We start from the raw sequence: 48,957 nt of genomic DNA, 5'->3' as shown, positions 1-48,957 counted from the left end.
AATTGCGATGTCAATCTGTTGGAAACCCGCTTACCGGAAAGTGAAGTGGTAGTCTGGCTGGTGGATTATCCGGCTTTTTTCGGCCAACCCGGCAACCCGTACAACGATGAAAACGGCAATCCCTGGCCCGACATCGGCGACCGTTTCGCCTTGTTCTGCCGCATCGTCGTGGAAGTGGCGATGAATCGGGCCTACCTGGACTGGAAACCGGATGTGGTACATTGCAACGATTGGCAAACCGGCTTGATCCCGGCCTTGCTATCGCTGGAAGAACAGAGACCCTCCACGGTATTCACCATACACAACATGGCTTATCAAGGTGTATTCCCCAGCAGCACCTACACTTTATTAAATCTGCCCGGTCAACTCTGGCACCAGGACGGCTTGGAGTATCATGGTATGCTGTCCTTTATCAAAGGCGGCCTAAGTTATTCCGACCGTATCACAACCGTCAGTCCGACCTACGCTCAAGAAATCCAGACTCCGGAATTCGGATACGGTCTGGAAGGTTTATTGGGGCACCGGCAACATGAATTATCCGGAATTATCAATGGTATCGATCTGAAAGTCTGGAACCCGGAAACCGATCAAAAAATCGCCCAAACCTACAACATCAAAACCCTGCCCAAAAAAGCCTTGAACAAAACCGCATTGCAGGCCAGGCTGGGGCTGCCGGTTTCGGCCGAGGTACCTATGCTGGGTTTGATCGGCCGCTTGGTCGACCAAAAAGGTGTCGACCTGGTGCTGAGCTGCTTGAAAGAAATGGCCAGAATGCCGCTGCAATTCACCCTTTTGGGCAGTGGCGACACCAGCATACAGGTACGCTTGCAGGATTTCGCCCGTTTATACCCCGATAAAATTTCCATCACCATCGGTTACGATGAAAATCTGGCCCATCAAATCGAAGCGGGCGCCGATATGTTCCTGATGCCCTCGCGCTTTGAACCGTGCGGGCTCAATCAAATGTACAGCCAACGCTACGGTACCCTGCCCATCGTGCGCAAAACCGGCGGACTGGCCGATACCGTCGTCGATACACTACCGCAAAGCTTGGCGGACGGCACCGCCAGCGGTTTTGTATTCAACGATGCAGTGCCCGGTGCGTTAATGGAAACCATCAAACGCGGTTTGGTGCTGCATGCCAACAAGCCGCTTTGGCTAAAATTACAGCGCAACGCCATGAGCAAGGATTTTTCCTGGGAAAATAGCGCTAATCAGTATTTGTCTCTATACCGTGAAATATAAATCCCGGCTTTGTGTTTGTGTTAACCTCATAAGATCGTCAAGTCGATCCTATGAGGCGCCATGTCCGACCGATACAAGCTTGGATTTCGAGCCAAAAACCAAACAAACCCCATCGTTTAAACGACGTTATCAATCCCGGCTTTATGGCTGGCTTGCCGGTTTAGGACTGCTGTTTTTCCAATGCCTGGCGCAGGCCGACGACAGCGTCATCGAAATGATCGCGTTGCATAATCGCCCCGCCGCCGAAATACAACCTTTACTTGCCCCCATGCTGGAAGCAAACGAAGCGGTTAGCGGTGATGGCTTTAATCTGATTATCAAAACCAGCCCCCAACGTCTGGACACATTTCGCAGCCTTATCGATCAACTTGACAGCCGCCTGCACAACCTGCTTATTTCGGTCATGCAAAACAGCCATCAAACCGCCGATCAGCTTAACGCCGAAGCGGCCATCCAACTATCCCGCCAGTCGATTCGCATGCGGGGCATGAGCGGCGATACCCGCAATATCGACCAACAAAGAACAACCCAGCAATTGCGCACTCTTGAAGGCCAAGCCGCGCATATCCAGGCCGGCAATATCAGACCCGTGGAGAATTTCAGTTTTTACGGCACCCCTTATGGTTATTCCGGCATCACCAGCAACACTTACATGCAAGAAGCCAGCACGGGGTTTGCAGTCGTTCCGCGGCTGATCGGTAATAACGAAGTGATGGTCGATATTGAACCGTGGTCGGATCGCTTCACCAATAACGGTACGCTGGAAACCCGCAACCTGCGGACCTCGATACGCGGACGATTGGGCGAATGGCTTGAAATTGGCGGCGCGCGGGATCAACGGCAAACCGATCGGCAGGGATTCAATGGCCTCAATTACAGCACGCGTAACCGCAACCAGGGCACGCTGATTAAAATTGATTTGGCGGATTGATAGCGGATTACCTAGCTCATTTCATCCCTTAAGCATGAACAGACTCACTGATACCGATTTATTTCAGCCTGTCGACATAGGTGCGTGGCAGCTAGCCAACCGTATCGTCATGGCGCCGTTAACCCGTTGTCGGGTTAAGAACGACGGTATTCCGGGACCGCTGCAAGCTACTTATTATGCCCAGCGTGCCAGTGCCGGCTTAATCATCAGCGAAGCGACCAACATTTCGCCGCAAGGGCGTGGCTATGCCTATACCCCCGGCATATTTACCGAAGCCCAAATCCACGGCTGGCGACAAGTTACCGACGCGGTGCACGCCGGGCAAGGCAAAATTGTTTGTCAATTGTGGCATGTAGGACGTTTTTCACATCCATCGCTACAGCCGGATGGTAAACTGCCGGTAGCGCCATCGGCCATAGCCCCGGAAGGCGACACCTTTACCGAACAAGGCTTTCAACGCGTGCCGACCCCACGCCCACTGGAAACAGCCGAGATACCCGCCATCGTCGAACAGTATCGGCACGCCGCCCGCTGCGCCCGACAAGCCGGATTTGACGGTGTGGAAATTCACTCGGCCAACTGCTATTTGCTGGAGCAATTTATCCGCGATTCCACCAACCGCCGCAACGATCAATATGGCGGCAATATTGAAAATCGTACCCGCCTGGCGCTGGAAGTGGTCGAGGCCGTGACGACAGCTTGGGGAGACGGCAACCGTGTAGGCATCCGCCTGTCACCGGTCACCCCAAGTGCCGGCAATACCCCTCTGGATAGCAAGGTCATGGCCACCTATGGCTACCTGATCGAACAACTCAATCAATTTAATCTGGCCTATCTGCATTTCATCGAAGGCGCCACCCGCGATTCCCGCCGGATACCCGACCCTGTCGATCTGCAAAAATTACGTGCCTTGTTCAAAGGACCTTATATCGCCAACAATCGCTACAGCGCGGAACTGGCTTATCAAGTGCGCCGAAACGACACGGCCGACCTGGTGTGTTTCGGTCGTCCTTTCATTGCCAATCCGGACTTGGTGGAACGCTTGAAATCAGGCGCGGAACTCGCGGACGCCCCCAGCGAAACTTGGTACGGCGGCGATGCACGCGGATACACCGATTGGCCTAGCCTGGATTCGCCGCAAACCTAATGTACTTGGAGCCACAGACATGCTAAAAAGTTACGGATACGCTGCCTACAACTCGCAAACGCCGTTGCGCACCTATCATTTCGAACGCCGCGCCCCTGGTTCCAGCGACGTCTTGATTGAAATTTTATATTGCGGTGTCTGCCATAGCGACATTCATCAAGCCCGCAACGAATGGAAACGCACCAGCTACCCGGTTGTCCCCGGCCATGAAATTATCGGCCGCGTCATCGAGGTCGGCAGCGCAGTAAGCACCTTCCTGGCCGGCGAGTTTGTCGGCGTGGGCTGCATGGTCGATGCCTGCGGCAGTTGTCCGGACTGCCTGGACCATCAGGAACAATTCTGCGATAGCACGGTATTCACCTACAATAGCTTCGACCCACACACCGGCAAAATGACCTATGGCGGCTACTCCAACCAAATCGTGGTCGACCAGCGTTTTATTTTACGTTTGTCCGGTAAGCTGGATCCGGCGGCCGCGGCCCCGTTGTTATGTGCCGGCATCACTAGCTATTCCCCGTTACGGCATTGGGGAATCGGTAAAGGCCACAAGGTCGGCGTCGTCGGTCTGGGCGGTTTAGGCCATATGGCCGTCAAATTCGCGCACGCCTTCGGAGCTCATGTGGTGCTGTTTACCCGATCGGCCGATAAAGAGGAAGATGCCTTACGCCTTGGGGCCAATGAGATCGTTATCTCGACACAACCGGAGCAGATGCAACGGCACCTCGACAGCTTCGATTTCATTCTGGATAGCATCGCCGCCGCTCACGACCTTAATCAATATCTATCGCTATTAAAACGGGACGGCACCTTATGCCTGATCGGCATCCCCGACCAGCCCCACCCCACGCCCAGCGTGGCAAATTTGGTGTTCCGGCGCCGGAGTTTGGCCGGCTCCTTAATGGGCGGCATTCGGGAAACCCAGGAAATGCTTGATTTTTGTGCCGAGCATGACATCGTCGCGGATATCGAGCTGATTCCGATACAAGCCATCAACACTGCTTATGAAAGGATGCTAAAAAGCGATGTAAAATATCGCTTCGTGATTGATATGTCGACCTTGTGCGCTTGACCCGTCGCCAACATCGCGTCCGTAATTTATTAGCGTTTCGCCCACCATGCGCATTAAACTCTCAAAGCCCGGTTTTCCTATCGTTTGTCTACTGATACTGATGCTGGGCAAGCAGACCGCTGTGAACGCTGGGGAAATATTACGCGTTCTGGCTTGGCCTGGTTACGCCGACCCCGAGGTGGTGACACTTTTTAAACAACGCTTTAAAGTCGATGTCGAGCTGACCTTGGTAAACTCGGACGATGATCTCTGGTATAAAATCAGTACAGGTAACTTTGATGTTTTCGCGGTCAATACCGCTGAATTACAACGTTACATCGAACACAATCTTGCCATCCCCATAGACATCGATCAGATTCCCAATCATAAAAACCAGCTACCGCGCTTTCAAGATTTAACCGACATTCCCGGCTTGATGCATGACGACAAGCTTTATGCCATGCCTTATACCTATTCGGAAATGGGGCTGATTTATAATCGAAAAACCGTAAAATCCATACCGACATCCATGGCTGATATGTGGGACCTTGACTATCAGGGCCGTGTGTTGGCTTTTAATGCCAGCAATCATAATTTTTCGCTGGTCGGCCTGTTAATGGGTGTACAAAATCCTTTCCACATGAACGACGCCGAACTCACTCAAGCCGCCAAGCAATTAGTGAATTTGCGCCGTAATGTATTGACATTTTATTCCACTGCCGACGAAGCCGCCACACTGTTCTCCAAGTATGAGGTTGCTTTGGTTTTCGGTAATTACGGAGCCCAACAATTAAAAGCGCTGCGTGAAGCTGGCGCGGACATCGGCTACATTATTCCCAAGGAAGGTGCGCTGGCTTGGCTGGATTGTTGGGCAATTACCCCTGAAGCCGCCAATATGGAGCTAGCTGAAAATTGGATCAATTTCATGCTGGAGAATGCTATTAGTCGACAATTAACCGACAAACATGGTCTCGCCAACACCATCACTTCACCGCCGGAAAGCCGCCATAATGACAAAATTATCTGGCTGGAACCTTTGGCGGAACCCTTAAAACGCAAAGCTTTGTGGGACCGCATCATTTCCGGCGACAGCCCAGAAACTTTCTGAGCCATGCGATTAAGCGTAGGCATTAAGCTCGGTTTCTGGCTGGCGTTGTTCGGTAGTTTGTCTATCGGCCTGTTCGGCTATTATATTTTTGTCCGTAGCCAGGATTTATTAATCCAATCCTCAAAAGATAAGTTACTCACCGCCTCCCAGGTGTTTGCCCACCGGTTGACCGACGCATTAACAGATATCGCTGCCGATATAAAATTTATTAAAGCATTACCTCAATCGCGACAAATCATTGAACATAACCCTGAATCGGACAAGCAAGCACAACAACAACTCGCGCAAGTGTTTGCCAGTCTACTGTCCTCCCGACCGGAATATGCGCAAGTCAGACTGATAGATGCAGTCAATCACGGCAAGGAGCTAGTTCGGGTGGACCGGGATCTGACCGGTATTAAAATCATCTCGGGGCAAACACTACAAGAAAAAAACCATTTTCCTTATGTTTTCGAAACCTTGCTTTTACCGGCCGGGCAGCTTTACGTATCCGATATCAACTTAAACCAAGAGCTGGGCGCTCATCTTGGTTTCGGTCAACCAACGATCAGAATCGCCACCAAGATACAGAGCCAATCTTCCGATAAACAGGGCGTTATTGTCATCAATGTTAATCTCGACGATCTGTTCAACCAAATACGCGATGACTTGCCGGCCAATATCAATGCGCTGCTGACCAACATACACGGCGATTATTTAATCCATCCCAATCCCAACAAAACCTTTGCGTTCGAACAAGGTCGACAATTTCTGATTCAGGATGACATTGCGGTCAGTCAAGTCGTTCTCGACGGTAAAGCGCAAAACACCGTCACCATAACCAGCGCCATACCAGGCGGCACCTCTCTGGCGGCTTTTGTACGAGTGCCATTAGGAGATGGCAACGCTCATCGTATGGTCATGCTGGGTTTGTATACGCCGCTGGAAAGCGTGCTTGCGGAAAGTGAAATCCTCGGCTTCAACGTCATACAGGTCACCGCGTTGTTCGGTGTTCTGGCGGTATTGGTATCACTGATACTGGCACGTATTCTGGCCCAACCTCTTAATCAAATGACCAAAACCGTTTCTCAGTTCAAACTGGGCATGCCGCTGCCCAATTTACCGAGCCAAAGAAACGACGAAATCGGTTATCTGGCGAGCAGTTTCTCGACCATGGTAACCAATTTAAATCAACAGGTCGCGGCGCTGCACGCCTCGGAAACCAAGCTGCAAACCATCCTAGACAACATTCCGCTAGGCATCTGGCTAATCGGCATAGACGGACAATCGCGTTTTCTGAACAAAACCTTTCAGGAAGCCCTGGGTATGTCGGAAGAAGAGTTTTTTAACGCCCCCCATCTGTCTAAATTTCTGACTTTCGACGATACCCGCTCCACCGCCCTCTCCACCGACCACGAACCGGAGGTTTTGACATATAACGATGGCAGCCAACATATATTGGACATCAAAAAAGTCAAATTGTTGGATCGTAGCGGCGCGATAGCCGCACTCATTGGTATCGCTATCGACATCACCGAGCGTAAACACGCCGAACAAATTCTACGGTCCAGCGAGGAAAAACTCAGAACCATGTTTGAATTATCTCCGCTGGGCATGGCGCAAAACACCATGGATGGCCGTTATATAGAGGCCAACAAGGCTCTGCTGGATATGGTCGGCTACTCCTTGGAGGAATTGAATAGCATGAGCTATTGGGCATTAACACCCCAAGATTATGAACCGCAGGAACTGGCGCAATTGCAATCACTTAGCGATACCGGCAAATACGGCCCCTATGAAAAGGAGTATCTACACCGGGATGGTCATAAGACGCCCATTCGTCTGAACGGCGTGTTGATTAAAGGCAGTGACGGCCAGCAATATATCTGGTCCATCGTTGAAAATATTACCCAACAAAAACAATCGGAACAACTCATCTGGGAACAGGCCAATTTCGACCCGCTTACCGGACTGCCTAATCGGCGCATGCTTCATGATCGACTAGCCATCCAGATCAAAAAAGCCCATCGACGGCAATTACCCTTGGCATTGATATTTCTGGATCTCGACCGTTTTAAAGAGGTCAACGACACACTCGGGCACGCCATGGGCGACCTGTTACTCGTCGATGCCGCCCACCGACTACTGAGTTGCGTGCGGGAATCCGACACCGTGGCCCGCCTGGGCGGCGACGAATTCACCCTGATCCTGGATGAACTGGACGACATCTCCAGCGTCGAGCGCGTCATCCAGAATATCCTGCAGAAGCTGGCCGAACCGTTCCAGCTAAAGGATAAGCAAGCCTTTGTATCCGCCAGTATCGGTGTCACCATCTATCCAAAAGACGGCGACGATAAAGAAACTTTGATTAAAAATGCCGACCAGGCCATGTACACCGCCAAACAAAAGGGTCGGAATCGATATAGCTTCTTTACGGCTTCCATGCAGGAAGCCGCCATGATCAAAATGCAAACCGCCATTGATTTGCGTCATGCCTTGGCAGCAAATCAGTTCAAGCTGTATTACCAACCCATCGTACAGTTACAAACCGGCCGACTCCAAAAAGCGGAAGCCTTGCTGCGCTGGGAGCATCCTACCAACAGCCTGTTGTTCAACCCGAACAACTTTATTTCCATTGCCGAGGATATTGGTATTATTGGTGAAATTGGCGACTGGGTATTTACGGAAGCCACTCGCCAGGTCGCGAAATGGCGAGCCCACTATGATCCGGCATTCCAAGTCAGCATCAACAAATCGCCGCTACAGTTTTTTAAGGGCATCAATCAACACCGATTATGGCTTGATCATTTGCAGGCTTTAGGCTTACCCGGGGACTGCGTAGTCATCGAAATTACCGAAGGCCTGCTGCTGGAAGCAAGCTTGGAAGTCTCGGAAATTTTATCGATATTTCGCCAGGCTGGTATTCAAGTGTCACTGGACGATTTCGGCACCGGTTACTCTGCGCTGGCTTACTTGAAGAAATTTCATATCGACTATATCAAGATCGACCGGTCTTTCGTCAGCCACCTTTCTGCGCATTCCAACGATATGACGCTATGCGAAGCGATTATCGCAATGGCACATAAATTAGGCATTAAAGTAATCGCAGAAGGCATCGAAACCACTCTGCAACGCAATTTACTATTGGAGGCAGGCTGCGATTATGGGCAGGGCTATTTGTTTGCCAAACCATTGCCCATCGCAGAATTCGAGCAACTGCTGAGCCGACAGACTAGCGCTATTTTATGACCCGCAACATCTGCTTAAATGGATCGCTGAAGATTGGGCGTCCGAAACAACACCCCCCCCGGATAGAAGCCGGCCGATTTTAGATTATTTGATTTTCAACTTCAGCAAATGCACCCGGCGATTATCGGCCCGCAGTACTTCAAAATTAAAATCCTCGATCTCAACCTTTTCGCCTTTTTTGGGAAAGTGTTCCAATCTTTGTAAAATCAAGCCTCCCACAGTATCGCATTCGCTGTTTTCCAGGTCGACTTCAAAATACTCGTTAAAATCCGCTATCGGCGTCAAAGCGCTGACTATGAATTCGCGTTCGCTGCGCTGCGAGATGTAATCCTGAGTTTCGTCTTCGTCATGTTCGTCCTCAATGGCGCCGACAATTTGTTCCAGCACATCCTCAATGGTAACCAAGCCAGCGGCATTACCGTATTCGTCGACCACAATCGCCATATGATTGCGTTCGGTACGAAACTCTTTTAACAATACATTTAAACGCTTGCTTTCCGGTACCACACTTACCGACCGCATCACATCTTCAACCTTAAGAGCTTTGTTTTGCAGCACATGGGTAAGGAGATCCTTAACCAGCAGAATTCCGACCACCTTGCTGCGGTCTTCTTCAATAACAGGGAAACGGGAGTGGGCAAATTCGATCACCAACGGAAAAATAGTTTCCAGTTCGGCTTCGCGAGGCACTACCACCATTTGTGAGCGGGGAATCATGATATCTCTGACGCGCATTTCGGAGACTTGCATGACGCCTTCGATCATGGCTAACGAATCGGAATCCAGCAGGTGCTTTTCTTCCGACTCTCTCAGTATTTCCAGTAAATCTTCTTGATCTTGCGGCTCCCCAGTCAGGAAATGGCTGATACGTTCCAGCAAACTTCTCTGATGGGGCTGACTACTCGGGGGATAACCGTCGCTCATTGCGTACTCGCTTCCTGATAGGGGTTAGCTATATTTAACACGTTCAAAAACTTTATTTCCAGTGCTTCCATTTCTTCGGCTTCGGTTTCTTCAATATGATCATAACCGAGTAAATGCAAGGTACCGTGAATGGTGATATGCGCCCAGTGCTGCTCGGGCAATTTATGTTGTTGTCTGGCTTCCCGGGCAATCAAGGGAACGCAGATGACCAGATCGCCCAGTAAATCCAGCGTCATGCCCGCCGGTGCTTCAAAAGGAAAACTCAGAATATTGGTAGGGCCGGGCTTATGCCGATACTGCTGATTCAATTCGGCCATTTCCGCTTCGTCAACCAAACGAATCACGATTTCAGCATCTTGACCCGGATCGGCCAATACGGTGTCGACCCAGCGTTGAAACAGCTGTTCAGCGGGGTAATCGCTACTTTCGGTAGCGATTTGTATGTCCAGATAATTCATGCTTTACGAAGTCTGTTCCTGCTCGTAACGATCATAAGCAGCAACGATACGCTGCACCAAAGGATGCCTGACCACATCCCGGACACCGAAAAAGGTAAAACTGATACCTTCCACATCATGTAATACCTTAAGCACATGCTTCAGGCCTGACATCTTTTCACTAGGCAAATCGATTTGGGTCACATCGCCTGTAATCACTGCCGTGGAACCGAAACCTACCCGGGTCAGAAACATTTTGATTTGCTCGGTAGTGGTATTTTGTGCTTCATCCAAAATAATAAACGAATCGTTTAGGGTGCGCCCGCGCATGAACGCCAGGGGCGCCACTTCAATGACATTCTTTTCCAATAGCTTTTCCACACGCTCAAAACCCAACATATCGTACAAGGCATCGTATAAAGGCCGCAAATAAGGATCGACTTTTTGCGCCATATCGCCGGGCAAGAAGCCTAATTTTTCACCGGCTTCCACTGCGGGCCGGACTAAAATGATGCGTCGTACGGTTTCGTTTTGCAACGCATCCACCGCACAGGCCACCGCCAAAAAGGTTTTGCCGGTACCGGCGGGGCCGACGCCGAAATTAATATCATGACTAAGAATCTTGCGCAAATATTCCTGCTGGTTTTCCCCCCGACCTTTTATAACACCACGCTTGGTTTTGATGGCAACCGGATCGGGCTTAAGCGCCTGTGCCTGCTGCAACAATTGATCGATACTGGCATCCTGTAAGCTCAAATGCACTTGTTCAGGAGTAATCTCTTCTTTATCCGCCTGATCGAATAATTTTTGCATCACCGCGCAGGCCGCCTTAACGGCAGCGTCGACACCGGTAATTTTAAAATGATTGCTGCGATTAGCGATATCCACATGTAGCCGTTGCTCAATCTGCCGTAGATGAATGTCAAGTTGACCGCAGAAGTTCGACAAGCGTTGGTTATCCGCCGGTAATAAGGTAATTTCCTGTGAATATTGAACTGCTGTCAACACGCGACCTTTATGCCCTGTGGGGTATTTTGCATAATTTTTTCGACGGAGGATTCCACCAGACGACCGCGTAGCGAATTTGGTAATGCTTCGGTAATCAGCACATCCACAAACTGGCCAATCAAGCGTGGATGGGCGGCAAAATTAACTACCCGATTGTTTTCGGTGCGTCCGGTCAGATGCAAAGGGTTTTTCTTTGAAACACCTTCGACCAGTATGCTTTGCACCGAGCCGATCATGGATTCGGAAATGCTCATAAACATTTCGTTCAAGCGCGTTTTTAGACGCTGCAAGCGGTGCTCCTTTACTTCCATGCCGACATCGTCGGGATAATTCGCCGCTGGCGTGCCGGGTCTGGCGCTGAAAATAAAGCTGTAGGAAAAATCGAAGCCCACTTCTTCGATCAAAGCCATGGTGTCCTCAAAATCCTGTTCGGTCTCGCCCGGGAAGCCGATAATGAAATCGGAAGACAGACTGATTCCCGGACGCGCCGCTTTGATTTTGCGCATAATTTCCAGATAGTCCTCGCGGGCGTGTCCCCGTTTCATTTCGGCCAGTATCCGATTGCTGCCGCTTTGTACCGGTAAATGCAAATGATTCACCAGTTGCGGAATTTCGGTAAAAGCTTCGATGATATCGTCGGTAAATTCCAAGGGGTGCGACGTTGTGAAGCGAATACGATCTATGCCATCCACGGCGGCAACGAAATGCAGCAGCAACGCAAAACTGGCAATGTCGCCGTCATCCATTTCGCCGCGATAAGCATTGACATTTTGCCCCAGCAGATTGATTTCCCGCACGCCTTGCGCCGCCAGGGCTTCGATCTCGGCAATTACATCTTTTAACGGTCGACTGACTTCTTCGCCGCGAGTATAAGGCACCACGCAATAGGTACAGTACTTACTGCAACCTTCCATCACCGAAACAAAGGCCTTGGGGCCTTCGGCGCGGGGTTCGGGCAGATTGTCGAATTTTTCGATCTCCGGAAACGAAATATCCACGACATGCGAATCACCGTTACGGGCTTTGTTCAACAATTCCGGCAGACGATGCAGGGTTTGCGGCCCGAAAACGATGTCCACATACGGCGCGCGCTTTTGAATTGCCGCCCCTTCCTGACTGGCCACGCAACCGCCGACACCGATGATGACATCCGGACGTTTGTCTTTAATTTTTTTCCAGCGCCCGACAGCGGAAAACACCTTCTCCTGGGCCTTTTCCCTTATAGAACAGGTATTTAACAATAAAACATCGGCTTGTTCCGGAATATCGGTCAATTCCAAGCCATGCGAGGCCATCAGTACATCCCGCATCTTATCGGAATCGTACTCGTTCATCTGACAACCGTTAGTTTGTATATAAAGTTTTTGCGCCATGCTCGATGAGATACTCCAACTACGCTCTCTAACAAAAAACCCCCGTCTTGCGACGAGGGCTCATTTTTGGCGAATTATAACCATTATTCAAGGCAAATGCTTGTTTTATACGGCAATCCCGACTTGTAAAGCTTCAAACCAGTCCAAAAACCGCTTCACATCATCGCCCTTAAACATGCGCCCGTGCTGGGGTGCAAGGATCTCGACATCCAGACTTCGCACCCGATCTATCCATACCCGTTTGGCTTGATTGGACGGCATCCAGCGTTGGTGAAAGAAGCGCATTTTTTCAACATGCGCATCAAAATTCTCTACAAATACCGGCTGACCGGGACCTTCAAGCGCCGCACCAATATCCCCGGAAAAGAAAATTTTAGCCTGCGGGTCATAAATATTGAAATTAGCGGAAGAATGCAAATAATGGGCGGGCACAATTTGTAGCTCCACACTCCCCAGATTGATAACACCGCCCGCATCCGGAATCGGTACATATTGGATACTTTCGCAGCCAAAATGACGCAAAAAACCTTCCCACAACCCGGCTGCATGCAATTTGGCGTGCGGCAAGGCTTGGCCCCACAAACCCAAGGAAGAAATGATATCCGGATCCTGGTGCGAGGCAAACAAATCGGTAATTTCATCCACCGGAGCGTGATGTAACACCGCAGCCAGCATGGGTGCAAATAATTCTATGCCGCCTGGATCGATCAGTAAACAACGGTTTTCGGTACGCACCACATATTGATTAGTGTCAATAATGTTATCCGGTTTATACGGGTCGCGGCCATACATGATCCATTGGTAGGCCCCCTCGTAAATTTTAGTCATTTTCATGGATAACTTTGCCTCTTTGCTAATATTCCGTGTATTCGAGAGTTAGTCGACAGCATTAATCATACTTAGTGCGCTTCGACATTTATGCACTTTGTCATGAATGATTTGGGCGGCATTGTCCACGCTTTCAGCCACCGCTTGCAGACTTTGTAAATATTCTCCGGCCTGGGACGCCTCAATCCGGGAGTTCGCGGCAATAACCCGTGCAGCTCGGGCCGGATGCATCACATCGGCAAGCTGGGTCAGTAATTCTGAAACATGCCGTGAAAATTGCCGCCGGCAGTCGGTGCGCCGCTGCCGGGCTTGCTGCAAGGATGGAGTCAGCGAACTTGCGTAGGGCGCAGCCGAGGCGCTGACCGCAACTTTCTCAAAGCGTTTGCAAGCTTCTGACATTCTGTGTTCCTTGACCGTCAACCGGTAAAGCTTTAGCGCATGTTCGTTGATATTATTGACCAGCTCTATGGTTTCCTTTGCCAGCTCGTTAATAAAATCCGTAATGGGCTGAAACCCTCTAGCTTTTTCACCGGCCCTAAAGGCAATGGCTTTGGCATTGGCGGCGGCCAGCGAAATCTCCTTGGCTACTTCCATGACGGCGCTCAATTCCGCGGCGATTGAAGCAACGGCAACAAATTGGGATTTGTTTTGACTCATTGGCATAATATGCTCGGTATTTGATTATCGGGACGCGCTCGTAAAGCCGTTAGCATAATCCACAAACCGCGCTGGTGCATTTTTTAGCTGAAAAATGCCTTACTGGTAACAAGTTGGATCGGCCACCGCCAACGCAGCAAATCCTGCCTTGCGAAGGCGACAGGCATCGCAACTGCCGCATGCCCTGCCTCGTTGGTCTGCGGCGTAACAAGACACCGTGCTTGCATAGTCCACCTCCAAACCGATACCCCGAGCGATAATCTCGGCTTTGCTCAATGCAATCAACGGGGTATGAATTTGGATTTCATGACCTTCAACGCCGGCTTTAGTGGCCAGATTAGCCATATCCTGAAAAGCTTTGATAAAGGCCGGCCGGCAATCCGGATACCCGGAATAGTCCACCGCATTAACACCGATAAATACGTCATGCGCATTCAACACTTCCGCCCAACCCAAGGCAAAAGACAAAAAAATGGTATTACGAGCCGGCACATAGGTTACCGGAATGCCTTCTTGAGGTGACCTAGGCACATCGATATGATCATCGGTCAGGGCCGAACCACCGATACTGTCCAAACCGAGACGAATGATTTTGTGGTCTAAAACCTGGTATTTCCGGGCAATATTCTGGGCGGCCGCTAGTTCGGCATTATGCCGCTGCCCATAATCAAAACTCAGTGCGTAACAATCGAAACCCTGCTGTTTTGCAAGTGCCAACACCGTAATGGAGTCCAAGCCCCCGGACAATAAAATGATGGCCTTTTTGTGCTCACTGCTATTCATGGCCTTTAGGCTATTTTCCTCGTGCATCATCCCAAAGATATTTGTGCAATTGAATTTGAAACCGAACCGGTAATTGATCCGCCAATATCCTGTTGGCCAAACTGACTGCCGGCATAGCGCCCATCACGGGCGAAAACAACACCTGGCAACGTTCCGTCAACCCATACTCGGCCAGCTGCTGCTTGGACCACTCATAATCCGCCTCGTCGGCAATCACGAATTTGACCTGATCCTGCGCGGTTAGGTAGCTGATATTACTATACAGGTTACGCCGCAGCTCTCCCGATCCGGGGGTTTTCAAATCCATCACCTTTACAACGCGGGGGTCGACGGATGAAACATCCAATGCGCCGCTGGTTTCCAAAGACACATGAAAACCCGCATCGAGCAATTCAACCATCAGCGCATTGCAAGCCGGTTGCGCCAGCGGTTCGCCGCCTGTCACGGTGACATAAGGGGTAGCGTAACTTTTGACTTGCGACATAATTTGCCGCAGGGTTTGTTTTTCCCCACCATTAAAAGCATAAGCGGTATCACAATAACCGCAGCGCAGCGGACACCCGGTCAAACGAATAAATACCGTAGGTAACCCTACCGTATTCGACTCGCCTTGCAAGGAATAAAAAATTTCGGTAATGCGGAGCGATAAATCCATTCAAAAATTATTGCGGTATTTGCGCCAGTTTTTTACTCGCCAAATGCGCGGCAGTAGTTTCGGGATAGCTGGTGGTAATCCGGGTCAAATAATCACGCGCTTTGGCCAGATTTTGTTGGTCGAATTCAATGTAACCCAGTTTTAATAATGCATCCGGCACCTTTGAACTATTGGGATACTGATTAACAACCTTATTGAATGCCGCCCGTGCCTTATCGTATTCTCGATTGATTTTGTAGGCTTCACCCAGCCAATATTGGGAGTTATCGCTGAATTCACCCGCCGGATAGTCGGTTTGCAAAGCTTCGAACATTTGGATGGCCCGAGCATTATGGCCGTTCCGCAAGGTTTCATACGCCTCTTGGTAACGCTCTTTTTCACTCGCTTTTGCGGTTGCCGCCACAGGCGAAGGCTCGGCGGCTGTGGCTTCAACCACAGGGGCTGGCGCCGTGGGCGTAGGTGCAGCCGTGGCGACTGACGCCGCCGCGGACTGTTCAGGCGTCGTTGCCGCACTTGCAGGCGTCGCTGCCTGAGCGGCTCCCTCGGCGGCAGGTTGGGCTGCCGCGGGTTGAACCGGCGAACTCAGCAACTGTATCCTATCGTCCAAGTCCGAATACATGTTGCTTTGCTTACGCTCCAGATCGGCTATGGTTTGAGACTGCTCTTCCACCATACCTCTGAGTTGCTGCACTTCCAATTGCAACTGCTCCAATCTTCCTAATACTTCAAAAATAGCGCTATCGGCACCCGCGGCAGGTGCTCCATAGCCAGCATTTCCCTGATAGCCGGAATTATTGACAGGCAGCGCGCCCGCTTCGGCCATCAGGCCAAAATGAGCGCAGAGCATTAAAAGTGCAGTTTTTTTCATTGATAGCCTACTTCTACTCGACGGTTCAATTGCCACGCGGATTCGTCGTGACCGGAAACAGCGGGTTTTTCCTCGCCGTAGCTCACCACTTCCAATTGACCCGTGGTCACACCTTGCGAACGCATCATCCGCTCCACCGATTTTGCCCGTTGTTCGCCTAAGGCGATGTTATATTCGCTAGACCCTCTTTCGTCGGCATGGCCAGACAAAATTACATGTTGATTTGGATGAGATGCCAAATACTGAGCGTGAGCCGCAACCACCGGCACATAATCCTGCTTAACCTGACTACTGTCCAGTTCGAAGTAAATCACTTGTTTGGACAATGGATTGTTAGGGTCGCTGAATTCCGGGCCCAAATTCGATCCTGAGCCGGAACCGTAGCCGGAACCGGAATTATAGCCATCGCCGGAACCGAATTGGCTGCCGGCCATGGAACCATCGTTGTAGCCGCTGGTTGAGGCATCGGCACCGCTTTGGCTGCCATCCGTCAAACTGCCTTCTTCTTCGGTCGAGCTGCAACCGGTCGCCAATACAGCCATCATAGCTAACACCAAATGGGCTTTATTCAATTTCATACATCATCTCCAAGATTTTAAAGTTCAAACGAAAAAAATTAGTTTTTGGCTTTTAAGGTGCCCAGGCTGGCTCTCGCACGCCGCCACTTTGAAAGTCCAGTTTTTGCTGCATGGCGCCATCGGTGGAAACCACCGATAACACGGATCTGCCGCCTTTGTTTGCCGAAAACAGAATCATACTGCCGTTAGGCGCAAAACTGGGCGATTCATCCAGATTGCCATCACTTAACACGTTAACGGTACGGGATGCCATATCCATCATCGCAATCCGGTATCGGCCGCCGTTTCCGTTAACCATGGCCAGACTTCTGCCATCCGCGGAAAAACGGCCCCTGGCATTGTAATCGCCTTGAAACGTCAGACGGGTCGCTCTGCCGCCGGCACTTGGAATCAGATACAACTGCGGCTTGCCGCCTTGATCGGAAGTAAACACAATGCTGCTGCCATCCGGCGACCAAGACGGTTCGGTATCGATGGATAAACCGGAAGTCAAGCGGGTCAAATTCCGATTGGCAAGATTTAACACATATATGTCAGGGCTACCATCTTTTGACAAGGTAATGGCTAAGCGGTTGCCGTCCGGCGAAAAGGCCGGGGCGCCGTTAATTCCGGGATACGAAGAAACGCTTTGCCGCTGACCTGTCGCCAGGGTTTGTACAAATATTTCCGAGCGCTTGGTATGAAACGAAACATACGCAATTTTCGACCCGTCGGGAGACCAGGCCGGGGCCATAATGGGCTCCGGCGACTCGGCGATGGTTCTGGGGTTATACCCGTCCGCATCGGCCACTTGCAACATGTATTGCTTGCCGCCGCCTCTAGCCGCGCTGGTGACATAAGCAATGCGGGTGTTGAACGCACCCTTCCGGCCGGTCAGTTTTTCGTAAATCAGGTCGCTGATATGATGGGCTGCGCGACGCAGTTCGTTACCACCCACGGTCAGCTTATAGCCCATCAATAATTGGCCGTTATGCACATTGAACAAATGAAACTGGATGTTAAAACTGCCGCCATTGCCAACCACCTGCCCGATCACCATATAATCCTGACCAAGCACTTGCCAATCTCGAAAATTCACCTTCTCCGGCTCGCTAGGCCGGGTGAGCATATCTTCCTCGGCCAGGGTTTTAAAAAAACCGCTGCCGGCCAGATCCGAATTGATCACATCGGTCAGCTTGACATTGCCGGCCGCGCCTTGTTGAGCGAACGGCACAATCGCAATCGGCACTGCGGTTTGCGAGCCTTTGGTAATTTCAATGGTCAATCCTTCCGCTTGGGCTACCGATAACAGCGCAGCCAATAAGCCAAAGCAGAACGTTTTTGTTACTAAACTCATATTGTGTTTCCGTATTAATTATTCCGGTTTAAATACAAAGGCAAAAACTCTAAATTTTTGATTAAACAATTCCCGGTCTTGCGGCACAGGTAGAGGAGAGGCTTTTCTGACCGCATTTTCCGCCGACCGATCAAAAACCGCATCGCCACTGCCGCTCACCACAACAGCGTCCATCACTTCCCCGCTGGCCAGTAATTTTACCTGAATCGTACATTTCAAGCCTTCCGTTGCCGTCATGGGACGAGTCCAGGCGCCTTCGACCTTACGCATAATGGCTTGTTGCGCCGCCAAACTGGCTTGTTTGTCCGCTTCAGCCTTGGCTGCGGCGGCTTGTCTTTCTTGCTCTGCTTTAGCGGCCGCCGCAGCTTCCGCGGCCTGCCTTTCTTGTTCGGCTTTTGCCCTGGCTGCCGCCTCGGCGGCCAAACGGTCTTTTTCCGCTTTTGCCTTAGCTTCCGCCTCGGCCTTCGCTTTAGCCTCCGCTTCCGCTTTGGCTTCCGCCGCCGCTTTCGCCTTGGCGGCAGCTTCGGCGGCTTGCTTTTCTTTCTCGGCTTTTTCCGCCGCTAATTTCGCTTGACGGTCCTTTTCGGCCTTTTCCGCAGCTAACTGCTTTTCCTTTTCCGCTTTAGCCTTAGCTTCCGCGGCTTGTTTATCTTGTTCTGCTCTGGCTTTGGCCACGGCATCCTGCTTATCTTTCTCTGCTTTGGCTTTGGCCGCGGTTTCAGCGGCGGCTTTCGCTTGACGCTCCTTTTCAAGTTTCTGGGCCGCTTCCTGTTTGGCCTTTTCGGCCGTCAATTGTTTGTCTTTCTCTGCTTTGGCGTTGGCTTTGGCCTCGGCAACCTGTTTGGCTTTTTCCGCAGCCATGACCGCTTGTTTTTCGGCTTCAGCCTTGGCTTTTTGTTCGTTAATTTTCTTTTCCTGCTCGGCCTTGGCCTTTTCCGCAGTGCTTTGTTTTTCTTTTTCCGCTTTCGCCTTGGCCTCGGCAGCCTTTATTTCCCGCTGTTTTTTATCCTGGACCTGCTTTTCAGCCTCCAGCTGTTTTTGTTTTTCAGCCGCTGCCTGGGCTTTTTTCTCTTCCTGCAGACGATTTTCCTTGGCTTCTTGCAGTTTGCGCTCTTCTTCCTTGCGGCTTGCTTCCAGCTGCTCACGTTTTTTCTGCTCATCCAAAGCTTGTTGCTTTAGTTTTTCGGCCGCTTCCTGCGCTTTTTTCTCTTCCTGCAGCCGCTGCTTTTTGGCTTGCTCTAACAGTTGCTGCTCGGATTTGCGCGCGTTTTCCAACTGTTGCTGATGCTGTATTTCAGCTTGGCGCTTATCTTCTTCAGTCTGTTTCAATCTATCGGCTTCGGCCTGAATCTGCGTATCATCAAGAATAGTGGCTTCCACGATCTCCGGTAAAGGCTCGACTTTAACCATGTCCGGATCGGGCGTAAAACTAAAACCAAACATCAACAGTATGGCAACATGCAATGCCAATGCCAATGCAAGAGAAATTCTAAATTTCCGCATCTGAGTAGTGATATTAATTCTCGGGCGGCGTTGTCATTAGGCCCACCTTAGGTGCGCCCGCCGCTTTCAGCGCTACCATGACGGTGACGATTTTGCCGTATTCGACCAAATGATCCCCGCGCACATAGATTTGCGCCCGCGGATTATTGCGAAACACCGCGGCAACCCGGGTATACAAGGTCTGTTCATCGACCGGCTCATCCTGCCGGTCGCCGATATCAATAAAGAAACTGCCGTCATGCTTGATCGACACAATCACCGGCGGTTCGTCTTTTAAGTCCACGGCCGCCGCTTCGGCCTGCGGTAAATCCACATCCACCCCGGTTTGCACCAAGGGGGCGGTGATCATAAAAATCATTAACAAGACGAAGGTGACGTCGATATAGGGAACGACGTTAATCTCCGCCATGGGGCCGCGACGTTTGCGGGATCTCCGGTTACTGCCGCCTACGTTCATTTACTGTGCGCCTGTCTTTGTAAAAGAACCACGAATTCGTCGATAAAAAGTTCGTAGCGGCCCGCCAATCTGTCCAGCCGGGTGGAAAATCGGTTGTAAGCGATAACCGCCGGAATAGCCGCAAACAAACCGATCGCCGTCGCAATCAGCGCCTCGGAAATACCCGGTGCGACATTGGCCAAGGTGGCGTTTTTAATTTCACCCAGAGCCCGAAACGAATTCATGATGCCCCATACCGTGCCGAACAAACCGATATAAGGACTGGTGGAGCCGACCGTGGCCAGAAACGGCAGGGTTTCATCCAGCCTGTCCAGTTCCCGCGCCAACTCGATGCGCATGGCCCGCTGCGCGCTTTCTACCTGCACCGCCGGCTCGACCTCTCCTTTCTGACGCATCCGGGCAAACTCCCGGTAACCCGCCAGGAAAATTTTTTCGATACCTTCCGGCTCGAACCGATCGCTGGCCATTTTTTTGTACAACTCGGCCAACCCGACACCCGACCAGAATTCGTCCTCAAAATCTTCGGTAATCGAAATTGCCTGACTGAGCTCCTTACGCTTGGTAAAGATAAATGTCCATGAGGCGACCGAAGCCGACAGCAAAATAAACATCACGAATTGAACAACAAAACTGGCTTCTTTGACCAGGTGCAAGATGGATAAATCGGTGTTCATCTAAGTTAATTGCTCCAAAATGGCAATAGGGATAAGTTTGGGTTTCATGCTTTGCGCATCTAGGCAGGCTATGCGTACTTTACCGTTGCATAACACATCATGTTGACGAGTAATGGTTTGCTCAAACGTAAGACTGGTTTTTTTATGCTCAATGATTTTTGCATTAACAAGAATTTGTTCGTTGAATCGAGCCGGTTTCAAATAGTCAATGCTGACCGAACGCACCACAAAAATCACATTGTCCCGTGCAATCAGCTGATCTTGTTCGAAACCGTAACTGCGTAGCATCTCTGTTCTGGCCCGTTCAAAAAACTTCAGGTAATTGGCATAAAACACTACGCCACCGGCATCGGTGTCCTCATAATAAACCCTGACCGGCCAGCTAAATTGTTTCATCCGCCCCTTAACGACTCATTAACTATCAAAAATATCAGCACTGCCGAGCTGCTGCTTGGGAGGCTGTAAACCGAAATGGCTATACGCCTTATGCGTCACAATCCGCCCACGCGGAGTGCGCATAATAAATCCTTGCTGTAAAAGATAAGGTTCCAGCACATCTTCCACGGTACCACGCTCCTCGCTAATCACTGCGGCCAAAGTATCCAAGCCGACCGGGCCACCCTGAAAATGTTCGATCATGGCCATAAGCAACTTGCGATCCAACATATCGAAGCCGTGTTGGTCGATTTTCAGCATTTCCAAGGCTTGCTGGGCGATATCCCGGTTGATGGTTCCGTTGCCCTTCACTTCCGCAAAATCGCGTACCCGGCGCAATAAACGGTTGGCGATACGCGGCGTCCCTCTGGATCGGCAGGCAATTTCATCGCCGCCACCGCTATCCATGGTTATCCCCAACAGTTTCGCCGAGCGGCTAACGATACTGGCTAACTCTTCTATGCTGTAAAACTCCAGGCGCTGGACGATGCCGAACCGGTCGCGCAACGGCGAGGTCAGCAACCCGGCGCGAGTGGTTGCGCCAACCAGCGTAAAAGGCGGCAAATCCAGCTTGATCGAACGGGCGGCGGGGCCTTCGCCTATTATAATATCAATCTGGTAGTCTTCCATAGCAGGATATAACACTTCTTCAACCGCTGGGCTGAGCCTATGGATTTCATCAATGAATAAAACGTCGTGGGGCTGTAAATTGGTCAGTAATGCGGCCAAATCTCCAGCCTTATCCAGCACGGGTCCCGAGGTCTGACGAATGCTGACATTCATCTCCGCGGCGACGATATTGGCCAAGGTCGTTTTGCCCAACCCCGGCGGACCGAAGATCAGCACATGATCCAAAGCCTCGGAGCGGCTCACCGCCGCCTGAATAAAGATTTCCATTTGCAGGCACAACTCTTTCTGGCCGATATAATCCTTCAAGCGCTTGGGGCGAATAGCCCTGTCCAAACGCTCTTCGTCATTGCCGACTTGCGCAGTGATCAAACGATCGCTTTCTATCATTTAATGGTGCCCCGTAACGCCTGACGGATAATATCCTCGCAACTTTTATCCTCGGCGGCGATGGTTTGTACCATTCTGGCCGCGTCCTGCGGCTTATAACCCAATGCGCACAAGGCGGTAATGGCTTCCTGCTTAGGGCTGCTACCCAAAGTTGCCGGCGTCTGATTAGGTCCCGGCTCCAGGCTTGCATCATTCAAAGCCGGCAAACGGCCGCGCATTTCGATAATCAGCCGTTCGGCGGTTTTTTGGCCGACACCCGGCAATCTCACCAAGGCTTTAACATCGTTATCGTCCACACAGCGGTAAAACTCCGCCACGCTCTGCCCGGATAAAATAGTCAGCGCCAGCTTGGGGCCAACGCCATTGACTTTGATCAGGGTTCTAAACAACATGCGTTCGGTTTCGCTGGCGAAGCCGAACAGGATGTGCGCATCTTCGCGCACCACCAGATGGGTATGCAGCTTGACTTCTTGCCCCAGGGCCGGCAGGTCGTAGAAGGTGGTCATGGGCGCTTCGACTTCGTAACCCACGCCCCGCACGTCCAGCACCAGTTGCGGCGGGGTTTTTTGAATCAATTTGCCGCGTAAAAAACCGATCACGATACCGCCTTTTGTATGCGCTGCGCTGTTTGTTGGTAATGATGATGGCACAAACCAATCGCCAAGGCATCACTGGCATCGATCTGCATCGCACCTTGAATACCCAACAGAATTTTCACCATGTGCTGAACTTGTTGTTTTTCGGCATTACCCTTGCCGACCAAAGCTTGCTTGACCTGGCGGGCCGCATACTCGAATACCGGCAAATCCTGATTTAAGGTCGCGCAAATGGCAGCGCCGCGCGCCTGCCCCAATTTCAGCGCCGAATCGGCATTTTTGTGCATGAAGACCTGTTCGATGGCCATTTGCACAGGCTGATAAAGCTCGATGATCTGAGTCACGCCATCGAAGATTTGCTTGAGCCTGGCCGGAAACGCCTCGGCCTGTATCCGTATGCAACCGCTGGCGACATAGCGAACCCCGCGCGGCGTGATTTCCACCACGCCGTAACCGGTAATACGCGAACCGGGATCAATCCCAAGAATTCTCGACAATGGTTTAGTAATCTCTATTCAATAACAGTCGGATTAAGCATTATCCATGGCATCCATGATGTCGTCGCTGATATCGGCATTGGAATACACGTCTTGCACGTCATCCAGGTCTTCCAGCCTATCGATTAACTTCATCATTTTTTCCGCGGCTTCGGCATCCAATTCGGTTTTGGTGTCGGCATGCATGGTAATTTCGGCATTTTCCGGCTCAAAGCCGGCCGCTATCAAGGCTTCCTTGACGTTCATATAATCTTCGGGAGCCGTAAACACGTCAACGGAACCATCATCGTTGCTCACGATGTCGTCCGCGCCGGCTTCCAGCGCCGTTTCCATTACGGCGTCTTCGTCAACTTCGTTGTTAAAGCTGAGAATACCGACCTTACGAAACAGATAGGCTACCGAACCATCGGTACCCAAATTACCGCCGTGCTTGGAAAACGCATGGCGCACATCCGCCACGGTACGATTCCGGTTATCGGTCAGGCAATTCACCATCACGGCGGTACCGCCCGGGCCGTAACCTTCGTAACGGACTTCTTCGTAATTAACACCGTCCAAGGCACCGATGGCCTTTTTGATGGTGTTATCGATGGTGTCGCGTTTCATGTTGGCGGCCAGCGCCTTATCGATCGCGGTGCGCAGACTGGGGTTATTGGTTGGATCGCCGCCGCCGGAGCTTTTTGCCGCCACGGTGATTTCCCGTATCATCTTGGTAAAAATCTTGCCGCGCTTGGCGTCCTGCGCGCCTTTACGGTGCTTGATATTCGCCCACTTACTATGCCCTGCCATGTTCTCTCTCTAACACTTTTTCAAATTTGTGAATTCTATCACTGTCAAACCGGCTTATCGAGAGAACTTACAACACGTAAGGCAATATTGCGGTCAACGACGTGTCCGCTAAAAACAGATCGGCTTGTTCTTGCACCAGCGGCCGTATAACCACTCCGCCGAAGCCGATCATATAAGCACCGGCCAGCTTGGCTTCCAGATCGGTTTTACCGTCGCCTATCATTACCAGGGAAGAATGATGCATTCTCAGCCGCCGACAAATACGCGCCTTGCCGCCACTGACCGCCAACGGCGAATGCCTGGCAAAATCCACATATTGACCCTGCTCGTCAAATACCACATCCACCGCATGCACGTGTTCTTCGGGAATACCGAGCAAGGCCGCCAGCGGTAAAATCGCCTGCCGCAACCCGCCGCTGATGATGTGAATAAGTTTGCCGTTATCCTGCAGCGTTTTGATGGTCTCCGCCACACCCTCGGCCATTTCGGCGATATACAAATCCGCCAGCCAATCTATCGCGGCCTGGTCGGGTTTGATCACCCCCAGCCGCTCGCCATAAACCGCCTCCAAGGCCATCTCGCCGTTCATGGCCGCATCGGTCATGGCCGCGACCTGCTCGAAGCTGCCCTGCCGTCTGGCCAGTTCGTCTATGCCTTCGACCCTGCTTAAGGTACTGTCGCAATCGAAACAGATAACATCGAAACTCATAACACTATCTGGCAGGCTGATTGAACAGCAGGAATATCGCAAACGGCTTTCAATACCTGTTCGTTCAGAGGATCCGAAACGCTGATCACCATCATGGACAACTGATTTTGATCCGCTACACTGACCTGCATACGGGTGATATTGATATTGGACACGCCTAAAATCGAGCTGATCGCCGCAATCACACCCGGCTTGTCGTCATGACGGGTCACCACCAGCGCGCCTTCGGGCACCACTTCGATTTCAAACTGATTGATACTGACCAGGCGCGGGTGATGGTCGCCCAACAACGTGCCGGCCAAAGACACGCTTTTATCCACGCAATGCCCGGTTACTTTAATCAACGACTGGTAACCTTCGGCTTCTTCGGTTTGCGATTCCACCAGCGCAATGCCCTGGCGTTTGGCTATATTCTCCACATTGACCCGGTTGACCGGCGTGTCAAACTGACCCGCCAACAAACCCACCATGGCTTCAGCGGAAATCGGCCTAACCTTGCCCAGCGCGGCCTTACCGAATACCGCCACTTCCAGCTTTTGAATCGGCTGATCGATCAAACCCAGTAATACTTTGCCCAGAATATGGGCCAGATTCATGAACGGTTGGGCTTGTTTCAATTCTTCCGCCGACAAACGCGGCAAATTCAGGGCATTGATGGCTTCGCCGGTTTGCAGATATTTTACTACCTGCCGAGCGATTTCCACACTCACGGCCACCTGGGCTTCTTTAGTCGACGCCCCCAAGTGCGGCGTAAACACCACATTATCCAAGCTCAGTAACGGCGAATCCTTGGGTGGCTCCTGTTCGTAGACATCCAGTGCCGCACCGGCAATCCGCCCCTCTTTCAAGGCATCGTACAGTGCCGCTTCATCCACCAAACCGCCGCGGGCGCAGTTGATCAGCCGAGCCGATTTTTTCATCATGGCCAATTGTTCGCGGCCAATCACGTTACGGGTTTTTTCCAGCAACGGGCAATGCAGGCTCAGATAATCGGCTTGTTTGACCAAGGCATCCAGATCGACCATTTCCGCAGCGCATTTTTCGAATATTTCCGGCGCCACAAAAGGATCGTGGGCAATCACCCGCATACCTAAGCCATTGCCGCGCTGCGCCACAATGCGGCCAATGGTGCCGAACCCTAAAATCGCCAGGGTTTTATGACTGATTTCCGCACCGACCAGCTTGGAGCGCTCCCATTTACCGTCCCGCACCGACTGGTTGGCAACCGGCAGATTCCTGCTTAAGGAAAACATGTGAGCAATCGCCAGCTCGGCGGTAGTGGTGGCGTTGGCATCCGGGGTATTCATGACGATGATGCCCTGCTCCATCGCCACGGCCAGATCCACATTATCAACGCCGATACCGGCCCGCCCGACCACTTTCAATTTTTTTGCCGCTTTCAAGACATTGGCGGTTACCTGGGTGTCGCTGCGAATCAACAAGGCATCGTATTCGGGGATAATTTCGCATAATTCCGCTTCGCTTAATCCAGTCTGAATATGGATTTGAATGCCGTCCTGCTCATTCAAAAAATTAATGCCATCGTCGGCCAGCTTGTCGGAAATCAGTATCTTTTTCATCGTCACGATTTAAGATTATTGGATAAGATGGGCATTTTAACAGCTTTACGATTAGCACCGTAATCGACATCATAGATTCCAGCCACTCCCTACAACACTCATGACTCTCAAACAAAGCATCGGCATTATGGCCTTGATCGGCTTACTGGCGACAGGCGTCTGGTTTTGGCAAACTCAAACCGTGCGTCAGGCGCCGGAGCTTAGTTTTAAAACCATCAAGGGCGAAAGCATCGACCCGGCCGATTTAAAAGGCAAACCGGTATTGGTGACATTCTGGGCCACGGACTGTCCGGGCTGTATCGATGAAATCCCGCATCTGATCGAACTGCACCGACAATTTGGCCCGCAAGGACTGAGGATTATCGCCGTCGCCATGAGTTACGACCCGCCCAACCATGTGCTAGCCATGGCGGAAGCCAAACAGCTGCCCTACGCCATCGCCCTGGACCCCAGCGGCTCGCTAGCCCAAGGTTTCGGCAACGTACAGTTGACTCCCACCACGTTTCTGATAGATAGAAACGGCCAAATCGTCATGCAAAAAGTCGGCACATTCGAATTTAAGGACATGCGGCAACGCCTGAATCAGTTGTAAACGACCGCAAAATCCCATACTGAATTGCGCGTTTTATGCCTGATCAGCGGATAGTTTGTTAGAATCGCTGTTCCAAAAAACCGTTTCTCCTCTCGGCGGTTCGGTTTTTAAGATATTTCGATCAACTCGGCAACACGGTTTACATCGGGACTTTATGATCGTGTTGCCACTAGCCTTACGGATAACCTATGTGTTTTAGTGCAAATATGTCCTTAGGACTCGGTATCATCGGCTTTGCCGCTTCCAGCGTTACTTTCGTGGTTAACAACGAAGAATTCTGGGTGCGCGTCGCGCGCGCCTACGCCATTTTTCATTTTTCGTTGATGGAACTGATTCAATATTTTGCCTACCCGGTGGCCGACCAGTGCGGCTATGGCACCAACTTATTCCTCAGCGAACTCTCTACCTACCATATCGCCCTCCAGGCCTTTGCCATCATGCCAGCCCTGGCCACCTATTCCAGCGACAGATCGGCCCTTAAAAAAGCCACCATGCTGGGCATCGGCATGAGTTCGCTTTTTCTGATTTGTACTTTTCTACCTAAACAATGGCAACTGTTCGGCTTGCAACCCAATTTCATCGGTAACATGGTGGCCTGTTTGTACATGGGTATTTACCACATCGGCTACGCCATACCCGCCGCCTATGGCACCTTGGTCACGCACGGCTCACTGTTTGCATTGGCCTTGAGCGGTTTTCTGTGGAAAAACAACCGCAGAATTGCCTCTTATCATTGCTTTATGGCCTTGATGACCCTGTTTATGCCGCAATGGTTGCTGGGCGTTTCCACCGGCGAAGCGGCGGCGATTTATTGTTTTTACTCGATTCCCATCACCGCCAGCTTCATGCCTTACTTCAAAAACTTTTTCAGAATCCCTATTGATGAATTGCAAACCGCTTAAGGCCTGACATGGATACTGTTTACGCTTTCCAAGCCACGCGTATCGATGGCGAATGCATTTCCCTGGAGAGCTTCCAGGGTCAACTGTTGCTGATCGTCAATACCGCCAGTCGTTGCGGATTTACGCCGCAATATCAAGGTTTGGAAAGTTTGCATCAGGCGTTCAAGGATCAAGGCTTTACGGTGTTAGGCTTCCCCTGCAATCAATTCGGCCAGCAGGAACCCGGCACCAGCGCGGAAATCTCGGACTTTTGCGCCACCAATTTCGGCGTCAGTTTTCCGTTGTTCGAAAAAATAGACGTCAACGGCCAGCATGCCCATCCCTTATTTCAGTATTTAAAAACCGCCGCGCCCGGCGTGCTGGGTACTAAAGCCATCAAATGGAATTTCACCAAATTTCTGGTCGGACGCGACGGCAAAGCCATCAAACGCTATCCATCCATGACCACACCGGAATCGATACGCAAGGATATACAGCGCTATTTGTGAATGGGTTAGTACTTCGGTAGCAATGCGAGAACGTGCGAATAGACTGCTATGCCAGCTTTCCACAATAGTGGTCACTGCACCCAGCCAGTGGAAAGCGCACTTTGCGCACACTACGTAGCGGTACGCTGAATAATGCCGGACAGAAGGCCATCTGCGGCTAAAGAAGAGCTGACAAGGTCGTTCTTAAGCAAGACAGTCAATGCAAATGATCCGGCAAATAGCTAATGTCGTTAAGTTATGCAATGACCTGTTTCCTCTCCTGCTGGAGAGAGGATTGGGGCGAGGAGAAATTAGCGCTGCGACCCATTAAAGACTGTAAATCAAACAGTAAGGTATTCAACCAGTTCCGTAGTGGATTGCTGTTGATATTTTGCTCGGTGTACTTAAATTTCATACTGTAAAACCAGTCATAATCAGTAAATACCCCGAGATAAACCGGGGATATCTCATTATTGGTTAATAAAATTTGAAACTATACAGCGTCTTCAATCAAGGTCCGATTTAATCGTTCGACTGGTTATGCAGGAAGCGGGATAAAAATCTAAATATTCACACCGGCTTCTGCAACTGCTTCGTTATTTCCTTTATCAGGGATGACGGTTATTTAATAAACAACATTTCCTGGTAAGTCGGGTAAGGCCATAATTCGTCGGCGATTTCACCTTCCAGTTCATCGGCAAACTGGCGCACCTCATCCATCAGGGGGCGGATAGTCTTCGCGCAGAACTGTAAATGCTCTTCAATCGTCGCAAATTCATGCTTAGCAAGCGTTGCGCTGAGTGTATCCGCAGTTGCGGTCATTGAGCTTAAAAGTCCGGCAATCAAAACCAGACGCTCATTTCCAAACTCAACACCATTGGTTTTAAGGCTACTTAAAGTAGCGGAAAGATCTGATAGACATTTCACCGCAGCCGGATAAATCCCGGTTTTTGCCATACTGACAACCAATTTAGCTTCCACCTCAATTGCCAGAATGTACTGCTCGGCGTAGATTTCAAAGCGACTGGCGAGCTCTACGGGCGACAATACCCCGAGTTTTTCAAACAATTCTCGCACATCGGGTTCTTTTAACACCGGCAAGGCATCCGCCGCGGTTTTTAGATTGCGTAAGCCGCGTTCTTCCACCGCCATTTTGTGCCATTCGGCGGAATAGCCGTTACCGCCGAATACCACGGCGCCATGTTGATCGATTAATGCTTTCAGGGTTTTAAGGATTGCACCATCAAGATTAACGCCTGCATTCAATTGACTTTCCAGGCTATCGGCCACCCAATTCAGGGAATCGGCCAGCATGGTATTCATCGTCACCAGCGGGCCTGCAACCGATTGTCCGGAACCGACGGCGCGAAATTCAAAGCGGTTGCCGGTAAAGGCGAAAGGCGAGGTACGATTTCTGTCGCCTGCATCCTTACTAAACACCGGTAGGGTGTTGATGCCTAAATTCATCACGCCGGCGCTTAAGGAGCCGGTAATTTTACCGTTACTGATTTGTTCGAACACATTATCCAGTTGCGAACCTAAATACACGGACATAATCGCCGGCGGCGCTTCATTCGCACCCAAGCGATGATCGTTACTGGCTGTGGCGATGGCTGCGCGCAATAATGGACCGAATTTATGCACACCACGAATCACAGCGCCGCAGAACAACAGGAACTGTGTGTTTGAATGTGGCGTATTACCTGGATCGAGTAAATTGCCTTGGGTAGCATTACCCACCGACCAGTTCACGTGCTTGCCGGAACCGTTAATGCCTTTGAAGGGCTTTTCGTGCAGCAGACAAACCAGACCGTGCTTTTTGGCGGTATTTTTCAAGATCGTCATTAGCAATTGTTGATGATCGGTCGCAACGTTTGCGGATTCAAAAAACGGTGCAATCTCGAATTGACCGGGTGCCACTTCGTTGTGACGGGTCTTGGCCGGAATACCCAAACGATAAAGCTGCTCTTCCACATCCTGCATGTAAACCTGAACCCGTTCAGGTATTGCGCCGAAATAATGATCATCGAACTGCTGACCTTTTGCCGCCGCTGCACCGAAAAGCGTGCGTCCCGCCAGCAACAAATCCGGGCGACTGTTGACGAAATTGGCATCGACCAGAAAATATTCCTGCTCTGCTCCGCAGCTGGAATTTACCGGCGCAATATCGGTATGACCGATCAGAGATAACACGCGTTGCGCGGCTTTGTTCATCGCCGCATTGGCGCGTAATAACGGGGTTTTCTTATCCAGTGCTTCGCCAGTCCAGGAAATAAATACCGTCGGAATACACAGCGTCGCCCCATTGTCGGTAGTCATAATGTAGGCGGGACTGGTCACATCCCAGGCGGTATAACCCCGGGCTTCAAAGGTGGAACGAATACCGCCATTTGGGAACGACGAGCCATCCGGCTCGCCTTGCACCAGCACTTTACCGCTGAATTCGGAGATGACCGAGCCATCGCTCTGTACCGAAATAAAGCCGTCGTGTTTTTCCGCGGTGGCATTGGTCAACGGATAAAACACGTGGGCATAATACAGCGCGCCCTTTGACAGCGCCCAGTCTTTCATGGCCAGTGCTACTACATCGGCAATGGAAACATCCAGCTCGGAACCGGTTTCAATGGTTTTCTTTAACGATTTAAAAACCTCTTTAGGCAGGCATTCCTTCATCTTGCTTATGGTAAAAACATCGCTCGCCCATAAACTGGCCAGAGACTGCGGTACTTTGGGAGGCATTGGGTGACGATTAGTGATGTTTTGAACGGCCTGAATGCGTGCGGAATTTCCAGCCATAGCGTTCCCTTTAGATTGATGACGAAAGGAATCAGGCAGCAATAATCGATCCAGTAAGCCGGAATAACCACAGAGCAGGTTTAGGTGCTCGGATTGTCGGGGCTTGTAGGACGTATGGCAAAATTTGACGCGGCTTGGCGGGAAAGGTAATGGCGGTTATTAATGCAATATTGTGGCGTTTCGGCACAAGTTTGGTGCGCAAAAGCATGATTCTGTACAGAGGTAGGCTGACGGTTTTGAAAGGTTCCCGGTTCAGTAGTAGTTTTGGTGATTTTTGGAAACAACTTCATCCTGAACGCCCCGAGCACTTAACAGTCCATAGTTGACGGCCTCCGGGCGACAGCTTTTAAGTATTGACCGGCTTATGAAGGAAATTAGTTTTCAATTCATAAAAGTCCGATTTTGTCCGTACTTGCGCTGTCAGAATTGAAGGCGCAAAACCGACCTTTAACGACCTTTGGTATCAAAATGCATGTTCTGTCCGCTGTAAGCTCCAAGCCAGCCATGCTCAAACCATAAACAATGACTTGAAACGATAAAGCCCAACTCTTGGCATCAAATATAAAATTAAGTCTAAGTCCTGGCGGAGTTTAGATAGGTCGATATCGAATCGCTAAAAAGTAACCGTATAATTCTCTGTCCGAAGCTAATGATACAGCTAATTTTTATACTATTAGCCTAAGCCATTAATATTGTAATATATAAACAACAACCCTGGTTGCAAACGTCTTACGCCCAACGTCTTTGACTAACTATCTATTTAATCAATACGCTCTAAATTAACCGCACAAACGCCGGCTTAAGTCAGTGGCGATTTAATGGATAAGATATTGTTTGGCTAAAATAATGACCAAAGCCTTCCAGCGGCATTAAAAACAGCAGAAATCAAGGGGTATTAAAAGTCTTGCAACATCTAATTTATCGGGTGTAAAGTATTACTCAACGACAAAAGAGCATTTATTGAAATTGGTTTCACCGATAAAATTTTTTGCTTAAAAGCAACATTATTATCGAAATCAGCAACTGATTTGAAAATAAACTATTTTTGTTGTTTTACTGGTAACTAAAAGTGGTGTGTTAAATGGGCACGCCAATAACAATAATAAATTTTACCTAGGCCTTAGCCATGCTCCATCCACAGATCAATTTTGGCGCTTTTCGGCGCTTCGTTTTAACTTCCGGCGACTTTGTTCTAGTTATCCGTCAAAAAGCTATGTCGCAACACCTACACTCCCTGCCTGAAACAAGATCTAAATATCAAATCATCTATTCTTCCTGCAATATGCTCAGCCTCTTATTGTACTTAGCCCTCCTTAGCTTGGGCACAGGATGTGCCCGTCTTTTTTGGCTATACAGCATCACTTGTAATAACACCATTCATAATTAATTAGTGAGACTCAGACTATGTACGAAATTATTTACATCTCAACTGTATTGTATTTTTCTTATGTGATTTATGTGGTACGGGGAAACGAAATTGGCGCATTTGTTAAAAAGAACTTTCCAAACGGCTTTCCACTGTTATCAAAATAATAACTAACGAGTAATCGATTCGAATATTATTTTTTAGTGTTGGCATAAATTATAAATGTAAAAAATATCATGACACAGACTCATCATAATATCCATAAACTCACTAGAAATACCATTGCTTTAATTCTCGCCGGGGGGCGCGGCTCCCGGCTCATGAATATGACGGATTGGCGGGCTAAACCTGCGGTGCCGTTTGGAGGAAAGTTCCGAATTATTGATTTTCCCTTATCCAACTGCGTAAATTCCGGCATCCGCAAGATTGGTATTTTGACGCAATATAAGGCCGACTCATTGATTCGCCATGCCCAAAAAGGTTGGGGCTTTATGCGTGGCGAATTCGGTGAATACGTCGATTTAATGCCGGCGCAACAGCGTATTAATGAGACTTCCTGGTATAAAGGTACGGCTGACGCTGTATTACAGAATATTGATATTCTAAGAGCTCGTAAACCAGAACACATTTTAATTCTGGCCGGTGATCACATTTATAAAATGGATTATGCGGCCATGTTAATCGATCATATCGAAAAAAATGCCGAGTTAACCATTGGCTGTCTTGAAGTATCTTTAAAGGAAGCCAGCGCTTTTGGGGTGATAGATATCGATGAAAATCGTAGAGTGAGAGCCTTTATTGAGAAACCGGCCAACCCACCCGTTATGCCTGGTCGAACCGATACGGCCTTGGCTTCTATGGGTATTTATATTTTTAATGCCGATTTCTTGTGGGAACAGCTACTTAACGATGATGAAAACCCTAACTCTTCTCACGATTTTGGCAAAGATATTATTCCTGCCGTGATTGATAAGCATATCGTCAACGCCTATCCATTTTTAGATTTACAAAGTGGCCAACAGAGTTACTGGCGCGATGTCGGCACGATCGATGCGTATTGGGCTGCCAATTTGGAATTGATAGGCGTGAAACCGGATTTGAATTTATACGATACCACCTGGCCGATATGGACCTATCAGGAGCAAACGCCACCTGCTAAATTTGTCTTTGATGACGATGATCGAAGAGGCCAGGCTGTCGACTCCATGATTGCTGGAGGCTGTATCATTTCAGGCTCGACCGTTAGACATTCCATGGTGTTTTTTAATACAACTGTCGACAGCTTCTCACTGATACAAGACAGCATCTTGCTGCCACAAGTCACTATCGGTCGGCATTGCCGCATCAGCAAAGCGATTATCGAAAAAGGCTGCGTAGTACCGGATGGCACCATCATTGGCGAAAATTTTGAGGATGACAAAAACAGGTTTTATGTCAGCGAAGGTGGGGTGGTATTAGTCACGCCTGAAATGTTGGGACAAAAATTACATTTTGTCAGATAGCTGATTAGACTATGGTCACAATTTCTCTAGTCCTTTTGAAAAAAGAATCCAAAAACCAGCAGACATCTTATACGTTCTACCTTTTTGATAACATAAACCAATAAAGGCACTATCACATGGAAGAAAAACGTCACTCATCATCACGTTGGCTTTTATGAATAAAGAAACAAAAATTACAACAAAGGGCATAACAATCACCCCTATTAATTGCCATTGGCTGCCGTGGAAAATTTCAGATGGCTTGCATTAAGTTAATTTTCCCTTACAACAGTCGACTAACAATCGAATTGTAAATTGGCCAGTCTGGCGTAAAGTCCGCTTTGTTTGCGTAGCTCATCGGGCGCACCCATTTCGACGATTCGGCCCTGATCCAACACGATAATGCGGTCGACCTTTTTAACGGTCGCCAGCCTATGGGCGATAATTAGCGAGGTGCGTCCCTGCATCGCAGCGTTTAAACCGGCTTGTACCAAAATTTCCGACTCGGTATCCAAGGCACTGGTGGCTTCGTCCAGCAATAACAACGGGGCGTTTTTCAACATGGCCCGGGCGATCGCTATGCGTTGCCGCTGCCCACCGGATAACCGCACACCGCGCTCGCCCAGAAAGGTTTGATAGCCCTCCGGCAAACGGCGGATGAATTCGTCCACCTGTGCGGCTTGTGCAGCCTTCATCACCTCCGCATCGCTGGCGGTCGGGCGACCATAGCGGATATTTTCCAGCGCATTCGCGGAAAATATCACCGCGTCCTGCGGCACAATCGCAATGTTGCTGCGTAAATTTTGCAAGGAAAGCCGGCGAATATCCCGACTATTAAACAAAATCGCCCCTTGGCTGATATCGTAGAAACGCAGCAGCAATTGAAACAGCGTGGTTTTGCCGGCTCCGGACGGACCGACCAAGGCGACGCTTTGGCCGGCTGAAATAGTAAAATCGATCTGCTCCAAAGCCGGGGTTTGCGGACGGGACGGATAGTTAAAACCGACTTGCCGGAATTGAATTTCCGCAGCGGCCGTAGTAGCGGACAAACCATTCCGACAAACGCTGGCATCGGTGACGGTCGATTGGGTGTGCAGCAATTCCAATAAACGTTCGGTGGCTCCGGTGGCACGCATCAAATCCCCCCAGACTTCCGCCAGCGTGCTGACACCACTGGCCACCAACGTGGCGTACAACACAAAAGAAGCCAGCTGCCCGCCGGACATTTCGCCGGCATGAACCTGTTGCGCACCTACCCACAACACAAATACGATCGAGCCCATCACCGCCATGATAATCAACGCGGACAACGCCGCCCTGAATCGGCTGCGGCGTACCGCAGTGATAAAACTCCGTTCCGCCCGCCGGGTGAAGCGCTCAATCTCGGCATTTTCCTGGGTGTAGGCCTGCACGGTCGGCACCGCGTTGAGAATTTCCGCAGCCAAGGCGGAGGCATCGGCAATTTTATCCTGCGACTCCCGCGATAACTTTTTGACCTGCCGGCCAATGGCAAACAACGGCAGCATCAGCACCGACATCAACCCCAAATTTAACGAGAACAGATAAAAACTGGTCATCGCCAGCATCGCCATGCCGCCTACGCACTGAAACAGGCTGCGCAAGCCCATGGAAATCGAGCTGCCGACCACGGTTTGAATCAGGGTGGTGTCGCCGGTCAGCCGCGACAAAACTTCGCCGGTTTGTAGGGTTTCAAAAAATGCGGGGGATTGCTGCATGACCCGCGCATAGACCGCGCTGCGCAGATCGGCGGTGACCCGTTCGCCTACCCAATTTACCGTGTAATAACGGCCAGCTATGGCCAGCGCCCACACACAGGCCAGCCCGAATAAAGCTATAAAGTGGCCGTTCAGGCTCAACGAAGCCAACCATCCGGAAGATGCCCGGTGCTGCTGCCCAAAGCCGAAATCGATCAAATCGCGAAAGGCTAGCGGTACCAGCAACAGCGTGCCGGAACCCAGACATAACAGCAAAAAAGCCAGCAGCATCCTGCCCCGATAAGGACGGATGAAGGGCCACAGATTTTTGAGCACCGAAAAGCGCCGGCTGGGCGCGTTTTGATTAACGTGTGAGTTTGGCATCCCGGCTTACGGTAGACGAAGGAGCCGATGATTTTCTCACGCATTGAAAAGCATGCGTTTAGAAAATCATCGGCCCGGAACGACTAGCCCTAGAAAATACGCACGAACCCGCCGCAACCGACCCGGTTTAAACGTTATAAGGGCTGGCGATCCAGTCTCTCAATACCGCTTCGTCGCGTTGCCCCAGGTAGGCAAAGTCGCCGGCAATATCTTTATAAACCGCTTCGGCGCAATGGGTGGAGACGTGCTTGCCTTTGATCATGTAAAAAAACCAGGCAAATGGATAGCCGGCCTGGCGATCGAAACGGTTGAGTAGATTACTGAGCGCACTACCCTTTTTGCCGGAAAAATCTTCCAGATACGGCAAAATGTAATGCTGGGTATTTATGATCTCCGCATTGACAATCCGCTCGCCGAAACGCCCTGTATGTTGATAGGGTCGAATGATCCATTCGTCGGATAGCCGTTTTTTCTGCCCGGCACTGCTTCTGTTCCAATCATCCATAAAGCGCTGCACCGGGTGTTCGCCGCGATGACGTTCATTGATGACTTCCATGAACAGTTTGACATCGGTTTTGCGGCGATAGGTGTAGCGCGAATGGCCAAAGCCGAAACTTTCGATGCAAAACGGCTGCAAGGGATCGATAAATTCTTCTAGATCTTCCGGCGGTTGCTGTTCATTCACCAGCATACGATCGGATACTTCATGCGTTTTATCGATCTCAATCAGGGTAAAATCCTCAGCCCTATCGCCGGTTTGCACCACAAAATACAAGGTTTTGCCGGTTTGCTTGGTGGCAATCAACTTTTGCTCGACGGTATAATCGATCAAGGTTTGCAGGTTTTGCCCGCATTCCAGATAGGTACGCTCCGCCCATTCGATTAGATCGTTGGCAATACGCCCACCGTCCATATTCACTACGCCGCCAAGCCGATACCATTCTTCGCCGGTTAAAGCCAGCTGGACTGGGTAATCGGGGACCAGATTTTGCAGTTGGCGCAGCAATAAATCTTCGGTTTGACCGGGGATGATTTGTTTACAGCAATTGGTAATGTCTTGTCCGGCAAGTACTAATCGCGATTCAGTCATGTTCGGAATCCGAGGCGTTGGTTGGATGAAGACGACGTTGCACCACTTCGCGCACGTCAGGTTCGGGATCATTGATTAATCCGCTTAGATTTTTGGGATCGACTTTCAAAGCGGCCGTGTAGCGGACTACCCAGTCGCTGTCGTCAAGCAACGCCACGGCATCTTCGGGCGGCAAACGGTCGGCGACGATGCGCCGCACATCCGAGGACGGATCGTTAACCATCAAGCCCAAACTCACCTCCGGCAGACGCCCGGCCACAATTTTACGCACTTGCACATCGTCATCCTTGATAAAGCGGAACAGCCGACCGGGCGACAAGCGCTTGGCCACCATCAGACGCACGATGTAATCCGGGTCGTTGGCCAATGCTTCCAGGTGTTCCATGTCGATGCGATCCGCCACGGTCATGCGGACTTCCCGGTCCGGATCGTTGATTAAATGCTGTAACTGTGAACTGGGCAAGCGATAAGCCACTGCCCGTCGCACCACTTCATCTTCGTCGGTAATCAGGGCATGCAAGGCTTTTTGGGGCGCATAACGCACGGCTATGGCGCGCCGCTCCCAAAATTTATCATGTAAATATAAGTCGGCGTAGGCCGGGTTGACACGGAAAAAACGATCGATTTGCCGGCCGCTTTCCACAAACACGCAGGTATCGCCGGGCATACACCGGCCCATCAGCAAGGTTTTGTTTCGGAAAGGGCAAAGACTGCAATCGGCCAAGGGCAGCGAAACGGGCTCGGTAGGTTCAACCATGGGTAAACCTATTCCTCGATGACTTCGGCGATCACAATGCCTGTAGCGTTCTCATAGTTGTTGGTCAGACATAGACAGTGTTCCCGACCGTCAACCAAATAAATATTAAAAGACTCGCCTTCCAACACCGGCTCGTTATTCGGCAGGTCATCTTCCATACAGTAGGTAAAGTGTATGCCCGGATATTCACTCCGGAGGGCCGAGACCACCGCTTCATTCAACGCCTGGCTACGGAGGACGGAAGCAATGCGTTGCACTTGTTCTGAGCTGATCATGACGTATTCCTGTTTCAAATCGGGAGCATGGCGACGGAGGCCGGAATAAACCTGATCAGCGTTAGCGGAATCAGGTGCTTCCGGCGGAACTCAGGTTTGCCGGAAAGGCGCGATGCGCCTATCCCGGTCTGGATTAATCAAGCCACCAACGGTAATATGCAGTTATCGATGGGGCAAACTTTCACGCATTGCGGTTCATCGTAATCACCGTTACATTCGGTGCAGGTTTTCTTGCTGATCTCGAAAACCACGGCACCTTCCTTGATAGAATCGGTCGGGCAAACGGGTTTGCAATCTCCGCAGGAAATACATTCTTCAGCAACAATATATAGAGCCATGGCGGCCTCCTTTTATAAACGTTTTGCTTGCAAAGTCAGGGGGATTTTCGGCGCGGGCTCCATGGGTTCGAAGTAATACTTAGAACCGTCACCTAATACCACTTCACCACCCCATTTTTCCGGGCTATCGAATTCAATCGTTTCGATGGTTTCTTCCAGATCCTTTTTGGCCACGTAAAACAGTAACTTACCATCTTCACGTTTTCTGAGCATGACGCTGGGCATAGGGTTCTCCAAAGCAAAAAAAAGCAGGGTGAGCATAGCCCACCCTACGGGGATCGACGAAATTAACGAATCAAATCGTAGTTGTAGTCGGTAGTTCCCATGCCTTTGGTTTCTTTATCCAATTGCTCCAGGACGGCGTTCACCAAGGTGGTCAGCATATACATCGCACCTTCGTAACCCAGGGTTGTCATGCGGTGTAGATGGTGACGGTCGAAGATGGGGAAGCCGATGCGGATCAATGGCACTTCGTCCGCTTCACCTTTGTAGAAGGTATCGCGTTGGATGAATTTACCATATGAGTTGCCGATCATGAAGTCCGGTTTGTTGGTAAACATCAAGGAACGGAAATGCCACAAGTCTTTACCGATATGTACCGTAGCGTTTTTACCGTAAGGTGATGCTGCCAACACTTCTTCGCAGGCTTTTTTGAAGCGTTTGTTGGCATGGTTAACCAATACATCCGTTACTTCGGCGCCCATTTCCAACAGGAATTTGGTCATACCCAAGGCAAAGTCGGCATCGCCGTACAAAGCGAATTTTTTGCCATGCAACCAAGCGTGCGAGTCGGTCATCATATCCACTAAACGGCCGCGCTCTTTTTCCAGTGAAGCTGGGATAGGTTTACCGGTCAATTCCGAGACTTTCATCAACAATTGGTCTGTCCATTCCAAGCCCATAGGAATGTTCAGTTTAGGCGCATCGTGCTTCCAGGTGTTTTGCACGAATTTTTTGGTTTTTTCCAACTGCCAAGGTTGCAACAAAATGGTGTCGATGGCGTTAGGCGCATCTTTGACTTCATCCATGGTAGTACCACCGGCATACATACGGAACTCGCCGTCCGCAGGCGTATCCAGGGTTTCCGTAGGATCGCTCATCAAGGTGTAATCAACGCCCATTTCTTTCATCATCCGAGCAATGACGCGGAAGTTGCCTAAATAGGTTTCGAAACCGGGCACAAAGTTGATTTTGCCGTTGGAGCCGACTTCTTTACCTTCCATAAAGTTCAAGGTGAAGTAGCGAGCAATACCTTCGAACATGTTGTCCCAACCCGTGGTATGGCTACCGACGAAGCTTGGCGTATGCGCGAACGGTACGGGATAATCCTCATCGATATGACCGTCTTTTTTGGCGTTGTTGATGAACGCATTCAAGTCGTCACCGATCACTTCGGCCATACAGGTAGTCGATACGGCAATCATGGCGGGTTTGTATAAGGCTTTCGCATTTTCCAAACCAGCGAACATATTTTTCTGACCACCGAATACCGCCGCGTCTTCGGTCATGGAGTCCGATACGCAAGAAACAGGCTCTTTGAAATGACGGTTGAAGTAAGTACGGAAGTAAGCCACGCAACCTTGCGAGCCGTGCACGTAAGGCATGGTTTTCTCGAAACCCAAGGCGCATAAAACAGCACCCAACGGTTGGCAGGCTTTGGCAGGATTGACAGTCAGAGCTTCACGGTTGAAGTTCAGCTCTTGATATTCTTTGGTGGTCGTCCATTGAAATACTTCGTCGATTGCTTCTTGCGGATGACGCTCTTCATACTGCGCTTGTTTGTTAGCGATATTTTCCTTGTATTCATCGTTTCTGAATAAAGGGTAACTGGGTTGAATGTTATCGACTTCTTGGCTCATGATAATCTCCTAACGCGCCACTAATCTGTGGACTACGTGTTGAGGAAGGGGTACGCCAAAGCCTTTGAGGGGAGGCGCGTACCATGTACATTTTCCGGAACTTCTAGTTGTGCGCACCTATGCGACAGCGCTAGCCGAACCGATCAAACTGGGCTGAAAAACAACCCAGTTCAAGACTAACGATTAGGCGACCGCCTTGACGGGCTCGCTAGCAGCTTCGGTTTTCCAAGGCGCTTTAAAGCTTTTCCAGCAAGGGTTATTAATGGTCATATCCATATCACGGGCAAAGATGGCAAAGCCGTCATAACCATGGTAAGGACCGGAATAATCCCATGAGTGCATTTGCCGGAACGGCACGCCCATTTTTTGGAAAATGTATTTCTCTTTAACGCCGGAACCAACCAAGTCGGGTTGCACTTTTTTGACGAATTCTTCGAATTCGTAGCCGGTGACATCGTCATACAGCAAAGTCGCGTTACCCATTTCCTTGATGGTACGATCGTAATCGTCGTTGTGGCCGAATTCATAACCGGTACCGACCACTTCCATGCCTAAATCTTCATAGGCACCGATCACGTGGCGTGGACGCAAGCCGCCGATGTACAACATCACGCGTTTGCCTTCCAATCGGGGTTTGTATTTGGCAATAACCGCATCGTAATCCGCTTTGTAACGCGCGATAACGCGTTCCGCGCCTTCTTTGATGGTGTCATCGAAATGCTCGGCGATTCTACGCAAGGACTCGGCGATTTTGGTTGGGCCGAAGAAGTTGTATTCAATCCAGGGGATAGAATATTTTTCTTCCATATGGCGGGCGATGTAGTTCATTGAACGATAGCAGTGAATCAGGTTCAATTTCACTTTTGGGGTTTTTTCGATCTCGGCAATAGTACCGTCTCCGGACCATTGAGCAACAACCCGCAAACCCATTTCTTCCAATAATGTTCTAGAAGCCCAAGCGTCACCGCCGATGTTGTAGTCGCCGATTACGGCAACGTCATACGGTGTGGTTGGGAAGCTATCGTCACCGTCGCGTTTTTCCAATACCCAGTCACGAATCGCGTCGTTGGCGATGTGGTGACCTAAGGATTGAGATACGCCGCGGAAACCTTCGCAACGAACTGGCACGATAGTTTTGCCGTGTTCTTTATTTTTGACCTTGGCAACCGCTTCAATATCGTCACCAATCAGACCGATTGGGCACTCTGATTGAATTGAGATACCTTTGTTCATTGGGAACAATACTTCGATTTCATCGATCAGTTTGGCCAGTTTTTTATCGCCGCCGAATACGATGTCTTTTTCGGTAAAGTCGGAAGTAAAGTTCATGGTACCGAAGGTGTTGATACCTGTGGTACCGACGTAGTAGTTACGGCGGCCGGCGCGGGAATATTGTCCGCAACCCACAGGACCGTGAGAAATATGGATCATATCCTTGATCGGACCCCAAACCACCCCTTTGGAACCGGCATAGGCACAACCACGAATGGTCATGACGCCCGGCAAGGATTTACGGTTTGAAGTAATACATTTGTTGGCCTTTTCCAGGCTTTGATCGTTAATCGCTAAATGTTTTTCACGATCTTTTTTTGCTTTTTCGGGATAGACTTCCAGCACTTCTTGAATAAGCGCTTCGGTCTCTTCTCTTGTCATGGCAGCCATGATGTTATCCTCCAGTGGCCCGTGGGTAATCCCCCAACAGACCTCGATTAGGAACTATAAATGTAGGTTGGGTTAGGCGCCAGCCGTAACCCAACACGTTGGCTTTGCAATGTCGGGTTACACTTCGCTAACCCAACCTACACGGTTTTACGCAGTCGCTTCAGCTGCCGCGGTAACACCGACAGCGCTTTCGTCTACTTCTTCCATCACACCAAATTCCATCAACATGTCTTCCAATTCATCCATAGTGATAGGCGTTGGAATGACCAATTGTGTGTTGTTAAGGATTTTGCTGGCCAGATCGCGATACTCTTGAGCTTGTTTAGCTCCAGGTTCGTATTCGATCACAGTCATACGGCGGATTTCAGCACGTTGTACAACGTTGTCGCGTGGCACGAAGTGAATCATGTGTGTGCCCAATTTAGCGGCCAATTCCATGATCAGTTCGTCTTCGCGAGCGGTTTGACGTGAGTTGCAGATCAAACCGGCCAAACGTACGCCGCCTGAGTTAGCATATTTCACGATACCTTTAGCGATGTTGTTGGCTGCATACATAGCCATCATTTCGCCAGAGCAAACGATATAAATTTCTTGGGCTTTGTTTTCACGAATTGGCATCGCGAAACCACCGCATACAACGTCACCCAATACATCGTAGAATACGAAGTCTAAGTTTTCGTCGTAAGCGCCTTCTTCTTCCAGGAAGTTGATGGCTGTGATAACACCACGGCCCGCACAACCAACGCCAGGCTCTGGACCGCCGGATTCAACACATTTAATGTCGCGGTAACCGACTTTCAATACGTCTTCCAGTTCCAAATCTTCCACGCTACCCGCATCGGCCGCCATTTGCATGATGGAGTTTTGCGCTTTTGCGTGTAGAATTAAACGTGTGGAGTCGGCTTTAGGGTCGCAACCAACGATCATTACTTTTTTGCCGAGCTCAGCCAAGCCGGCAACCAGATTTTGAGTAGTGGTCGATTTACCGATACCACCTTTTCCGTAAATAGCACATTGACGTAATTTCGCCATGATCTTCTCCTCTTGTAAGACTTGTAGTGAATGACAATAGAGATATTGCAATGGCCGTGCCAACGCGAAAAATAACAATAACCAATTGATTTAAATAGAATAAATACATAACAGCCTACAGACTACCCTAGTTACATAACCAACAAATTGTTTGTTGATGTTATGTAACCAACAGAAAAAATAAGGTTTTGTATTGTTGCCGCCACCTCGAACAACATATCCGCCGCGAATTGGCTTTGGATTAGCCAGATGTGCAGTCTTGACCCCTTTCCATTTCCGCCAAAACTTATGGTCCAGCTGGAACCTCTGGATGTTCAGTTATGTCCTGAACAAATTTCTCAAATCAAATTGCACCGGAAAAGCCCTATAGTGCTTGCCGAAGCAATTTAACAACCCCGGAAACGCCTTATATATGCTGAACCAAATCAAACTGTTTTTTGAACAACATCTCTCATTACCGTCGCCGGAAAACAGCACGACAGAAGAGCAATTGAAATTGGCCAGCGTGGCGCTGTTCATGGAAATGCTGCAAATGGACGACATCGAGGATCAAAAAGAACGCGCGCTGATTTTGGCGTTGGTTAAAAAAGACTTTGTATTAACCACCGAGCAGGCCGAGTCCTTGATCGCCTTAGCTGAACAACAAAGAGAACAAGCTACCGATTATTATGAATTTACATCCTTAATTAACAAACAATGCAGCCTGCCGCAGAAAATTCAATTCATTGAAGCCCTGTGGCGCATTGCTTATATAGACGGTGTATTAGACGTGCAAGAAGAATATCTGGTCAGAAAAATAGCCGGCCTGCTGCATGTGCCGCATATCGACTTTATCATGGCCAGGAACCGGGTTAACCCAAGCTAAATTGTAAAACGTCAACCTTGAGCAGACACGCCACCAAGGTAACCTTAAGAATGTCTTATATCGGCAGACTCCTAACCACCCACTGCTGACAGATGGGATTCCACTTCAGGAAGTTACCAGCGCTTATTACGATTGGTTAAAAACCCCTAAAGACAGCGCTAAAGATCAACAAGATCGAAAAATAGCCGAAACAGCCAGGCAGATTTTTATCGACAACAAGCAATGCTTTGGTTCGCGTCGCCTAGCCGATGGCTTGCAAAAACAGGGCGTTACCATCGGTCGTTTTAAAACGCGGCGGCTCATGCGAGAGCTGAAATTGCAGGCGCGCTATCCCAAGCGATTGAAAGTCACGACCGACAGCAACCACAATGAAAGCATTTCGCCCAATCAATTGGATCGGCAATTTCAAGTCGCCAAGCCTAATCAGGTGTGGACGACCGATATCACCTATGTGTGGACCCTGCAGGGCTGGCTTTACGTTGCGGTAGTCATTGATCTCTTTTCCCGCCAAGTCGTTGGTTGGGCGATTGGCGATCATATGCGTACGTCACTTTGCATCAACGCTTTGCAAATGGCCTTCTGGCGCCGTAAACCGCCGCCCGGCTTATTGCATCATTCCGACCGGGGAGGCCAATATGCGAGCCGAGACTATCGTCAACATTTGGCCGTGATGACGATGGAGCAGAGTATGAGTCGAAAAGGTAATTGCTGGGATAATTCACCAACCGAACGCTTTTTTTTGCAGTTTGAAGTACGAACAACTCAACTACGAAAAATTCAAAACCCAAGAAGCGGCGAAACTGAGCGTGATCGATTATTTGGCCTTTTACAATGGCCGCCGATCACACTCAACATTGGGCTATCAATCCCCAATCGAATTCGAGCGGGAATTTTATAGAAACGCTGTCTGAACAGGTGTCCGGTTTTTGTTGACCATTACAGCATGCGCTGGATTATCGTTTCGACACACTTTGCCACGTCAAATGGAATGATGCGTCCTAAGTTGCTTTTGAACTGCCGTCAATAACGAATCCGGATCAAATTTGGCTAAAAACTCGTTGGCGCCTACTTTCTGCACCATTGCAGTATTGAACACTCCGCTTAGCGAAGTATGCAAAATCAGGTAAATATCGCGCATGACCGGATCGCTTTTGATTTTGGTAGCCAAGGTATAGCCGTCCATACGCGGCATTTCGACATCCGATATGATCATGGCGTAGCGATCCTGAATCTTGACCCCATCGGCAATCAATTGGGTTAAGTGTTCCCATGCTTCGAGACCATCTTTAAGCGTCGTACATTCGATACCGATTTGTTCGCACACCCTTTTGACTTGATTTCGCGCCACCGAAGAATCATCCACCACCAGGATATGATCGTTTTTCCCTGATACGTCAGCATCTATGATTGCCGCCGCGGCCTCTTCCCGACCACCCATCACTTCTTTCATGACCTTTTCGACATCGATCACTTCAATCAATTCACCATCCACATTGGTAACAGCGGTCAGATAACTTTCCCGTCCCGCACCGCTGGGCGGTGCTTTTACTTGCTCCCAGCCTATATTAATGATGCGATCGACCGAACCTACCAAAAAACCCTGGATGGATCGGTTATATTCGGTAACGATGACATACCCTCCCTCTTCGCGGGATAATGGTCGCATGCCGATAGCCATAGACAGGTCGAGGACCGGAATGGTTTTTCCACGTAGATGCGCAACGCCACAAATAACGGAATGAGAATTGGGGATCTGAGTGAGCGGTGGGCATTGAATGACTTCCTGCACTTTGAATACGTTAATCCCGAATCGTTGCCGACTTGCCAATTTAAATAACAATAATTCAAATCGATTATGCCCCGCCAGCTTGGTACGCTGATCTACGCCTTCTAAGACACCAGCCATAAATACCCCCCTCTAAAAAGTAACTGAAATAATTATAGCCACTTTGAGTTATCGGACTGCCATTAATTTCTTGGTATGTTTCATGCTTGATTGAAGTCAGAGTCAATAAACCGACATGCGCTATGAAAACAATAACCCTAACCTTCTATTTGTTACTGCTTGCAAGCCCGCTAACCGCAGCGGCTACATTTCAATCATTAGATGCCATACAAGAGGCCGTGCAAAGCTTCGTAGAATCGTCACTTGATCCCGCGGGACAATATCAAATCAGCAGTGCTCAAATCGATCCACGCTTACAGCTGCCGGCCTGTAGCGAAAAATTGGAGATATTCCCCCAGTCCGGAAATATAAGACCCGGCCGCAATACCTTGGGTATCCGTTGTGTCGGCATCAACAACTGGACAATCTACAGTACCGTAATAGTCAAATCATTCGAAGCCGTTTTGATTCTAACAAAACAACTCAGCAGAAACGACAAGATAAGCCTGGAACACCTAACAACCGAAACCCGGGAAACCTCCACTTTACACCCTGGATACCTTAGAGATCCGAACGACGTCATTAATAAGCAAGCAACGCGCACCATCCCGGTCGGCAGTGTGTTGTATCGATTCCATTATAGAGAGCCCACCCTGGTGAAGCGCGGCGAACGCGTCAGCATTCAATCTGGCAAGCCCGGTTTACTAATTACCTCGGCTGGCGTCGCCATGGCGGATGGCATAAAAGGCCAGCAAATAAGCGTTAAAAACCTATCATCGCAACGCGTCATACAAGCCACAGTCATCAAGCTTGGATTAGTAAGCGTGTATTTCTAGTAATTAACTAAAGGATTCAGCCATGATGCCGCTAAAAGACGTATCCAAATTTTTCATAGGGATACCGTCATGGCTATTCAATCCATCAACAATGTCAATGCCGCTAACGTTGCCACACCAACCAAATCGGCGAACAAAAGCTCGCTTGAAGCGAATAAACAGCCCGATAATCTTGCAACGGATGCCGATACGATCAACATTTCCACAGCCGAAGGCATCAAAAAGGCAGTGGATGTCGGCGCGTCATCCGCCGCAGTGGTTGATGAGACTCGCGTTGCAGAAATTAAGGCGGCCATACAAAGTGGCACCTACAAAATTGATCCGGACCGTGTTGCTGAAAAAATGATGCAACTGGAAACAAAAATAGCCAATTCGACCTAATGCCATGATAGAAAAAACCTTTCCCATCGCAGAAAAATTGTTATCGAACGGTCTTAAATTGACAGAAAAGTTGTTTGAACTGCTTAATGCTGAATACGAACAACTGAAAGTCAAGAGCGACCCCATGACCATCGCATCCCTTGCCGCGCATAAAAAAGACGTGGTGGCGCAATTAGAGCAATTTTCAAAACAGCTGGGCCAAGTATTGGCAACCGAAAAATTACTGGTCTCACAGGAAGGAATCCAAACTTATCTTGCCAAAGCCAAGGCAAGCGGGATTAATATCGCCGATTCCCATAGATACTGGTTGGATATTGCAGCATTAACCAAAACCTGCCGCACCTTAAATGAAAAAAACGGTGCCAGTATCGACTTATTAAGCCGCCACACTCAGCGGGCTCTGCAGGTCTTACGCGGTAAATCGCAACTGGCTACAACCTATGGACCTGACGGCAGCACACGTAGCGAGCTATTTTCACATACCCTCATTTCGGTGTAGACTGCACAAAATAAAATACCTACACTGATTTAGCATGTTCGATAAGTTCAAGAGTTTGTTCACCAAAAAAGTGGCTGACAACACGCCCGAGGATTATGACGATCTCTCGCCTTTTGAAAATCCAAACTTCATTACTTCGCCCGACAAAATCATTAATTTGCTATCCGAAATAGAACAAAGCTCTCCACTTTGTACGGTTCAAATTGACGGAGCCCCGCAAGAGTATAATTCATCCATCCTAGGCATCAAGACCGAGAAAAACTTGATCATTTTGGATGAACTGATACCCAAGGAAGGCAATGCAGCACTCCAAGCCACTCGGTCTTTAAAGTTATCCACATTCCACAAAGGCATTCATTTATCCTTTAACCTGTCTGACATCGAAATGGGGCACTCGCGGGGCATCTCGTATTACAAGACCAACCTGCCCGATCGAATATTTTATCCTCAACGTAGACGAGCCCCACGCATAGAGATCAGTTCGATCGATATCGCTTTTACTGGCGTCTCCGAGCGTACCGGCATTTCAGTCAGCGGCTATCTCTTTGACTTATCGCGCGGCGGTGCCGGCATCGATCTCCCGGTTAATCGCGCTCGAGTACAACGCGGGGACATTATCAAAAACTGCCAAATCAGCTTCGAAGACTACTTAATGGACTTCGATTTTTCGGTTCGCTTTGTAAAACCCACCTCGCCAAGCCTGCCTAAAGTTCAACTAGGCGGTTTTTTTGAAAATCTATCCAGCAAAAGCCAAGCCAAATTATCCTACTTCATTACCTCACTGGAACGCGTCGAAATTAGAAAACAAAAAAATTAACGCGGCACCCTATGCTAAAATTTCACAAAGTCCCGGTAGCTCAGCAGGATAGAGCAGCCCCCTCCTAAGGGGCAGGTCGGACGTTCGAATCGTCTCCGGGACGCCATATAAATCAATGTCTTATCGTGTTTTAAGGTCTCTATAAAACTCCAATGATCCACTGATGATCCACTGAAAAAATAAATAACATCGAAAATTGACAACAAAAAAGCCAGTGAACCAACCAAGGCCACCGGCTTTTTTATTGGCTTAGCTTTAGCTGAATGAATCAGCCAATCATCAAAACAATTGTAAATAATGTATACATTTTTTTACACTTTCCACCACACCCGCAAACCCGCTTTACACCGTGTAAATAAAAGTTAATTTGACATTTATTTTACAAGGGTTAATCTGTATTTAAGACATTAGTTTACACACAGGCGGGCATTATGAAAGGTCAAAACGTTGGATACATCCGGGTAAGCTCAACATCACAAAACACTGAACGCCAGTTGGCCGATGTGGCGCTTGATCGAATCTTTACCGACAAAGCCAGCGGCAAAGA

The 48,957-nt window shown here is 49.7% G+C and carries 48 protein-coding genes, 1 tRNA gene and 2 pseudogenes; 19 read left to right on the top strand and 32 right to left on the bottom strand.

Annotated features, from left to right (window positions below; translation table 11 throughout):
- The 6 genes from glgA to M0R33_RS20070 all read left to right on the top strand — a co-directional run.
- Window positions 1-1,245: glycogen synthase GlgA (glgA, locus tag M0R33_RS20095; protein ID WP_292573567.1), on the top strand; the 1,245-nt coding region annotated here is incomplete at its 5' end.
- A 79-nt stretch (window positions 1,246-1,324) separates the two neighbouring features.
- A complete protein-coding gene (locus M0R33_RS20090) occupies window positions 1,325-2,176 on the top strand; it encodes a type II and III secretion system protein (RefSeq protein ID WP_292573566.1) in 852 nt (283 codons plus the stop codon).
- A gap of 34 nt (window positions 2,177-2,210) precedes the next feature.
- Window positions 2,211-3,323 carry an alkene reductase gene (locus tag M0R33_RS20085; RefSeq protein ID WP_292573565.1) on the top strand — a complete coding sequence of 371 codons (1,113 nt, stop codon included), beginning with the start codon at window positions 2,211-2,213 and terminating at the stop codon, window positions 3,321-3,323.
- A 19-nt stretch (window positions 3,324-3,342) separates the two neighbouring features.
- Window positions 3,343-4,392 (top strand): NAD(P)-dependent alcohol dehydrogenase, encoded by a 1,050-nt coding sequence (locus tag M0R33_RS20080; protein ID WP_292573564.1) that lies wholly within the window; start codon window positions 3,343-3,345, stop codon window positions 4,390-4,392.
- 46 nt (window positions 4,393-4,438) lie between these two features.
- Window positions 4,439-5,479 carry an extracellular solute-binding protein gene (locus M0R33_RS20075; RefSeq protein ID WP_292573563.1) on the top strand — a complete coding sequence of 347 codons (1,041 nt, stop codon included), beginning with the start codon at window positions 4,439-4,441 and terminating at the stop codon, window positions 5,477-5,479.
- Between the two features lie 3 nt (window positions 5,480-5,482).
- Window positions 5,483-8,707 (top strand): EAL domain-containing protein, encoded by a 3,225-nt coding sequence (locus M0R33_RS20070; RefSeq protein WP_292573562.1) that lies wholly within the window; start codon window positions 5,483-5,485, stop codon window positions 8,705-8,707.
- An 84-nt stretch (window positions 8,708-8,791) separates the two neighbouring features.
- Here the strand turns inward: M0R33_RS20070 and M0R33_RS20065 are convergent, their stop codons facing one another.
- From M0R33_RS20065 to serA, 21 genes are all read right to left on the bottom strand, one after another.
- Entirely contained in the window at window positions 8,792-9,631 is an 840-nt protein-coding gene (locus M0R33_RS20065; protein ID WP_292573561.1) for a transporter associated domain-containing protein, read from the bottom strand.
- A complete protein-coding gene (ybeY, locus tag M0R33_RS20060; RefSeq protein ID WP_292573560.1) occupies window positions 9,628-10,089 on the bottom strand; it encodes an rRNA maturation RNase YbeY in 462 nt (153 codons plus the stop codon). The genes M0R33_RS20065 and ybeY overlap by 4 nt, the downstream gene beginning before the upstream one ends.
- 3 nt (window positions 10,090-10,092) lie before the next feature.
- Window positions 10,093-11,076 carry a PhoH family protein gene (locus tag M0R33_RS20055; RefSeq protein WP_292573559.1) on the bottom strand — a complete coding sequence of 328 codons (984 nt, stop codon included), beginning with the start codon at window positions 11,074-11,076 and terminating at the stop codon, window positions 10,093-10,095.
- The gene (gene miaB / locus M0R33_RS20050; RefSeq protein ID WP_292573558.1) at window positions 11,070-12,449 is read right to left on the bottom strand and encodes a tRNA (N6-isopentenyl adenosine(37)-C2)-methylthiotransferase MiaB; all 1,380 of its coding nucleotides are present in this window, start codon (window positions 12,447-12,449) and stop codon (window positions 11,070-11,072) included. The genes M0R33_RS20055 and miaB overlap by 7 nt, the downstream gene beginning before the upstream one ends.
- A 105-nt stretch (window positions 12,450-12,554) precedes the next feature.
- Window positions 12,555-13,283, bottom strand: coding sequence for an MBL fold metallo-hydrolase (locus tag M0R33_RS20045; protein ID WP_292573557.1), 729 nt, complete (start codon window positions 13,281-13,283; stop codon window positions 12,555-12,557).
- Between the two features lie 42 nt (window positions 13,284-13,325).
- On the bottom strand, window positions 13,326-13,940 hold the full coding sequence (locus tag M0R33_RS20040) for a chemotaxis protein (RefSeq protein WP_292573556.1): 615 nt from the start codon (window positions 13,938-13,940) through the stop codon (window positions 13,326-13,328).
- A gap of 93 nt (window positions 13,941-14,033) precedes the next feature.
- On the bottom strand, window positions 14,034-14,717 hold the full coding sequence (queC, locus tag M0R33_RS20035; protein WP_292573555.1) for a 7-cyano-7-deazaguanine synthase QueC: 684 nt from the start codon (window positions 14,715-14,717) through the stop codon (window positions 14,034-14,036).
- Window positions 14,718-14,727: 10 nt separating this feature from the next.
- A complete protein-coding gene (gene queE, locus M0R33_RS20030) occupies window positions 14,728-15,372 on the bottom strand; it encodes a 7-carboxy-7-deazaguanine synthase QueE (RefSeq protein ID WP_292573554.1) in 645 nt (214 codons plus the stop codon).
- A gap of 7 nt (window positions 15,373-15,379) precedes the next feature.
- On the bottom strand, window positions 15,380-16,240 hold the full coding sequence (ybgF, locus tag M0R33_RS20025) for a tol-pal system protein YbgF (protein WP_292573553.1): 861 nt from the start codon (window positions 16,238-16,240) through the stop codon (window positions 15,380-15,382).
- Window positions 16,237-16,818 (bottom strand): peptidoglycan-associated lipoprotein Pal, encoded by a 582-nt coding sequence (pal, locus tag M0R33_RS20020; RefSeq protein WP_292573552.1) that lies wholly within the window; start codon window positions 16,816-16,818, stop codon window positions 16,237-16,239. The genes ybgF and pal overlap by 4 nt, the downstream gene beginning before the upstream one ends.
- Window positions 16,819-16,870: 52 nt before the next feature.
- Window positions 16,871-18,154, bottom strand: coding sequence for a Tol-Pal system beta propeller repeat protein TolB (tolB, locus tag M0R33_RS20015; RefSeq protein WP_292573550.1), 1,284 nt, complete (start codon window positions 18,152-18,154; stop codon window positions 16,871-16,873).
- An 18-nt stretch (window positions 18,155-18,172) separates the two neighbouring features.
- Window positions 18,173-19,657, bottom strand: coding sequence for a cell envelope integrity protein TolA (tolA, locus tag M0R33_RS20010; protein WP_292573549.1), 1,485 nt, complete (start codon window positions 19,655-19,657; stop codon window positions 18,173-18,175).
- A gap of 13 nt (window positions 19,658-19,670) precedes the next feature.
- Window positions 19,671-20,114, bottom strand: coding sequence for a protein TolR (gene tolR / locus M0R33_RS20005; RefSeq protein WP_292573547.1), 444 nt, complete (start codon window positions 20,112-20,114; stop codon window positions 19,671-19,673).
- The gene (gene tolQ, locus M0R33_RS20000) at window positions 20,111-20,788 is read right to left on the bottom strand and encodes a protein TolQ (RefSeq protein WP_292573545.1); all 678 of its coding nucleotides are present in this window, start codon (window positions 20,786-20,788) and stop codon (window positions 20,111-20,113) included. Before tolQ ends, tolR begins: the two co-directional genes overlap by 4 nt.
- Window positions 20,789-21,184, bottom strand: coding sequence for a tol-pal system-associated acyl-CoA thioesterase (gene ybgC, locus M0R33_RS19995; RefSeq protein WP_292573544.1), 396 nt, complete (start codon window positions 21,182-21,184; stop codon window positions 20,789-20,791).
- 18 nt (window positions 21,185-21,202) lie between these two features.
- Complete coding sequence (gene ruvB, locus M0R33_RS19990) at window positions 21,203-22,240, bottom strand: Holliday junction branch migration DNA helicase RuvB (protein WP_366044358.1); 1,038 nt, start codon at window positions 22,238-22,240, stop codon at window positions 21,203-21,205.
- Complete coding sequence (ruvA, locus tag M0R33_RS19985; protein WP_292573542.1) at window positions 22,237-22,839, bottom strand: Holliday junction branch migration protein RuvA; 603 nt, start codon at window positions 22,837-22,839, stop codon at window positions 22,237-22,239. Before ruvA ends, ruvB begins: the two co-directional genes overlap by 4 nt.
- Window positions 22,836-23,333 carry a crossover junction endodeoxyribonuclease RuvC gene (ruvC, locus tag M0R33_RS19980; protein WP_292573540.1) on the bottom strand — a complete coding sequence of 166 codons (498 nt, stop codon included), beginning with the start codon at window positions 23,331-23,333 and terminating at the stop codon, window positions 22,836-22,838. The genes ruvA and ruvC overlap by 4 nt, the downstream gene beginning before the upstream one ends.
- Window positions 23,334-23,366: 33 nt before the next feature.
- A complete protein-coding gene (locus M0R33_RS19975; RefSeq protein WP_292573538.1) occupies window positions 23,367-24,122 on the bottom strand; it encodes a YebC/PmpR family DNA-binding transcriptional regulator in 756 nt (251 codons plus the stop codon).
- A gap of 67 nt (window positions 24,123-24,189) precedes the next feature.
- The gene (locus tag M0R33_RS19970; RefSeq protein ID WP_292573536.1) at window positions 24,190-24,831 is read right to left on the bottom strand and encodes an HAD-IB family phosphatase; all 642 of its coding nucleotides are present in this window, start codon (window positions 24,829-24,831) and stop codon (window positions 24,190-24,192) included.
- Complete coding sequence (serA, locus tag M0R33_RS19965) at window positions 24,828-26,411, bottom strand: phosphoglycerate dehydrogenase (RefSeq protein ID WP_292573533.1); 1,584 nt, start codon at window positions 26,409-26,411, stop codon at window positions 24,828-24,830. The genes M0R33_RS19970 and serA overlap by 4 nt, the downstream gene beginning before the upstream one ends.
- A gap of 100 nt (window positions 26,412-26,511) precedes the next feature.
- Here serA and M0R33_RS19960 point away from each other — a divergent pair, with 100 nt between their 5' ends.
- The 3 genes from M0R33_RS19960 (at window position 26,512) to M0R33_RS19950 (ending at window position 28,393) form a co-directional block, all read left to right on the top strand.
- Entirely contained in the window at window positions 26,512-27,003 is a 492-nt protein-coding gene (locus M0R33_RS19960) for a TlpA disulfide reductase family protein (protein WP_292573531.1), read from the top strand.
- A 188-nt stretch (window positions 27,004-27,191) separates the two neighbouring features.
- Window positions 27,192-27,905 (top strand): DUF5765 domain-containing protein, encoded by a 714-nt coding sequence (locus M0R33_RS19955; RefSeq protein WP_292573529.1) that lies wholly within the window; start codon window positions 27,192-27,194, stop codon window positions 27,903-27,905.
- Between the two features lie 8 nt (window positions 27,906-27,913).
- Window positions 27,914-28,393, top strand: a complete 480-nt coding sequence (locus tag M0R33_RS19950) for a glutathione peroxidase (RefSeq protein ID WP_292573527.1) — start codon at window positions 27,914-27,916, stop codon at window positions 28,391-28,393.
- Window positions 28,394-28,993: 600 nt separating this feature from the next.
- Here M0R33_RS19950 and M0R33_RS19945 read toward each other — a convergent pair.
- Entirely contained in the window at window positions 28,994-31,168 is a 2,175-nt protein-coding gene (locus M0R33_RS19945) for a glutamine synthetase III (protein ID WP_292573525.1), read from the bottom strand.
- A 1,602-nt stretch (window positions 31,169-32,770) separates the two neighbouring features.
- On the opposite strand from M0R33_RS19945, the gene glgC reads away from it, so the two are divergent.
- Complete coding sequence (gene glgC / locus M0R33_RS19940; protein ID WP_292573523.1) at window positions 32,771-34,036, top strand: glucose-1-phosphate adenylyltransferase; 1,266 nt, start codon at window positions 32,771-32,773, stop codon at window positions 34,034-34,036.
- Window positions 34,037-34,311: 275 nt separating this feature from the next.
- On the opposite strand, the gene M0R33_RS19935 is transcribed toward glgC, so the two are convergent.
- The 9 genes from M0R33_RS19935 to nifH all read right to left on the bottom strand — a co-directional run bounded on the left by M0R33_RS19935 (window position 34,312) and on the right by nifH (window position 43,127).
- A complete protein-coding gene (locus M0R33_RS19935) occupies window positions 34,312-36,114 on the bottom strand; it encodes an ABC transporter transmembrane domain-containing protein (RefSeq protein ID WP_292573521.1) in 1,803 nt (600 codons plus the stop codon).
- 127 nt (window positions 36,115-36,241) lie between these two features.
- The gene (locus M0R33_RS19930) at window positions 36,242-37,204 is read right to left on the bottom strand and encodes a hypothetical protein (RefSeq protein ID WP_292573519.1); all 963 of its coding nucleotides are present in this window, start codon (window positions 37,202-37,204) and stop codon (window positions 36,242-36,244) included.
- Window positions 37,197-37,961 carry a 4Fe4S-binding leucine-rich repeat protein gene (locus M0R33_RS19925; protein WP_292573517.1) on the bottom strand — a complete coding sequence of 255 codons (765 nt, stop codon included), beginning with the start codon at window positions 37,959-37,961 and terminating at the stop codon, window positions 37,197-37,199. Before M0R33_RS19925 ends, M0R33_RS19930 begins: the two co-directional genes overlap by 8 nt.
- 8 nt (window positions 37,962-37,969) lie before the next feature.
- Entirely contained in the window at window positions 37,970-38,236 is a 267-nt protein-coding gene (locus M0R33_RS19920) for a DUF6129 family protein (RefSeq protein WP_292573515.1), read from the bottom strand.
- Between the two features lie 137 nt (window positions 38,237-38,373).
- Complete coding sequence (locus M0R33_RS19915) at window positions 38,374-38,574, bottom strand: 4Fe-4S binding protein (protein WP_292573513.1); 201 nt, start codon at window positions 38,572-38,574, stop codon at window positions 38,374-38,376.
- A gap of 12 nt (window positions 38,575-38,586) precedes the next feature.
- Window positions 38,587-38,799 (bottom strand): putative nitrogen fixation protein NifT, encoded by a 213-nt coding sequence (nifT, locus tag M0R33_RS19910; RefSeq protein ID WP_292573511.1) that lies wholly within the window; start codon window positions 38,797-38,799, stop codon window positions 38,587-38,589.
- A gap of 62 nt (window positions 38,800-38,861) precedes the next feature.
- Window positions 38,862-40,433: a nitrogenase molybdenum-iron protein subunit beta gene (gene nifK, locus M0R33_RS19905; protein WP_292573509.1), complete on the bottom strand. Its 1,572-nt coding sequence runs from the start codon at window positions 40,431-40,433 to the stop codon at window positions 38,862-38,864.
- Window positions 40,434-40,616: 183 nt separating this feature from the next.
- A complete protein-coding gene (gene nifD / locus M0R33_RS19900) occupies window positions 40,617-42,095 on the bottom strand; it encodes a nitrogenase molybdenum-iron protein alpha chain (RefSeq protein ID WP_292573507.1) in 1,479 nt (492 codons plus the stop codon).
- A gap of 147 nt (window positions 42,096-42,242) precedes the next feature.
- Window positions 42,243-43,127 carry a nitrogenase iron protein gene (nifH, locus tag M0R33_RS19895; protein WP_292573505.1) on the bottom strand — a complete coding sequence of 295 codons (885 nt, stop codon included), beginning with the start codon at window positions 43,125-43,127 and terminating at the stop codon, window positions 42,243-42,245.
- Between the two features lie 412 nt (window positions 43,128-43,539).
- On the opposite strand from nifH, the gene M0R33_RS19890 reads away from it, so the two are divergent.
- From M0R33_RS19890 to M0R33_RS24480, 3 genes and pseudogenes are all read left to right on the top strand, one after another.
- Window positions 43,540-43,992, top strand: coding sequence for a TerB family tellurite resistance protein (locus M0R33_RS19890; protein WP_292573503.1), 453 nt, complete (start codon window positions 43,540-43,542; stop codon window positions 43,990-43,992).
- Between the two features lie 82 nt (window positions 43,993-44,074).
- A pseudogene (locus M0R33_RS19885) lies at window positions 44,075-44,740 on the top strand (IS3 family transposase); the annotation flags it as partial.
- A complete protein-coding gene (locus M0R33_RS24480; protein ID WP_366044349.1) occupies window positions 44,739-44,903 on the top strand; it encodes an IS3 family transposase in 165 nt (54 codons plus the stop codon). The pseudogene M0R33_RS19885 and the gene M0R33_RS24480, both read left to right, overlap by 2 nt.
- A gap of 68 nt (window positions 44,904-44,971) precedes the next feature.
- On the opposite strand, the gene M0R33_RS19880 is transcribed toward M0R33_RS24480, so the two are convergent.
- Window positions 44,972-45,898, bottom strand: coding sequence for a chemotaxis protein CheV (locus M0R33_RS19880; protein WP_292573501.1), 927 nt, complete (start codon window positions 45,896-45,898; stop codon window positions 44,972-44,974).
- A gap of 122 nt (window positions 45,899-46,020) precedes the next feature.
- Between M0R33_RS19880 and flgA the strand changes: the two genes are divergently transcribed.
- The 6 genes and pseudogenes from flgA to M0R33_RS19850 all read left to right on the top strand — a co-directional run.
- Window positions 46,021-46,713: a flagellar basal body P-ring formation chaperone FlgA gene (flgA, locus tag M0R33_RS19875; RefSeq protein ID WP_292573499.1), complete on the top strand. Its 693-nt coding sequence runs from the start codon at window positions 46,021-46,023 to the stop codon at window positions 46,711-46,713.
- Window positions 46,714-46,782: 69 nt separating this feature from the next.
- Entirely contained in the window at window positions 46,783-47,094 is a 312-nt protein-coding gene (gene flgM / locus M0R33_RS19870) for a flagellar biosynthesis anti-sigma factor FlgM (RefSeq protein WP_292573497.1), read from the top strand.
- 4 nt (window positions 47,095-47,098) lie between these two features.
- Complete coding sequence (locus M0R33_RS19865; RefSeq protein WP_292573495.1) at window positions 47,099-47,593, top strand: flagellar protein FlgN; 495 nt, start codon at window positions 47,099-47,101, stop codon at window positions 47,591-47,593.
- A gap of 34 nt (window positions 47,594-47,627) precedes the next feature.
- A complete protein-coding gene (locus M0R33_RS19860) occupies window positions 47,628-48,410 on the top strand; it encodes a flagellar brake protein (RefSeq protein ID WP_292573493.1) in 783 nt (260 codons plus the stop codon).
- 29 nt (window positions 48,411-48,439) lie between these two features.
- Window positions 48,440-48,516 (top strand) — tRNA-Arg (locus M0R33_RS19855).
- A 325-nt stretch (window positions 48,517-48,841) separates the two neighbouring features.
- Window positions 48,842-48,957: pseudogene (locus tag M0R33_RS19850) on the top strand (recombinase family protein); the annotation flags it as partial.

Origin of the sequence: Methylomonas sp. (genome assembly GCF_023228165.1) — a bacterium.
Classification (GTDB): Bacteria; Pseudomonadota; Gammaproteobacteria; order Methylococcales; family Methylomonadaceae; genus Methylomonas.
Note: the sequence above shows the minus strand (reverse complement) of the source record. Positions and strands in the feature narration are given on the sequence as shown.

Coding starts and splice junctions, on each gene's coding strand:
- M0R33_RS20085 (WP_292573565.1), top strand. CDS start 2,211: ATGAACAGACTCACTGATACCGATTTATTTCAGCCTGTCGACATAGGT.
- M0R33_RS20080 (WP_292573564.1), top strand. CDS start 3,343: ATGCTAAAAAGTTACGGATACGCTGCCTACAACTCGCAAACGCCGTTG.
- M0R33_RS20075 (WP_292573563.1), top strand. CDS start 4,439: ATGCGCATTAAACTCTCAAAGCCCGGTTTTCCTATCGTTTGTCTACTG.
- M0R33_RS20070 (WP_292573562.1), top strand. CDS start 5,483: ATGCGATTAAGCGTAGGCATTAAGCTCGGTTTCTGGCTGGCGTTGTTC.
- M0R33_RS20065 (WP_292573561.1), bottom strand. CDS start 9,631: ATGAGCGACGGTTATCCCCCGAGTAGTCAGCCCCATCAGAGAAGTTTG.
- ybeY (WP_292573560.1), bottom strand. CDS start 10,089: ATGAATTATCTGGACATACAAATCGCTACCGAAAGTAGCGATTACCCC.
- miaB (WP_292573558.1), bottom strand. CDS start 12,449: ATGGCGCAAAAACTTTATATACAAACTAACGGTTGTCAGATGAACGAG.
- M0R33_RS20045 (WP_292573557.1), bottom strand. CDS start 13,283: ATGAAAATGACTAAAATTTACGAGGGGGCCTACCAATGGATCATGTAT.
- M0R33_RS20040 (WP_292573556.1), bottom strand. CDS start 13,940: ATGCCAATGAGTCAAAACAAATCCCAATTTGTTGCCGTTGCTTCAATC.
- queC (WP_292573555.1), bottom strand. CDS start 14,717: ATGAATAGCAGTGAGCACAAAAAGGCCATCATTTTATTGTCCGGGGGC.
- queE (WP_292573554.1), bottom strand. CDS start 15,372: ATGGATTTATCGCTCCGCATTACCGAAATTTTTTATTCCTTGCAAGGC.
- ybgF (WP_292573553.1), bottom strand. CDS start 16,240: ATGAAAAAAACTGCACTTTTAATGCTCTGCGCTCATTTTGGCCTGATG.
- pal (WP_292573552.1), bottom strand. CDS start 16,818: ATGAAATTGAATAAAGCCCATTTGGTGTTAGCTATGATGGCTGTATTG.
- tolB (WP_292573550.1), bottom strand. CDS start 18,154: ATGAGTTTAGTAACAAAAACGTTCTGCTTTGGCTTATTGGCTGCGCTG.
- tolA (WP_292573549.1), bottom strand. CDS start 19,657: ATGCGGAAATTTAGAATTTCTCTTGCATTGGCATTGGCATTGCATGTT.
- tolR (WP_292573547.1), bottom strand. CDS start 20,114: ATGAACGTAGGCGGCAGTAACCGGAGATCCCGCAAACGTCGCGGCCCC.
- tolQ (WP_292573545.1), bottom strand. CDS start 20,788: ATGAACACCGATTTATCCATCTTGCACCTGGTCAAAGAAGCCAGTTTT.
- ybgC (WP_292573544.1), bottom strand. CDS start 21,184: ATGAAACAATTTAGCTGGCCGGTCAGGGTTTATTATGAGGACACCGAT.
- ruvB (WP_366044358.1), bottom strand. CDS start 22,240: ATGATAGAAAGCGATCGTTTGATCACTGCGCAAGTCGGCAATGACGAA.
- M0R33_RS19975 (WP_292573538.1), bottom strand. CDS start 24,122: ATGGCAGGGCATAGTAAGTGGGCGAATATCAAGCACCGTAAAGGCGCG.
- M0R33_RS19970 (WP_292573536.1), bottom strand. CDS start 24,831: ATGAGTTTCGATGTTATCTGTTTCGATTGCGACAGTACCTTAAGCAGG.
- serA (WP_292573533.1), bottom strand. CDS start 26,411: ATGAAAAAGATACTGATTTCCGACAAGCTGGCCGACGATGGCATTAAT.
- M0R33_RS19960 (WP_292573531.1), top strand. CDS start 26,512: ATGACTCTCAAACAAAGCATCGGCATTATGGCCTTGATCGGCTTACTG.
- M0R33_RS19955 (WP_292573529.1), top strand. CDS start 27,192: ATGTGTTTTAGTGCAAATATGTCCTTAGGACTCGGTATCATCGGCTTT.
- M0R33_RS19950 (WP_292573527.1), top strand. CDS start 27,914: ATGGATACTGTTTACGCTTTCCAAGCCACGCGTATCGATGGCGAATGC.
- M0R33_RS19945 (WP_292573525.1), bottom strand. CDS start 31,168: ATGGCTGGAAATTCCGCACGCATTCAGGCCGTTCAAAACATCACTAAT.
- glgC (WP_292573523.1), top strand. CDS start 32,771: ATGACACAGACTCATCATAATATCCATAAACTCACTAGAAATACCATT.
- M0R33_RS19935 (WP_292573521.1), bottom strand. CDS start 36,114: ATGCCAAACTCACACGTTAATCAAAACGCGCCCAGCCGGCGCTTTTCG.
- M0R33_RS19930 (WP_292573519.1), bottom strand. CDS start 37,204: ATGACTGAATCGCGATTAGTACTTGCCGGACAAGACATTACCAATTGC.
- M0R33_RS19925 (WP_292573517.1), bottom strand. CDS start 37,961: ATGGTTGAACCTACCGAGCCCGTTTCGCTGCCCTTGGCCGATTGCAGT.
- M0R33_RS19920 (WP_292573515.1), bottom strand. CDS start 38,236: ATGATCAGCTCAGAACAAGTGCAACGCATTGCTTCCGTCCTCCGTAGC.
- M0R33_RS19915 (WP_292573513.1), bottom strand. CDS start 38,574: ATGGCTCTATATATTGTTGCTGAAGAATGTATTTCCTGCGGAGATTGC.
- nifT (WP_292573511.1), bottom strand. CDS start 38,799: ATGCCCAGCGTCATGCTCAGAAAACGTGAAGATGGTAAGTTACTGTTT.
- nifK (WP_292573509.1), bottom strand. CDS start 40,433: ATGAGCCAAGAAGTCGATAACATTCAACCCAGTTACCCTTTATTCAGA.
- nifD (WP_292573507.1), bottom strand. CDS start 42,095: ATGGCTGCCATGACAAGAGAAGAGACCGAAGCGCTTATTCAAGAAGTG.
- nifH (WP_292573505.1), bottom strand. CDS start 43,127: ATGGCGAAATTACGTCAATGTGCTATTTACGGAAAAGGTGGTATCGGT.
- M0R33_RS19890 (WP_292573503.1), top strand. CDS start 43,540: ATGCTGAACCAAATCAAACTGTTTTTTGAACAACATCTCTCATTACCG.
- M0R33_RS19880 (WP_292573501.1), bottom strand. CDS start 45,898: ATGGCTGGTGTCTTAGAAGGCGTAGATCAGCGTACCAAGCTGGCGGGG.
- flgA (WP_292573499.1), top strand. CDS start 46,021: ATGAAAACAATAACCCTAACCTTCTATTTGTTACTGCTTGCAAGCCCG.
- flgM (WP_292573497.1), top strand. CDS start 46,783: ATGGCTATTCAATCCATCAACAATGTCAATGCCGCTAACGTTGCCACA.
- M0R33_RS19865 (WP_292573495.1), top strand. CDS start 47,099: ATGATAGAAAAAACCTTTCCCATCGCAGAAAAATTGTTATCGAACGGT.
- M0R33_RS19860 (WP_292573493.1), top strand. CDS start 47,628: ATGTTCGATAAGTTCAAGAGTTTGTTCACCAAAAAAGTGGCTGACAAC.